The sequence below is a fragment of the Bacteroides caecigallinarum genome, from assembly GCF_016902295.1.
GTDB lineage: Bacteria > Bacteroidota > Bacteroidia > Bacteroidales > Bacteroidaceae > Phocaeicola > Phocaeicola caecigallinarum_A.
In genome coordinates this window covers 1-57671 of the sequence record NZ_JACJLQ010000003.1, presented here as the reverse complement: position 1 = coordinate 57671, position 57671 = coordinate 1, and the positions used below count along the sequence as shown (strand labels likewise).

The following is a 57671-nucleotide window of genomic DNA, read 5'->3' as shown; positions in this document are numbered from 1 at the left end:
TTATTCTGATAGGTGTGGCTTTGGTATATGCTTATTCGATTGGAAAACTGAAACCGAAGGTTACGGTAGCTCTTATAGCTCTGTTGTGTCTTGTGGATATGTGGAGTGTGAACAAACGCTATCTGTACGACGAGCAGTTTGTGGCAAAAGGAACTGAGATGAAACCATATCTGGAACCTTCGGAAACGGATAAGGAAATTCTGAAGGACAAATCGCTGGATTACAGAGTATTAAACCTGGCTGTGAATACATTCAACGAGAACAATACAGCTTACTGGCATAAGAGTATCGGAGGATATCACGCAGCAAAGCTTCGCCGTTATCAGGAGATAATTGAGGAACATATCCATGGTGAAATGAACGCTATATTCTCTAAACTATCAGAGGCAGGTGGTGATATGACTAAGGTTGACCGGAATGCTTTCCCTGTTCTGAACATGCTTAACACAAGATATTTCATTCTTCCGCTTCAGGACGGAAAGACTGCTCCGGTGTTTAATCCTTATGCTTGTGGAAACGCTTGGTTTGTAGGCGATGTGAAATATGTTGACAATGCAAATGAGGAGATAGATGCATTGCATGATATTAATCCGCTCCACACAGCAGTTGTTGACAAGCGTTTTGCTGAACAGGTTAAGATGACTGCCTCTCCTGACTCCCTCAGCTCAATTGTTCTGAAAGAGTATCAGCCTAACGCATTGAAATATGAGGTTGATTCCAAGAACGGTGGGGTAGTGGTATTCTCGGAAATATATTATCCGGGTTGGATTTCAACTATAGATGGCGAGGAGGTGGAACACGGACGTGCCGACTATATCCTCCGTGCGATGAATGTTCCTGCAGGAAAGCATGTCATAGAGTTCAAGTTCGACCCAAAATCGCTTCATACTACTGAAACCATTGCTTATATAGCATTGGCTTTACTTGTTGTTGGTGTAGTGGTGGTAATAATATCAGCGAACAAAAAGCGTAAAGAATAACCGCATTTAGCGTTACACGAACGTGTGACGGCCGTGGCACGAAGGTGTAACGCGCGTGACACGTTCGTGCAACGCTCGTAACACGGGCGTGTAACGGTAAAAATACAGGCGTTTCACGGATTATCTGAAGTGATAGTCCATGAAACGCCTTATTTCTTGAGTACCGCTCTTATTACGAACCATAGATGATGAGCAATGGTAGATATATATCCGTAGTGACGGCACATGATATTGAAACGTTCCATAAGCGAAGCCTTATGGTTTCTTGTAGTCATGCCTTCGTTCAGATAGTCTATTACGGTAAGCCTTGAATTATGAATGCTCCTGCTTTTCTTCATTATGCGTATGCACCAGTCGAAATCGGCGGAAAAACGGTATTTCAGGTTATATGGCTCATTTACCGCCAGTTCACGGCGCGCAAAGAAAGCCTGATGACATACAAGCATACCTTTCTTGAAACTTTTCCACGTGAGTACTTCCGGAGCCGACAGACGTCGCATCCTGATGAAATGTCCGTTCTCGTCAACTATCTGTGTCTCGCCATAAATAACATCCGGCAGTGTATCTCCTTTTATACTGTGTACCATATAGAACAAAGTATCATCCTCATGCAATTCGTCACCGGCATTGAGGAAACACAGATAGTCGCCGGTAGCAAGTCCGATTCCCTTGTTCATCGCGTCATACAGTCCTTTGTCAGGTTCGCTTACCAGGTGTGCTATGTGCTGTCTGTATTTTTCTATTATACCTAGTGTTCCGTCTTTCGAGCCGCCGTCAACAATGATGTACTCCACATTCTTGTACGACTGTGTGATGACACTCTGTATAGTGTCCTCCAATACCTTTTCGGCATTATACGTCACTGTGATAATGCTGAACTTAGGATGCTGGTGCTGTATGTGGTAATTTGGAGCGGTGTTATGCATTTTTGCCTGTCAGCTTGTTATAGATTTGCAGATACTGGTGTGCGACAACAGATTCGGAATAAGTGTTTACTGCCTTACGGTGGGCTTCCTCGCTTAGGGTCTGATAGTTACCGTCGGTAAGCACCCATTTTATGCCGTTGGCGAGGTCGGATGCCGACTTATATTCTGCTACATATCCGTTGTGCAGATGGTCTATCATCTGCGGGATACCTCCTGTTTCGAATCCTACGCAAGGGATACCGCACGACATGGCTTCCACTATGGTATTGGGCAGATTGTCCTGTAGCGAAGGTGTGACGTAAATGTCAACGGCGTTATAAATATCCACCAGGTCTTTTTCACTTTTCACATAATTCATTGTATATATAGGGAACGGGAACAGTGAAGAATGTTGTTCCGGATGCGAGCCCAATATCACAACTCCGAGTTCTTTGCTTAGTTCCGGATTGCTTTGTGTCAGTATCTTGCATGCCTCTATCAGATAGTCTATACCTTTGCGCTTGTCAGTAATCTTGACCGATCCGAAAAGCAGAAGTTTCTTGTCCTGAGGTAAGTTAAGTTTCTCTCTTGCCTGACGTTTGTTTCGTGGCATGAACAGGTTGGTATTAATGGCATTAGGAATGCTTGTGATGTTCTGTCTTCCTATTAGTGCACTGCTCTTAGCCATTTTCTCCAGCCAGTGACTGCAAGCAACGAAAGTGATGTTTGCGTTTGAGAAAATCTTTTGTTTCTTCTTGAATGTTTTGTAGGAAAGGTCTTTCTTGTGAGGCTTTAGAAGAAGCTCACAGTTGTGACAATGCTCTTCATATTTCTTGCATGAGCCTGCATAGTGGCATATTCCGGTGAATGGCCACATGTCGTGCATTGTCCATACCACAGGCTTCCCTGATTTAAGAATTTTATCGATGTCGTTAAGCGAAAGCATTCCCTGGTTGATCCAGTGCAGGTGTATTACGTCTGCCTGTACGAATTCATGCAGTTTTGTGATGTCTGTTCCTGTATTTGCTATATCGACAGCAAAGAGATTACGACGTGTAAATCCGTTTGCTATCCATATTACGATACGTTCCCAGGCGAATTGCCATATTCTCCTCCATGAGTTTTTCAGAGGGATGACGGTTAACTGCTCTGTCTGTTTGTGGCGGACAAGCATTTTTGTTTTTATTCCATTATTTTTTAGTGCGTCCATCAGTCGGCTCGCTGCAATAGCCGCACCTCCTATACGTTCTGCCGTGTTTATGATTAGTATTCTCATGGTCGGGAATTTTTTGCAAAGATAATGCTTACTGACCTTTTTTATCCCAATTGATGCATGAATAATTAAGTATAATATAGTTAAAAACGGCATCAGAGGCCGTTTTTATCTGCCAAAATCTCCTTTAAGGGTACGTTTTATCCTTCTTATGGCTTTTGCCATGAAGGAATTTGTCCGTGCATAGTATCTCACGTATGCCATACGCGCTTCTTTGTTCTCGACAGCGGGACTGATTTTTTTTACATCAATTCTGCCCATAAACAGGTTTGACGAATATAGGCCTCCTCCACCGCAGTTTGTTCCGCTACCGTCGAATCCTTCATTCTGTACGAGCGATTTTCCTACATTCAGCGAAAGGATGTCGTTAAGGAAAAGCGATGCGTTCCATCGTATAGCCCATGAGTTGTTTTTCCCTTCAATCTGTCGGCGGAGCATACGGGTATATCCGTATTTCCCGTTGAAATCGAAAGTGTAGGTAAGATTCCTTTTCTCGAGTTCATTAAGAAGAGCTTTGCCGTCGGGATTGAAATATTTCCATGCGCGTTTCCAGGTTGCCCAGCCCCAGCTGCCTGTCCATTTTATAAGAAAAGTGTCCGGTAATGCAGAATCCTGAGTGAAGTCGCATCCTTGTATGTGTCCTACTTTTTCTTCGTCTTTATATGTCTCCAGGGCATCGTTCATGAATTGCAGAAAGTATGGTGCGGTAATCAGGTCGTCTTCCAATACGATAACTTTTCCATATTCGTTGACTCTTGTGGTTACACCGTCTATTATACTTCGGGCAAGTCCCCAGTTTTCGGCCCTTTCTATAATGTGTATCTCCTTAAATCCGCTGACAGAGTGGATATACTTTCTAACTTCTTCTACAGCTCCTTCCTGTTCAGGTGTGCGTGCGGCGTCAGAATAAATATATAAAACGCTGTCGGGCGAAAGAGTGTTTTGTTTCAGGGCCTCAACAGTCCGGCGAACATGGTCGGGACGGTTGAAAACGAATAGAAGTATCGGTGCGTTCATGACTTTTAAGTTTTTGAGTTCTTGAGTTTGCTTTCTGTTGACGAGTTAACAAGTTGTCAACTTGTAACTGATACCTTGTCATCTGAAAAAACAGAATCTGTCTGCGATTTTGTTATACCACTTATAAGGTTTTGCCTTGCCGTTTTTCCTCTTTTCTTCAAGACAGTTGGCAAGCGACTGAATAGGCGCGTCAAAGAACAGTTCTTTCAATACTCTTTGTTGCTTGGCCAATAATTCCTTGTACAGGTCAGTATCTTTTTCCAGCCTGTTTATCAGATTCAGCATCTGGTCCATAGTCTTGACGTCGCACTCATCGATAATGAGTTCGTGATGGATTACTTCATTCCTGTTCATTATTGCGAGTGTGCCAAGCGATACGGCTTCGGCTACAGAATTACCTCGTATATGTCGTCCTCCCATCTTGACGAAATATTTCGCGTCGTAGATGCTTTTAAGATTGTCGAAAATACGCTGTTTGTGGAGAATTATTTCATACCCTTCGTCTATGAGAGGCTGGAAATGTGCGGGTGCCTTTGTTACAGGGCGTTCTGTAGTGGAGTTGATTTCCATGAAAATACCTTTATTCTCCGCTTCTCTTCCCAGGTGGCTATGCATGATTTTCTGCAGAGTGTCCGAGCTGAGGAAAGTATATGGGAAATCCACTATGCCGCATTTCTTTGCGATTATCCCTCTTGCCATCTGATTCATTGTCACGTCATATCCGAAGTGTACTGTCCCTGTCGCCATGTTTGCTTCGCCTATCATATATGCGAACAGTGTCTGTGGATAACTTCTTACTACTGAAGTAGGCAGACTGACATTTATTGAAATTACCACATCATATTTGCTCCAGTCAATGTCATGACAGTCCACCGCGAATTTACCGTTCGGAAACGGACTCCCCGGCTGTTTGAATTCCTGTCCCGGAATCTTGTCGAGAGTTTCCGTCTTGAGCAGATACAGATATTTTGAAATATGAGGTATTACCTTGCGATAAATCTGTGTCTCGAATTCCGGTTCTTCCTTTACAATATAAAAATCGGCGTCAAGTTCAGCCATAAGACCTATTGGACCTACTCTTCCCATTGATGAGAATAGAATGTTTGCCGCATCCTTTTCTGTGACCGGACACACATAAAGGTCCTGATATACTTCCTGTTTTACTAATGCTATTTTCATAATGGGTGTGAAGTTAGTAATAAATAATATGTGAAGATACTCTTACTGATTTTTTTTGAATTATAAATATATTTCATGGTGTATTAAATTGTTTTGTTTCAGATTATCGGCATGAAGTTACCGAAGTATTTATTAAGTTGAGAGTTTTTCCGATAAAATTTTTCCAATTATTCTTTTCAAGGAACTCACTGTATTTCTCTGCGGATATGTTTATTCCTCTGTAATTCTCAATAATGTTGCTGATATCCTTGTATTCATTGAATACATAGACGTTCAGGTCTTTATTCATGGCATAGTCTCTGAATGAGCCTGTGTCCGGACCTATAACTTTTGCTCCGAAAGAGAGTGAATCCATCAATATGCCTGAACTTAATATCGAGTCCTGAAGATATGGCATAAGTACAAATTCGGTTGAGGCTATATATTCTGCCAGCTCTTCGAATGCTGCCCCCTTGAGGATTAATGTAGTGTTCTTGCTTGCTACTGACTTTATATCAGCGGCTATTTGAGGTGTGGTGCAGTTGCCTACGACACATATTCTTATGTCGTTGACATTCTCTTCCTTTACGTACCTAAGATATTGATATACACCTTTGTATCCGATAATGTTACCCCATATCAATACGTCGTACGACTTATCCAGGCTCATGCCGGTAATCATGCTCAGCCTGTTTTTTGTAGGGTGGTCAATGTAGAAAGTCTTGCCTGCCGTGAAACTGAATCTGTCGTTAATAAGTCTGACACCTTCGCTGGCATGAGTGATTATATAGTCAGATTCTTTTGCTATCAGATAAGTTATAATTTTTTTTATCTGTCTTTTATTGCCCTGATGAGGCTTCTTGTTGTGAAGAACCCAGATTATCTTCTTGTGTCTGATTTTCAGGACAAACAGTAGTAGTATAGCCAATACCGATTGTATGTATCCGTACTTGAAGTCCGGAATGCTTTCGAACCAGTTGAATATAAATATGTCTCCCCAATTTGATGGCTTCAGTATGCTCAGCAGGGGATTTTTATGGCTTTCATTTACTACTTTGCAACCTTCCTCGTTGTTTATTGCCGATATGAAATCGCTGATGTACGGATTGCCTTTTCCGCCTGACGAAGGTTTTATATTTGGAAAAACGGTAAATGTTGGCATGGCTTTTATTTGTGTTTTAACATATTGTTCAGTTCTATCATACTTTTACCGGTAATTGTTGAGATAATTGAAACAATCAGGGAAGTATAAAGTTTTTTCTGGAATGGCATAATTGTAAAAGCTTTTACAAAATGTTCGAATCCTATAGCATATTCATGTTGTGTTATTGCTCTTGTCATTCTTCTTTTGTGCCAGGAAGACAGAAAGAGCCTTGCTCCTTTTTTATGCTTTGAGATTTTATAGTTCTCATAGAAAAGTCTGTCAAGCGGATCTTTCTTTAATACAGGTCGTACGCTTTTTACTGTCTCATTATGAATGTAGTATGTGGATGTGGCTTTTGTAGAATAAGCAAACTCACAGACAGCATTGAGCCTTGCCATAGTCAGAATGTCTTCTCCGGTTGGTATCCCCTCAGGGTATCCGCCTATTGAGTTTATAACACTTTTTCTTACAGCATACGTGTTCGAGTTTATCGGAAGGCTTGTGCCTGAAGCTACCTCATAATAGTTGTAGAATATTCCATCATCACTGAAAGGAAGCTTAGGATTTAGTTCAGGGTATATGATAGAACCTTTTAATGACATCCTGTATGATGCTGCAAACACCCCGCATTGTGGATATTTGTTATATAAGTATAGAATTGTTTCAAGATGGTCTGCGTCCCATTCGTCGTCAGCGTCAAGAAAAGCAATCAAATCGTATTTTGCCTCTTTTATACCTTTGTTTCTGGCGCAGGATACACCCTGGTTCTTCTGGCGTATAAGTCGTATGAGTGGAGAATTCATCTTCTCTACTATTTCCGGTCCTTCATCGGTTGAGCCATCGTCCACTACTATTATCTCGAATTCCTTTACTGTCTGTCCGAGAACAGAGCTGATGCTTCGTGTGATAAATTTCCCGCAGTTATATAGAGGTATAATAACGCTTATCATTTTATTTTCCTTTTAAGTAAATATGAAAAGATTTCGTCCTGTATTTTGGCGTTTGCCAAACGCGAAATACCAAGATACAATATAGCTGTTATGATGATTTTCATTGCCAGGACAATATATCGCGAATCAAAAAGACTACATACAAGCTTTGCCGCAATTATTGAGACTATGGTAATGAGTATAAATGGACAGATATCTTTCATCGCATCTGTAAATTTAAGTTTTATTTCCTTTCTTACCATCATATACCATACTGACATCCATATAATGTTTATGGCTACGTAAGTTGAAATCATTATAGGCAGTCCGTATCTCCAGCTTACGAGCAGAGCGGCAATCTGTATGCAACCCAATATTATATTGCTGTAAAGATTAAGATTTGATTTCCCGCGACTTATCAAAAGGTGTGAGCACAAGGTAGTTATCGGTAAAAAGGCTCCCCAAATGCATAATTGTTGAAGTATTGGAATACAGTCAATCCATTTGTCCTTGATTGTTAGTAATATAAATTCAGGTGCTATCAGAGCCAGTCCGAACATGGTGGGGAATGATATATAGGATGTAAACCTTAACATCTTTCTGAAGATGCCAAGCTGTTTGTTCACGTCGCCCGATGCTTGGGAGAATACTGGTTGGGCTACACCTCCGATGGTAGAGCTTATCAACGACGAGCCCATGGTGTTCCACTTGTTGGCTTGTGTATATAGTCCTACAGAATGAGGCGTGAATTTCCGGCCAATAATAGTTGAGAATATATTGTTGTTTATCTGATTGAATATATTGGTGAGCAATATCTTGACACTGAAACCGAAGAACTCTTTTATCGGTCCAAAATCTATCTTGAATGTCGGACGCCACGGAGAGAAATACCAAAGACTCAGATTTACTATGGCAATGTATATCAGGTTTTGTATGGCAAGTCCCCAATATGACATATTGTTGTATGCAAGAATTATTCCTATAATGCAGGATATTGTGATAGCATAAATCTGTGCGGTAGCCTTCTCTTTAGTCATAAGGTTTCTGAACAGATAGGCGTTATGTGATGTCGCTGTGCTTGAAATGACAAACCCGAGAAAATATATTCTTGACAGTTTTATAAGGTCCGGCTGGTTGTAATAATCCGCTATTAACGGTGCCGACAGAAAAAGTATGATGTATAATGCGCATCCTGTAAGTGTGCTGAACCAGAATACGGCATTGTAGTCGTTGTGCGTTATGTCATGTTTGTTTACGAGGGCGTTTGTAAATCCGCTCTCCTGTATTGTTCCGGCTATGGCGCTGAAGATGGCGAGCATCCCTACCATACCATAATCGGCAGGTGTCAGCAGACGGGCAAGGAATATGCCAAAGACAAGGTTCAGAATTTGTAGAATTCCGTTCCCAAGTCCTCCCCACAGAAGCCCTTTCGCTGTTTTTTCCTTTAGAGAATTGTTTGACACTTTCCTGAGGTTTTATGAAAAAAGGCGGGACATTCATAATCCCGCCCTTTATGCTTGATTTATTGATTTCTAATCTGTTAGCAGACCTGGCTACCAGGTTTAACTTCTTTCAAAAGTGAAGTGACTGCCAGTGAACCGTCGAAGTTCTCGGCGCTCAAAATCATACCTTCGCTCACAAGGCCGTTCTTGAACTGACGTGGAGCAAGGTTGGCAATGAACAGAACCTGTTTCCCTACCAGCTCTTCCGGTTTGTAGTGTTGTGCGATACCGCTTACGATAGTACGGTTTTCAAGTCCGTCGGCAATCTTGAACTTCAGCAGCTTCTTCATCTTAGGCACTACTTCGCATTCAAGAACTGTACCTACACGGATATCAAGCTTCTCAAAGTCTTCGAATGCTATTGTTGGCTTAATTGGGTTAGCCTTGTAAGCAGCAGCTTCGTTAGCCTTCTTAGTGTCAAGAAGCTTCTGTACCTGTGCTTCTATTGCGCTGTCTTCAATTTTCTCGAACAGAAGTTCGGCCTTGCCAAGTTGGTGACCTGTTGCAAGAAGGTCGGTACGTCCCAGACTTTCCCATTCGAATGAGTCCATGTTAAGCATACCGCGAAGTTTTGCAGAGCTGAACGGCAGGAATGGTTCGAATGCGATAGCAAGGTTGGCTACAAGCTGAAGAGCGATGTTCAGGATAGTAGCCACACGGTCCATATCTGTCTTGGCGAGTTTCCAGGGTTCTGTATCAGCAAGATACTTGTTACCGATGCGGGCAAGGTTCATTGCTTCTTTCTGTGCATCGCGGAACTTGAATACATCGAGAAGTTTTTCCACTTCAGCCTTAACGTCCGCAAATTCTTTCAGTGTTTCGCGGTCGTAGTCTGTAAGTTCGCCAGCGGCAGGAACTTTTCCGTCGAAATATTTGCCAGTAAGAACGAGCGCGCGGTTTACAAAGTTACCATAAACAGCTACAAGCTCGTTGTTATTGCGTGCCTGGAAGTCTTTCCAAGTGAAGTCATTGTCTTTGGTTTCAGGAGCGTTGGCTGTGAGGACATAACGCAGAACATCCTGTTTGCCAGGGAAGTCCTTCAGATACTCGTGCAACCATACTGCCCAGTTGCGTGAAGTTGAAATCTTGTCCCCTTCGAGGTTCAGGAACTCGTTTGAAGGAACATTGTCCGGCAGGATATAGCTTCCTTCAGCCTTCAGCATGGCAGGGAATACTATACAGTGGAACACAATGTTGTCCTTACCGATGAAGTGAACAAGACGTGTTTCAGGGTCTTTCCACCATTTTTCCCATGAATCAGGAAGCAGTTCCTTAGTGTTTGAAATATATCCGATAGGAGCGTCGAACCATACGTAAAGCACTTTACCGTCCGCTCCTTCTACCGGAACAGGAATACCCCAGTCAAGGTCACGGCTTACGGCGCGTGGCTGTAGTCCCATGTCGAGCCAGCTCTTGCACTGTCCGTAAACGTTAGGACGCCATTCCTTGTGGTCTTCAAGAATCCATTTGCGCAACCATCCTTCGTGCTTGTCGAGTGGCAGATACCAGTGTTTTGTTTCCTTCATTACAGGCTGGCTGCCGCTGATGGCACTCTTAGGATTGATAAGTTCAGTAGGCGAGAGGGTGCTGCCACATTTTTCGCACTGGTCGCCGTAAGCGCCTTCTGCATGGCAGCGAGGACATTCGCCGGTGATATATCTGTCGGCAAGGAATGTCTTGGCTTCTTCGTCGTAGTATTGTTCAGAAGTCTTTTCTATGAATTCGCCTTTATCATAAAGCTTGCGGAAGAAATCCGAAGCTGTCTGATGATGTATTTCTGATGAAGTACGTCCGTAAACATCGAACGAGATACCGAATTCCTTGAAAGAGTCGCGTATAAGTGTATGGTAGCGATCTACTACATCCTGTGGAGTTACGCCTTCCTTCTTTGCGCGGATAGTGATAGGCACACCATGTTCGTCTGATCCGCCGATGAAGATTACATCTTCTTTCTTAAGTCTGAGATAGCGGACGTAAATATCGGCTGGTACATAAACTCCCGCCAGGTGTCCTATGTGTACAGGACCGTTGGCGTATGGAAGTGCCGATGTCACGGTTGTTCTTTTGAATTTCTTTTCCATTTGCTATATAGTTATTCCTTTTTTGTTGTAAGTAGTTTAAGATGAGTGCAAAGATATACATTATTTATCAGCTATGCAATTTGAATAGCCCAAAGATGGTTTTATGAGTTTTAAACACAGTTTAAACGACATTTAAATACTGTTTAAACACCATTTGAAAAAGCTAATATAATTTATTATTCCAGTTAAATCTATTATTTATAACTTTGCCGCAGATTAATTCTTTTGTTTATGAACGAGGAACAGATAAAACTTAAGGTCCAAAGACGAATAGTACTGATTTCGGGACTGATACTGATAGGTAAATTCATAGCGTATTTCCTTACTAACTCTGTTGGTGTACTTACAGATGCAATGGAAAGTATCGTTAATGTTGTGGCAGGTTTAATCAGTTTATATTGTCTGAGTTGGGGAGCCAAACCCGGAGACAAGGAGCATCCTTACGGACATGGAAAGATAGAACTCATATCTGCTTCTGTCGAAGGTATTCTTATCAGTGTTGCAGGATGTATGATTATCTACGAGGCTATTAAGAGATTGGTCGTTCCTGCTGAGGTTGAGAAACTGGATATTGGTATTGTCATAGTGGCTGTTTCAGGAGTATTAAACTATCTGATGGGATATTACAGTATCAGAACAGGTAAGAAATATGGCTCGATGGCTTTGGTTGCAGGCGGAAAACATTTGCAGTCGGACACTTATTCTACAATAGGTCTTGTAGCCGGATTGCTTGTACTTTATTTCACAGGACTTGCATGGATAGATAGTGCGCTTGCACTTGTTTTTGGCTCGATTATAATCGTTACCGGAGTATCAATCCTGAGAAACACCATTGCCGGACTGCTGGATACAGCCGATGACAAGCTTCTTGAGGAACTGGCCGGACTGCTGAATGATAACCGTCAGCCGGAGTGGGTGGACATACATAATGCAAAGGTTATAAAGTCCGGAAACTGCATTTATATAGACTGTGACCTTACAGTACCTTGGTATTACACTGTTTCTGAGGGACACAAGGCCGGCGAAAAACTGAAAAAAGTCCTGACAGACAAATATGGCGAGAAGGTCCAGCTTACTTTGCATCTGGATCCGTGTGATATTTTTGAGAAACCTAAATGCAGTAATTGTATATTCAGCACATGTAAACACAGAAAAGCTCCTATGTCAAATCAGCAAAAGATAACTTTGTCTAATTTTATTCTTAATGAGAACGAGATAAATGCGAGATGACGCCTGTTTGTCCTGCATCATCCCGCCCAGTTTTCTCTGTCAAGGTTCCTGTAGCTTATGGCTTCAGCTATATGCGATGACTGTATGTCTTGGCTCCCTTCAAGATCTGCGATTGTACGTGATACTTTAAGGATGCGGTCGTATGCGCGTGCCGACAGGTTAAGTCTTGTCATGGCATTCTTCAGTAGGTTCAGTCCTTGAGAGTCTGGTTGTGCATGTGTATGGAGCAATGACGATGTCATCTGTGCGTTACAATGAATGCCTTTTTCTTTCTCGAAACGTTTCTCCTGGATTTTTCGTGCTCTGATAACCCTTTCTCTTATGGCGGAACTGCTTTCTCCTTTTTCACGCTCTGAAATTTTTTCGAACGGTACCGGTACTATTTCAACCTGAATGTCTATTCTGTCTAATAAAGGACCGGAAATCTTATTGAGGTATCGCTGTACTTGTCCGGGTGAACATACGCAATTCTTTGTAGGATGATTATAGTAACCACATGGGCAAGGATTCATTGATGCCACGAGCATGAAGCTGGCAGGGTAGTCTAAAACATATTTAGCGCGTGATATTGTGATGTGTCTGTCTTCGAGTGGCTGTCTTAATACCTCTAATACGCTTCTTGAAAATTCTGGAAGTTCATCAAGAAACAAAACCCCATTGTGGGCGAGACTGATTTCTCCAGGATGAGGATTAGTGCCTCCACCAACCATCGCCACTTGCGATATGGTATGATGGGGACTTCTGAAAGGTCGTGTGGCAATCAGTGATATGTCTTTACCTAATTTCCCCGCTACAGAATGTATTTTTGTAGTTTCCAGGCTTTCTGAAAGTGTAAGTGGCGGTAATATACTTGGCAGACGTTTTGCCATCATTGATTTTCCGCTACCAGGAGCACCTATCATTATAATGTTGTGTCCGCCAGCGGCTGCCACTTCCAATGCACGTTTTACATTTTCCTGTCCTTTGACGTCGGCAAAATCGAATGGAAAGTCTGTCTGATTTTTGTAGAACTCTTCTCTTGTGTGTACTATAGTAGGCTCCAGTTTGCGTGTCCCGTTGAAGAACTCTACCACTTCCTTAATGTTTTCCACACCGTAAACATCGAGGTTGTTGACTACGGCTGCCTCGCGGGCGTTTTGTTTTGGCAGAATGAAACCCTCAAATCCTTGTGCTCTTGCCGCAATAGCTACGGGAAGAGCTCCTTTAATGGGCTGCAGGCTTCCGTCAAGGCTAAGTTCACCTATGATTAGATATCGGTTTAGTTTTTCGGCTGAAACTATTCCGGTGGCAGCCATTATACCTATTGCCAACGGCAGGTCGTAGGATGAGCCCTCTTTCCTTATGTCAGCAGGAGCCATGTTTACTACAATCTGGCAAGATGGAATTTTGTATCCGTTTACGTTAAGAGCAGACATGATTCTTTCATGACTTTCTTTTACTGCCGAGTCAGGAAGGCCCACTAAAAAGAACTTTATTCCCCTCGAACTGTTTACCTCAATTGTAACTATTGTCGCATCAATGCCCTGTACAGCGGCACCGTAAAGTTTTACTAACATAAGTGTTTGTTATTTTTTCTTTTTGTTTTCCTGTATTAGATTTTTGACTTTTTCTGTCAGTTCCTTACCATAGATATTCGAGGTTATTATTTTCCTGTTTTTGGTTACCAGAATATTGTATGGCAGTCTTGAAACGTTCATTTGTTTGACAATAGTATTTTGCCATCCTTCGAAATCACATGTCTCAATCCATTGCTCGTTTTCTTCTTTACAATACCTTTTCCATTCATTCTTGTCGAAATCAATAGAGATGTTCAGAACTCTGAAATCCTCTTTTGGCAATGATTTTATTTCTGAATATAATGAATCCCTTACAGTATTGCTCTGTTCATCCCATGAAGCCCAGATGTTTATCAGTGTATATTGTTCGTTTTTGCTACTCCATGATACATATTCACCTTTACTGTTCCTACAAGAAAAGTAATTTATGTATTCTGTTTTTTTATCTTTATTTTCTGATAATGTTTTTTGTATGATATCTACTATTCTGCAGTCCTTAATATGTCCATCCATTTGTGTGATGATTTCATCAAGCTCGCTCATGTCAGGATTAGGTCTCTGTATGAAATATTGATTGAAGAGATATGCAGAAGCGTATGATTCTCTGTTCGTTAGAATAAAGTCCTTAGCGGCAGAAATTATGTCTGCGGAATCTTTATTGCTGATAGATTTTCTGAAATCCTGCAACTCCTTGTTTGGGCCGTTCCCGGATATTTCTGGCATACTGAAACTGCCGTTGAAGTTTACTTTCCATCCTTTGTCGGCAAATATAGGAACATATAGTCCGGAATCGTTTACTAATCTTATTAGTGTTATGGTATCAGGTATGAATGAGTATTCAAATTTACCTTCTTTCAGACTGATAGTGTCAATCTTGGCGATAGGGTCATCGAATACGGCGTAAATGTTTTTTTCATCTTTATTTATTAATTCACCGTTCAGGATAAACTTGTCACTACCTCCGCAAGAAGTCAAAACGATAAGTGTATATAAAAATATAGCTTTGTACAGTATTCTCATAAGATTATTGTTTGTTTTCTGCGAAAGTACATAAAAATGATGTAAAGTCGGAGCTCTACTGAAGTTTATTTACAAAAAAAGGCTGGAACTTTTATTCCAGCCTTAATGTTATATCAATAATTGCCTAAAATTATTTGATTTCGTTTGCGTATTTAGCAAATTCACGGTCGTTAGCAGCTTTTGCAGCAAGTGCGGCATCTTTCTGTGCAACCTTAGCCATGCTTGACTTAACCAAGTCTGCGTTGTTTGTTCTTGCGCCTACGATAGCCATCAAGTAGTCTGTGTAAGCGTCAGCGTTTTTAACTGCAGTCAAAGTATTCTTAGCCTTGTTGTAATCTTTAGCCAAAATCTGAGCCAAAGCAGCTGAGTTAGTCTTAGTATCGCCAAATGCAGCTACAGCTTTGTCATACTGACCCTGTTTGATGTACAGGTTACCAAGAGCTTCGTTAGCTGTGTTAGCGCCAGTAGCTTTAGCAAGGTAAGTTTCAGCGTTAGCTACATTACCCTTAACCAATTCAATCAAACCAAGGTTAGTGTTAACTTCAGGAGCATTAGCGTTTTTGCTTGCAGCCTGTTTGAAGTATTTTTCAGCAGCAGCCTTGTCTGATACGTAAGCCATTTCACCAAGGTTGTTGTATGCACGATAGTCGTTAGGATACAATTCGATAGTCTTCTTGTAGATAGCTTCTTTACGAGCGTTGTCGTTAGTCAAAGTAGCAGCATACAAAAGTTCTTCTACGCTCAATACTGATGCATCTGTGTCGAATGCAGCATTGATTTCTTCATCGCTACGTCCGATAACATCGTAGTTAGCAGTCAAGCGAGCACGACGCAACTGAGGAAGGATTTCGTCAGCCAAAGTTTTGTAAACTGAAGAAATGTTCTTGATCTCAGTTTCACGCTGTTCTGGATCCTGGTACATTGAAAGAACACGCAAGATTAGGTCTTTGTCCTGAATGTTAGATTTAGAAACCAATTCCTGGAAACCTTCCCAGTCCTGTGCAGTATATTCTGTATCAACATTAGTTTCAATCTTACCTTTCTTCAACTGCTGTTTCATGTATTTTTCAGTGTTGTCCTGACGTTTTTCAGCCAATCCTGTATTCAGTTTAACACCACCATCAGGTGAAGCATAAGCAGAAATCTCAATATTGTTAAGTTTGTAGTTCTTAGTATCACCAGCAACAACAGCTACTTGTTTGTGGAAGTCTTTGATACCTTCAGCCTTCAATTCGCTTGAACGAAGGTTAGCCTGCTGAATCAAGAACATAATCTGAGCTTCTTTAGCCTGTTTGATAATGCGCTGGAAAGCGTCTTCAGCATAAGCAGCGTTAGCAGAAGCAACAGTAGGAAGTTCTGAAGTAGCGATTACGCCATCAGCGATTTTAACTGAAGGAATTGTGTATTCTTTCTTTCCTTTCTTAATCTTGAAATCAAGATAAAGTTCAGATTTAGCCATTTCTGGAACATAGTCGAAAGAAGCTTTCATAGTGTATGTACCACCAGCTTTGTAAGAGATAGTCTGGTTGTTACCTTGTACTTTTTCTCCCTGGAACATAGCTGGCTGACCTTTTGCTTCGCCACCTTCCCATCTTAATACAGGAGTAACTTCAACAGTTGCGTTTTTCTTGAAATACTTTTCAGGGAATTTACCTGTGATAGTTACAGGAACTTTACCTCCAACAGCTTCCAAAACTTCAGGGTTTGTTGTGAAGTAGTCAGAAGACAATTCTCCCATCTTGCTACATGAAGAGAAAGCAAGAACTAATAATGCCACGATAGGCAAATACAACTTCTTAATCATGATTTTAAAAAATTAGGTTTGTATAATTATATAAATTTATCTTTTAAATATGTTCAGTCGCCACAAAGATACGAAAAAAGATATAGTGATACCCATATTTCTTCATTTTTTTATTATACTACACATGAAAAATGCTTAAAAATGATAGTTTTTATTCCTTTTATTGTTTTTCTTTGTTATTTCTTGGATGATGGCTGATGATTTCTTCCCTTAATTTGCGTCTGTCTATATGTGTATAAATTTCAGTAGTTCCGATACTTTCATGCCCCAACATACTCTGTATGGCTCTTAAATTTGCTCCTCCTTCCAGAAGATGTGTCGCGAATGAGTGCCTGAAAGTATGAGGACTTATTGTTTTTTTTAGTCCTATCTTGTCTGCCAGTTCCTTTACTATATGGAATACCATTATTCTTGAAATATTCTTTCCAAATCTGCTGATGAATAGATAATCTTCAAAATCCGGTTTGATAAGTCCTTCGTTCCTTGTGATAAAATAATTCCTGATTTCTTCGATTGCTTTTGGAGATATTGGTACAAGTCTCTGTTTACTGCCTTTACCTTCCACTTTGATGAAACCTTCGTTCAGATAAAGGTCGGAGATTTTCAGATTGCATAATTCCGAGACCCGAAGCCCGCAACTGTACAGTGTTTCCAGAATTGCGCAGTTGCGTTGCCCCTCTCTTGTGCTTCTGTCTATTGCGCTTATTAGGCTGTCAATTTCTTCAACGCTTAGAACGTCTGGCAGATGCTTCCCGATTTGAGGCGATTCCAGCAGTTCGGAAGGGTCTTGGCGGATATAATCTTCAAGTAAAAGAAAATGGAAGAAGGCGCGTATTCCTGACAGTATTCTTGCCTGTGAGCGCGGATGGATTCCAATGTCTCTTAATCCTGCGCTGAAGTTCTCCAGATTCTCCAGAGTAACGTCAAGGATGTTTATGTTTTCTTCTTCCAGATATGATATAAGCTTCTCCAAATCGCTGGTGTAAGCCATGACTGTATTATCTGACAAAGACTTTTCCAATCGCAGATATTGCTTGTACTTTATTATAATTTGTCCGTCAACTTCCTGTTTATTCATTCTTTTTTATTATCTTTGCACCATATTATTACAAAGATACATAAAGTTTATATTAAATAAACTATGCGAATACAAATTATCAATGGCCCGAATATAAATTTATTGGGAAAGCGTGAACCTTCTATCTACGGAGCTGTTTCTTTTGAAGAGTACTACAAAAAGCTGACAGGATGGTATCCTGATGTTGAATTTGATTATTTCCAATCGAATGTGGAAGGTGAAATGATAAATAAAATCCATGAGGTAGGATTTTCGTATGATGGTATTATCCTGAACGCAGGGGCATATACACATACGTCGATTGCTCTTCAGGATGCTTTGCGGGCTGTCACTACTCCTGCCATCGAGGTACATATATCCAATGTTCATACAAGGGAAGAGTTCAGACACAAGTCTATGATATCTTGTGCTTGTCGTGGAGTGATATGTGGTTTTGGTCTTGACTCATACAGGTTGGCTGTCGAGGCCTTTGTGAATTCGAAATAATGTAAAACAGGTATAATAGTTTTTTTATTATGATGCTTAAACAAACAAAAATCGTTGCGTCCATTTCAGATTTGCGCTGTGAAGTGGATTTTATCAGAGATCTTTTTAACGCAGGTATGAATGTCGTTCGTATGAATACAGCGCATGCCAGCCGCGAAGGTTTCGAAAAATTGATATCCAATGTGCGCCAAGTTTCTAACCGTATAGCTATTCTGATGGATACAAAAGGTCCTGAAGTGCGTACCACAGCAAGTGCAGAAGGTCCTATCGATTTTAAAATAGGTGATAAAGTACAGATAGTAGGAAATCCGGATCAGGAAACTACAAGAGAATGTATTTCTGTTACATATAAGAATTTTGTTCACGATTTGTCAGTAGGTGCTTCAGTCTTGATTGATGATGGTGATTTGGCATTGACTGTTGTCGATAAGAATGAAACTACCCTGTTCTGTGAAGTTCAGAACGATGCTACATTGGGAAGCCGTAAGAGTGTGAATGTTCCGGGTGTACGTATCAACCTTCCTTCATTGACAGAAAAAGACCGTAACAATATCCTTTATGCAATAGAAAAAGATATCGACTTTATAGCCCATTCATTCGTACGTAATCGTCAGGATGTACTTGACATACGTGAAATTCTTGATGCTCATAACAGCGATATAAAGATTATTGCCAAAATCGAAAATCAGGAAGGTGTTGACAATATTGACGAAATCCTTCAAGTGGCAGACGGCGTAATGGTAGCCCGTGGTGACCTTGGTATTGAAGTGGCTCAGGAACGCATCCCTGGTATCCAGCGTCAGTTGATAAAGAAATGTATTCTTGCCCGTAAACCGGTAATCGTTGCTACACAGATGCTTCACACAATGATTAACAATCCACGTCCTACACGTGCCGAAGTTACTGATATTGCGAATGCTATCTATTACCGTACGGATGCCTTGATGTTAAGTGGTGAGACTGCATACGGTAAGTACCCTGTAGAGGCAGTTAAGACTATGACTAAGATTGCGGCTCAGGCAGAAAAAGATAAGATGGAGGAAAATGATATACAGATTCGTCTTACTCCTGAAAATGCGGATGTAACAGGATTCCTTGCAAAATCGGCGGTACGTGCTACTAACCTAATGCCTATACACGCTATCATTACAGACAGTTTCAGCGGACTTACAGCTCGCAGCCTTGCGGCATATCGTGGAAAGCATCCTGTCTTGGCTATCTGTTACAAGGAAAAGACTATGCGTCATCTTGCTCTCTCGTATGGTGTTGAGGCTATTTATATGCCTGAGAAAGCTAACGGTCAGGAATATTATTTCACAGCATTACGTAAACTGATAAACGACGGAGTTTTGTCCGGCAATGATATGGTGGCATATTTGAGTAGCGGTAAGGCGGGAACAAAAACTTCATTCCTTGAAATAAATCAGGTGAACGATGTTCTTGAACACGCTGACGAATTTGTACTTCCAAACAAAAACCGTTATCTATAATATATAATGAAAGAAACGGACGCTCTGGACGATTATATACTTCAGCATATTGATGAAGAAGGAGATTATCTGAAAGCTTTATATAGGGCGACGCATGTAAAATTACTGCGTCCCCGTATGGCTTCAGGGCATCTTCAGGGTAGGATGTTGAAGATGTTTGTTCAAATGATTCGCCCAAAACAGGTTCTCGAAATAGGTACTTACAGCGGATATTCTGCCTTATGCCTGGCAGAAGGGCTTGAGGATGGAGCAATGCTTCATACCTTCGAGATAAACGACGAGCAGGAGGATTTTACTCGCCCGTGGTTGGAGAACTCACCATATTCCGACAAAATAAAGTTTTATATAGGTGATGCTTTGCAGATAGTTCCTACTATGGATATTACGTTTGATATGGCGTTTATGGATGGCAACAAACGTTTCTACGTAGAATACTACGAGATGATACTCAAACAGCTCCGAAGCGGTGGATATATCCTGGCTGATAATACTTTATGGGATGGTCACGTACTTGAAGAAAATCCCCATCACACGGACCTGCAGACAATAGGAATTAAAAAATTCAATGATTTGGTGGCTGCAGACGGCAGAGTGGAAAAAGTTATATTGCCGATGCGTGACGGTCTTACAATAATACGAAAAAAATAGAAATAACTTTATGGAAACAACCAGACAAAATAAAATAGCCAGACTTATTCAGAAGGAATTGAGCGAGATGTTTCTGGCGCAGACAAAATCAATGCCGGGAGTATTGGTCTCTGTAAGTGTAGTCAGAATAAGTCCTGATATGAGTTATGCCCGTGCCTATCTTAGCGTTTTCCCATCTGAAAAGGCTGATGAGATAGTCAAGAATATAAATGCCAACGTCAAGGCTATCCGGTTTGAACTTGGAGGACGAGTACGCCACCAGTTGCGTATTATCCCAGAATTGAAATTCTTTATTGACGATTCTTTGGACTATGCGGAGAAAATAGACCAGCTTCTGAAATAGTCCAGATATTTCGTATTACTCGATAAAATCCACTTGCCGTGAATTTCCCTTTTTATATCGCTAAAAGGTATTTGTTTTCGAAGAAATCGCATAATGCAATAAATGTAATTTCCGGTATTTCTGTGTGCGGAGTCGCTTTGGCTACATTGGCCATGGTCTGCACACTTTCTGTTTTTAATGGCTTCCAGGATATGGTGGCTACCTTCTTTACTGCTTTTGACCCGCAGGTAAAGATAACCTCTGTCAAAGGTAAGGTCTTCGATGGTAGTTTGCCTGTACTTTCAGAAGTAAGAAATATGCCTGAAATAGCCGTTTATTCGGAATCTGTCGAGGACAATGCCATGGTGCAGTATAAGGGCAGGCAGGTCATGGCTGTCATAAAAGGAGTTGAAGATAACTTTGACAGGCTCACACCTATTGACAGCATCTTGTTTGGTCGTGGAGATTTGATACTTCATGACGAGGTTGTTGATTATGCTATTCCGGGATTACAGCTGCTTTCTACCTTAGGCAGTGGAATCCGCTTTCTTGACCCGTTGGAAGTTTATGCGCCTAAGCGTGGCGGAAAGATAAACATGTCAAATCCCATGAGCAGCTTTGTGAGCGACCGGCTTTTCTCCTCAGGCCTGACATTTACAGTAAACCAGGAAAAATATGATGCTTCGTATATAATTACATCACTCCAGTTCGCGCGTAATTTGTTCCAGTACGATAAAAAGGTGTCGGCTGTCAACCTGCGGCTTACTCCCGAAGCAAATGAAAAAGATGTTATTTCAAAGATAAAGAAATTGCTTGGCGATGACTTTTATGTCCGGAACAGATACGAACAGCAGGCCGATACATTCAAGATAATGGAGATTGAAAAGCTTATTTCGTACATATTCCTTACTTTTATACTTCTTATAGCTTGTTTCAATGTTATAGGCTCATTGTCTATGCTTATAATAGATAAGAAGAACGACGTTCAGACTCTCAGGAATCTTGGAGCTTCGGACAGTCAGGTTGTAAGAGTCTTTCTTTTCGAGGGGAGAATGATTTCTTTCATAGGAGCTGTTGCCGGAGTGATATTAGGCCTGGTCCTTTGTCTGATACAGCAGGAATACGGTATAATTTCATTGGGTAATTCCGGAAGCTTTGTTGTAGATGCCTACCCGGTTAGTGTTCATGCATGGGATATAGTTCTTATATTTGTGACAGTAATCGTCATAGGCTTTATATCTGTATGGTATCCGGTAAGATATTTAAGCCGCAGACTACTGTAGTTCCAGTCATATTACCCTAAGGTAATACTTCTTACGGATACATCCTCATGAAGGAATATTGATGCCGATTCCTTGAATTTTTCAACGGATTCTGTTGTCAGGAACTGGCATTCTCCGCTTTTGGTACATCTTGAGTCAGTTTCCTTATGCCTTCTCAGATAGTCTTTAAGGCTCTCTGCCACATATTCGCCCTGAGTAATGATCTTTATTCCTTCAGGTGTAAACTTCCTTATTTTGTCAATTAGCAGCGGATAGTGTGTGCATCCCAAAACTATAGTGTCAATCTCACTGTCTTTTTCCAACAGCTTATCAATATATTCCTTTACGAAATAGTCTGCGCCGTCGGAACCGAATTCTTTATTTTCCACCAGTGGAACCCACATAGGACATGCCACTCCCGTGACCTTAATATCAGGATATAGCTTTTTAATTTCCATTGGATACGAGCCTGAATTGATTGTACCCGATGTGGCCAATATGCCTACATGTCTGCTCTTGGTCACTTCACCTATACTTTCGGCAGTAGGCCGTATTACCCCCAGCACCCGTCTTGAACTGTCAAGATATGGCAGGTCGTTCTGCTGTATGCTTCTCAGAGCTTTTGCTGACGCCGTGTTGCATGCTAATATTACGAGCGGACATCCAAGCTCGAAGAGCCTTACCACGGCCTGTAATGTGAATTCATACACTACTTCGAATGATCGTGTTCCGTAGGGGGTACGTGCGTTGTCGCCCAAATACAGAAAGTCATATTCCGGCATCTGTTTTCTGATTTCTTTCAGTATTGTCAACCCGCCGTAACCAGAGTCGAATACTCCAATCGGACCTTTTATCTTGTTTAGTAAATATGGCATGCTGATAGAGCTAAAAAGCGAAGAACCTGTAAACACTGTGATTGTGTTGACAGGTTCCTCACCGTATTTAAGTAAATAAGTTTTCTTTTGAAAATTAGTTTGCAGCTGGAGCTGGAGCCTGTGGCACGTATGGAGTAGCTGTAAGGCTGATTCCAAGGTTAGTCTTGATATCGTTTGTGATATCTTTTGCCTGAGTATCGTCAACGTAAGGGATGTCAGTACGGTTCAAGTCGAATACGAAGACATAACCACCTGCCTTACCTACAGCCTGAGCGGCTTTTTCCATCTTTTCATAGATAGGAGTCATCATGTCTGTATAAGCTTTCTGCAACTGCTGCTGAGCGTCCTGCTGGAACTGCATTCCTTTTTCAGAAAGTTCCTGAAGCTCTTTCTGGCGGCGTTCAAGGATATTCTGAGGAAGATTCTTCTGCTCCTGCTGGAATTCGGCGAACTTCTTGTTGAATTCGTCAGACGCGCGCTTGATTTCATCCTCATATTGTTTCTGCAAAGCCTGGATGTCTGTCTGAGCTTTAGCGTATTCAGGCATTACCGGGATGATTGATTCTGATTTGAAGTATCCGAACTTCTGTGCAAATATGCTCATTGGTGCAACGAGCATAATCAATAATGCTAATTTTTTCAACATAATCTTTGTCTTCTATTTTATTATTAATTTCTTACCTGATGTAAGTGTGTTTTCCTTTCGGATGCAAATGTATAAAATTATTTTGAATATCCTAATTTCAAAAGAACTTCATTGCTAATATCGATACGTGGAGAAGCGAAAATCATACTTTGTGCTGAAGCTCTGTCTATTACGGCATCGTATCCCTTTTCTGTCGCGATTTCCTTTACAGCATTGTATATCGCATCCTGTATAGGGGCGATAAGTTCCTGTCTTTTTTTCATTGCCTCGCCTTGCGGTCTGAAGTAAGTTTGTCTCAGTTCTGCCGCTTCCCTTTCTTTTAATATGATTTCTTCTTCTTTTGCAGTTCTTTGTTCGGCTGTCATTGTAGAAGCCGATTTCTGATAAGCTTCGTAAAGAGTTTTTGCCTCTTTTGATTTGGCTTCGACTTCTGTCTGCCATTGTTTTGACAGGCTTTCCATCTGTTTGTTAGCCTGTTCGTATGATGGTATCTGTTTCAGGATAAACTCCATGTCTATAAGGGCAAATTTCTGTGCCTGTGCTGTCATCATGCCTGCCATGACAATCAGTAAAGATAGAAACATTTTCTTCATAATATTTGAGCTTTTGAGTTTTGTTAGTTTTTAAGTTTTTTTAGATACTAGTTGACGAGTTACTAGTTACTAGGTCCCCTAGTATCTGGTCCCTAGTCTCTAGTCCCTAAAATCTTGTCAACTGGGGAAAAGTCTTGTCTCCTTACGTTAGAACTCCTGTCCGATGATAAAGTGGAACTGGCTTCCGCTATACTGCATTGAGCCGTTTATCTTGTCGAAACCGTATGCCCAGTCGATACCCATCATACCAATCATAGGGAGGAAGATACGTACACCGACACCGGCCGAACGTTTCAACTGGAATGGATTGAACTTAGATACCTCTGTCCATGCGTTACCGGCTTCAACGAAACCAAGCGCATATATACTTGTTGAGTTCTCAAGCATAAGCGGATATCTCAATTCGGCACCAAGTCTGATGTATGCGTAACCTTCGCTACCGTAAGGAGTCAACGAACCGTTTTCGTAACCACGTAGCGCGATAGTTTCCGAAGCGTAGTTGTAGCTGTATCCTGTCATACCGTCACCACCCACGTAGAATGTCTCGAATGGAGAGCGTTTATACTTGTTGTAGTGTCCCAGGATACCGAACTCGGTACGTGTCATCAATACCGGACATTTCTGTATAGGCAGAAGTGCTGTATATGTTTTTGCTTTGAATTTCCATTTGTGGTATTCAATCCATTTGAACATACTTGCAGCTTCTTCATAATTGTCTTTTCCGTAAGTGGAATAATCCTTATTGCTGAACAGTGAGTAAGGCGGAGTTATTGATACCGATGCCGAGAATTCAGAACCGTATCTTGGGAAGATAGGGTTATCTGTAGAGTTTCTGGCAAGAGTCAGGTTCAGGTTGATGTTGTTGCAGTTACCTGTGTTCATATACTGTCCGTTGTTCAGCTTGATGTACAGATAGCTCCAGTCCTTAAGCATGAATCTTTGGTAAGACAGCTCAGCCGAGATTGTGAAATAGTCGTCAGGCCATCTCAGACGCTTACCCCAACCGATTGACGCACCGAACATCTTGATTGACTTGTCAGGGTCGTAGTAAGATTCATAGTTATTATAGTAGTTGCCATAATAATTGTTGTAGTAGCTACCGTAACCGTACAGCATGTTATAGTAGTTGTTCATATAAGCCGAGTTATAATAGTTGCTACTTACGTCAGTCTGCACAGAATAGAATGCCGATACAGAGAATGATGTAGGACGCTTACCTCCGAACCATGGGTCGAAGAATGAAACGCTGTACGACTGATAGTATCTACCGTTTGTCTGACCGCTTATTGTAAGTGTCTGACCGTCTCCCTGAGGAAGGATACCACGATAGTTGTCATTTTTTCTGAAAAGGTTTGCAAATGAGAAGTTAGTGAACTTCAAGCTCAGCTTACCGATAACACCTGTTTGTCCCCATCCGGCTGAGAATTCCACCTGGTCGTTGGCTTTTGATTCCAATCCCCAGTTGATGTCAACAGTTCCGTCCTGCACATTAGGCTGTACATCCGGCTGAATGTTTTCAGGGTTGAAGTGTCCCATCTGTGCAATTTCACGGTATGAACGTTCCAAAGCCTCCTTACTGAAGAGATCGCCCGGGCGTGTTCTCAACTCACGGCGGACAATGTTTTCGTACAGACGGTCGTTACCGTTTATACGAACATGGCTGATAGTAGCCTGCGGACCTTCGGTGATACGCATTTCCAGGTCGATGGAGTCACCGTCAATGTTCACTTCCACAGGGTCAAGGTTGTAGAATACGTAACCTCTGTTGTAGTAGTTGTTACCGATGGCGTCCTCATCTCCGCTGATACGCTCGTTCAGCAATTTCTGGTTATAGACATCTCCTTTCTTCATTCTGAGCTGTTCGCTAAGCAAGTCAGAAGGATAGACAGTATTACCCACCCAAGTAATGTCTCTCAGGTAGTATTTATTGCCTTCGTATATTTTCATGTAGATGTTTACCGTCTTGTCGTCATACTGGCTGATGCTGTCCATTTCGATGAGAGCGTCACGATATCCCAATTCGTTATACTTGTCAATGATGAGCTGTTTGTCTGCCTCGAAATTACTTTCGATGAATTTCTTTGTACGGAAAAGGTTGATAAGCTTACCTTTTTCGTTAGTCTTTTTCATTACTCTTTTGAGTTTCTTGTCAGTCAGAACAGTATTTCCGTCTATAGTAATCTGGTGAACTTTGATTTTTTCTTTCTTGTCGATGTCAACATCCACATATACCTGTTCGGCATTAGCGGTGTCTTCTCTTTCTACGATGTTTACTTCGGCATTCTTGAAACCTTTTTCGTCGAAGTGTTTTTTGATAAGTATTTTCGCGCGGTCAATCAGGTTAGGTGTAATCTGGCTACCTTTCACCAGTCCCAGTTTAGCCTGCAAATCTTCGCGTTCGCTCTTTTTCACACCGAAAAAGCGTATGTCGGTGATACGCGGACGTTGCTTAAGTTCGATGTGCAGATATATCTTGTTGTCTTCAATCTTGTCAGCCGATATCTTTACGTCCGAAAACAATCCGTGCCTCCAGTATTTCTTTACAGCTCCTGTAATGTCATCACCCGGCACAGTGATAGTCTGTCCCACGGCAAGACCGGAGATTCCTATAAGCACATAATCTTCGTAATTTTTTACACCGGTAACCTTTATGTCCGCTATTTCATATTTTTTAGGCGAACCGTTGTAAAGGATTACAGGTTTATCGTTTTCGGCGGTATTATTCTGGGCATATCCGTTGTTTGATACAAAGGACAAACCCAAAGTCATCATAGATATGATTAAAAGACGGTATCTCATTGTTTCAAATTATAATTGTTCACTAGTTTTTCCAAATCGGCGTTCTCTGCTTTGATAGTCGCAAATAGCTTTACACAATTCCTCCTCCTTAAAGTCCGGCCAATATGTGTCACAGAAATATAATTCCGAGTATGCACACTGCCATAGCAGGTAATTGCTCAGTCTTATTTCGCCACCTGTTCTTATCAGCAGTTCAGGATCAGGCATGTAGCTTGTGGCAAGATGGCTGTCTATGGTCTTGTCTGAAATATCCTCTACATCCAGGCTACCCGATTTCACCTCTTCCGCTATTTTCTTCATGGCGTCAGTAATCTCCCATTTTGACGAATAGCTCAGAGCCAATGTCAGACACATGCCTGTATTGAGTGATGTGTTTTCTATACATAGGTTCAGTCTTTCAAGCACGTCTCCCGGAAGTCTTGTCGTGTCACCGATGATTTTGAAACGGATATTGTTTTTCATGAAAGTTTCCTCCTCTATAGAGTCCATAAGCAGACTCATTAGTGCGGCAACCTCATCGACCGGTCTGTTCCAGTTTTCTGTAGAGAATGTATATAAAGTGAGGAATTTTACTCCAAGTCGCGCGGCCTCTTCAGCTATTATATGTACAGTCTCGGCACCTGCCTGGTGGCCGTAAGTACGTACATGTCCTCTTTCTTTAGCCCAACGTCCGTTCCCATCCATAATTATTGCAATATGTTCGGGAATTCTTGTCTTGTCTATTTTTTCTCTGTATAGCATGTCAGTCTTTCTCTTTTTTGATGGTTTATTCCTTAGGCATCAGTCTGTTAAGGATGGCTCTTGTCATGCTTCCGTCCTGCCAGATAAACCAGATGAATGAGCCTTTATTTCCATTATCCTCGACTACTGTAGAGTAACTTCCGTTTTGGCGATAAGTAGTCAATTTGTCTATTCCGTTTTTATTTTCAGACGGGAATACCATATATTCTGTTTCCTCTTTCCAGTTCAGTCCGTTGTCCAATGAAGAGTAGAAATAGTCAAAGTCTTCGCCGTATGCGAAAATTTTGCCGTCGTAAGCAATCATCGAGATATTATTCTGGTTTGGACATGTGGTAGGGTTGTTTGGCTGGAATTTCACCCATTCGTTGTCGCTGCTGATGTAGCTGAATACAGTTGCTGTAGTGTCAGCCTCGGCTCCGTTCTTCATTACAACTGTTCTCCACAACGATGTGTTGTGAGCGGCTGGATATGATATGTAACTGATATTTCCGTTAAGGTTCTCACCATCAATGAAATCGCATTCGCTTTCTTTCTCTCCGTAAGCATTGAGCTTTACTACCTTATTGTCGTTTGTATAAGCCAGAATGTCCTGTCCGTTTACAGAAACCAGGTTCGAAAGATTTGTTTCAGTTCCAATTTTTGAAGTACTGCTCAGATTATATAAGCTTCCTTCTGCGATATAATATACATCGTTATTGAATACCATTGCAGAGTATATGTTAATACCTGCTATTTCCGGTGTAACGTCAGTCCATCCGTTTATAATGTTTCCTCTGTCTGTTTCCGATGTATAGACTTTTGTATTTCCGGTTTGAGTTTCACCAAATACATATATTCTACTGTTGTGGTAAACGGCTTTTTGCTTGCTGAAAACCACATCCTGTCCGAATGAGTTGCTGAAATTTTTCCAGACCAGCGAGTCCGGATTCAGTTTGTGAACATTTACTGTAACCTGATATGGGTAGCCTGTCTTAAACTGATTAAGTGAAGGGATATATGACATCACTTTAAAAGTAAGCGGCTTTGTGAAGTCTAAAGAGTCAGCTGAAGTCCATATAGTGTCTTTGCCGTCTTTTTCGTAGTATATAGCGTCATAGTCGGCTGAGATACTTGCCACAACTCTTGTTATATCAACGTCCTTAGGCAAAGAGTCGTTATTGTATATTCTTCTGTTAATCTGGTCTATAGTGAAAGGAACATCGGCGTAACTCACCGTATCAGTATATACACTGTCTTCTCCTTTCGAACTTTTTACATAGAATGTCTGGTATAGTGTCCCTATGGAAAATGATTTTATACTTGACGTTGACGGATACTCTATTTCCTCATAGTCGCTTCCAAGACATGATGACAAAAAAGCAGTGGCTGCCATCAATCCGGCAACCAGAATTGGTAATATTCTTATTTTCATTTGCAAATGATTTCTATGTTACAAGTTGCAAAAGTAGAAAGTTTTTTCATCTAATCAGTACATTTCCTGCAGTTTTATATAAAATTATGGATAAACTGTCTGTTTTTATCGCCCAACACTCGAATGTATAACATTTTAAACTGTATTTAAATGCTGTTTAAATAGGTGTTTAATGCTGTGTTCCGAAACATCCTTCGGCCGGTACATACAGCGAATGGTTCTTGAAACCTATGTTTATCAGCTTTCCGCTGTCTGTCAGTCGTTTTATCTGCCGCATGGCCATATATCTCGTGGTTGAGCAGATGTCTTGCAGCTTTGGACGTATGATAGCCTTTTCTGTTCTGAAAAATATTTTGCTATAGCAGGAAAGCAAAATATTTGTTTTTGTTATCTTCGATATTATTGACTATGATGATTATTTGCATGTTGGTTGGCTTTATTAACGTATTATGAGGTATCGTCATTTATATTTTAATGGTGTAAAGTATTCGAGGAAAGGTCCGGAAGTGTCTTGTTGTTCCGATATTGGAAATTTTATTTGCTATGACGAAATAATTATATATAATAGGAATAAATATTCCTGTAAATGTTATTATTATATATAATATACTTCAGATTCCTTAAGTAAACTTATTTGTTATTGTAAATAATAAATTAATATAGTATATTTGCATGAATAAGTTTTAAAAAAATCTATGCGATTTAGAAAATGATTTGAAAAATAAATATATGTCTCTTTTTTAGTGTCACATATATATAATGTTATATGCGACTTGCCTTGTTGACGTTGATGAGACTTATTATTCTATGAAAGTTTCTCTATGGTATGGTTTTGTAACGTTGTGAAATCGCTTTTTGTATGAAACATTTAAGTATTATATGTGTGGGTCTGCTTCTGATAGCTGTATCAGAATCCTCATGCGTTAAAAATGGAAGTAATCAGAATGTTGATTATACTAAGTTTGTAAATCCTTTCATAGGAACGGATTTTACAGGTAATACTTATCCGGGAGCACAAGTTCCTTTCGGTATGGTACAGCTTAGCCCCGATAATGGTTTGCCGGGTTGGGACAGAATTGCAGGATATTTCTATCCGGACAGTACCATCGCCGGATTCAGCCATACTCACTTGTCGGGAACAGGTGCCGGCGATTTTTATGATATTTCGTTTATGCCTGTTACATTGCCTTACAGCGAAGCCGAACCACCTTTGGGTATCCATTCAAAATTCTCGCATGAAAACGAAAAGGCTTATGCCGGATACTATCAGGTTTTCCTTGACGACTATAATATAAATGTTGAATTGACTGCAACAGAAAGATGCGGCATTCAGAGATATACTTTTCCAAAAGCAGAGTCGGCAATATTCCTTAATTTGAGTAAAGCAATGAACTGGGACAGGACTCAGGATTCTTATATCGAAATAGTTGACTCTGTTACTTTGAAAGGGTACAGGTTTTCCGATGGTTGGGCGAGGAATCAGAAAGTGTTTTTCTATACAAAGTTCTCGAAACCTTTTGAGAGTCTTGTGCTTGATACAACTCTTATTATGGAAGATGGCGAACCGAGTGGAACCGGTTATATAGCCAAAGTATATTATAATACAGATGATAATGAACAGATTCTGGTTAGGACAGCTATTTCAGGAGTAAGTATGGAAGGTGCTGAAAGAAACTTTGTGGCTGAGGCTGTGTACGATGATTTTGATTCGTATCTGAGCAAGGCAAAGAATTTGTGGAACGAGGCTTTGGGCAAGGTTGAGGTCGTAAGTAATGATACAGACGAAAAAACAATATTCTATACAGCCCTATATCATAGCATGTTGGCTCCTACAATATACGGTGATGTTAATGGTGATTATTATGGGCCGGATGGAAATGTTCATAAAGCTGACGGATGGACCAATTACAGTACTTTCTCGCTTTGGGATACATATAGGGCTGCACATCCGTTGTTTACAATCTTACAGCCACGGAGGGTTAATGATATGGTGAAGTCGCTTGTCGCTTTCTCCCGACAGAACGGCAGACTTCCGGTATGGAATATGTATGGAAGTGAGACAGATATGATGATTGGATATCATTCGGTCCCTGTCATTGTTGATGCCTATCTTAAAGGAATAGGCAATTTTGATTCTGAAACGGCACTTGAAGAGTGTGTGAAAACTGCTAATCTTGACGATTACAGACAAATAGGATTGTATAAAAGAATGGGATATATCCCATACGATGTCGTAGATAAGTATAATACCGAAAACTGGTCACTTTCTAAAACCCTGGAATATGCGTTTGATGACTATTGTATTGCTGAAATGGCAGATAGAATGGGGAAAAAGGAATTGGCAGAGGAATTTTACCAGAGGGCTATGAATTATCGTAATGTATTCAATGAGGCTTCGTCGTTCATGCAACCTAAGGATAGCAGGGGTAAGTTTATTCCTGATTTTAAACCTGAGGAATATACGCCGCACATTACCGAAAGCAATGGATGGCAATATTTGTGGTCTGTTCAGCATGACATAAATGGTCTGGTGGAACTTATGGGAGGGAAAAAACGCTTTGAGGAGAAACTGGACAGTATGTTTACTTTAACTCCGAAAGAGAACGAGGAGCTTCCGATATTCAGTACAGGTATGATTGGGCAGTATGCTCACGGGAATGAACCAAGTCATCATGTTGCCTATCTTTATAATTATACAGACAGTCCGTGGAAAACCCAGAAATATGTAGCCGAGATTATGCATGAACTTTATAAGAATAATCCGTCCGGATTATGTGGAAACGAGGATTGCGGACAGATGTCGGCTTGGTATGTACTGAGCGCGATGGGATTCTATCCGGTAAATCCTGTATCAGGTGTTTATGAAACAGGAACCCCAATGTTCCCACAAATGAAATTGAGAATCGCAGATAATAAGGAGTTTACTATAGTAGCAAAGAATGCTGGGCGCAGCAATTGTTTTGTGAAATCAGTGAAACTGAACGGAAAGGTTCTTGATTCAGCATTTATCAGACACGATGATATAATGAAAGGCGGAGTTCTGGAGTTTGAAATGACTGATACGGTGGAATAATAGATTGATAATTTAATAATATAAATAGGTAGAATAATAACCTTAAATCAATAATTATGAAAATGAAGAAATTGATTTTCGTGCCTTTGTTGGCATTTGGACTGTTTGCATGTAATACTGCAGAAATCGCTGAAACGGATTATACAAGTATGGTCGATCCGTTTATTGGAACTGGTGGACATGGTCATACATTCCCCGGACCTGTTGTTCCTAATGGTATGATACAACCGAGCCCTGATACCAGAATTGATGGATGGGATGCCTGCTCGGGATATTATTATGAAGACTCTTCGATAAATGGGTTTTCGCATACACATGTAAGCGGCACGGGATGTGCCGACTATGGAGATATCCTTATTATGCCTACTGTAGGCGAACAGGATTATAAGAATCAGGACCTCATTAGTCAGTCGTTGCCATACGCATCATCTTTCTCACACGAAAATGAGGTGGCTGTTCCTGGATATTATTCTGTTTTCCTTGACAGATATTCCGTAAAGGCTGAGTTGTCGTCTACAAAGAGGGCCGCTATCCATAGATATACTTTCCCTCAAAGCGATAATTCCGGATTTATTGTTGATATGGATTATTCTATCCAGAGACAGAGAAATATGGATATGAATATTGATGTATTGAGCGATACCGAAATTTGCGGCTATAAGACTACCAAATATTGGGCTTTCGACCAACAAATAGCTTTCTATGCTAAATTTTCCAAACCATTCACATACGAAATCTATACTGATACAATGACCGTAAATAATGGTAAGAAACTGCCGCTGTATAAAGCTTTGCTGAAATTTGAAACGGCAAAAGACGAGCAGATCCTTGTGAAGGTTGGAGTTTCTGCAGTGGACGTTGAGGGAGCACGAAAGAACGTTGAGGCTGAAATTCCTGAATGGGATTTTGAAAAGGTAAGGACTGATGCTCATAATGAATGGAATAAGTACTTGTCGAAAATTGATATAAAGACTGCTGATGCTAAAAATAAAGAAATATTCTATACGGCCTTGTATCATACGGCTATAAGCCCGAATCTGTTTACAGACGTCGACGGACGCTATCTTGGTATGGACCTGGAGGTGCATCAGGGAAATGTTGACAAGCCTGTTTATACTATTTTCTCTTTGTGGGATACGTTCAGAGCTCTTCATCCATTGTTGTCCATAATTGATCCCAAGCTTAATAATGATTTTATTACATCTTTGTTACTTAAACATAAGGAAGGTGGAGTATTCCCGATGTGGGATCTGGCTTCAAATTATACAGGAACAATGATTGGATATCATGCTGTTTCGCTTATAGCCGATGCTTATACGAAAGGTAATGCCGATTTCGATCTGAAAGAAGCATACGAGGCTTGTTTGCGTGCAGCCGAATATGATACAACAGGAATTAAGTGTCCTGCTGCAGTTTTACCTCATCTTATGCCTAAGGCAAAGTATTATAAAAATACTTTAGGATATGTTCCTTGTGACAAGGATAACGAGTCAGTGGCAAAGGCTTTGGAATATGCATACAATGACTATTGTATTTCTATTTTGGCCGAGGCTAATAATGATATGGAGAATGCTGAAAAATATAAGGATTACTCTAAGGCATATCAGAAGTATTTTGATAAGTCAACAAGGTTTATGCGCGGACTTGATTCGAAGGGTAAATGGCGTACACCGTTTAACCCGAGATCATCTAATCATAGAAACGATGATTATTGCGAAGGTACAGCATGGCAGTGGACATGGTTTGTTCCGCATGATGTGGATGGATTGATAGAACTTATGGGAGGAAAGACTCAGTTTATAGAAAAACTTGACTCTCTGTTTACAGCCGACTCTTCTCTGGAAGGTGATTTGGTATCGGCTGATATCACAGGCCTTATCGGACAATATGCCCATGGAAATGAGCCAAGTCATCATATTATTCATCTTTATAATTATGCTGATCAGCCTTGGAAGACTCAGGAACTCGTTGATAGTGTTTTCCATAGCCAATATTTTAATGCTCCTGACGGACTTTCAGGAAATGAAGACTGTGGTCAGATGTCGGCATGGTATATTATGAATTCCATTGGTTTCTATCAGGTATGTCCTGGTAAGCCTGTTTATTCTATAGGTCGTCCGCTGTTTGATGAAGTAACTGTAAACCTTTCCGATAATAAACAGTTCGTTGTTAAAGCGTTAAATAATAGCAAAGAGAATAAGTATATTGAGAAGGCTGTTCTGAACGGTGTACCTCTTGAAAAACCATTTATCAGTCATGAAGATATCAAGAATGGAGGAGTTCTTGAGTTTACCATGACCAGTCAACCTACTAAATGGGGTATATAACCGATGGTAAAGATGTAAAATGAATGAATAAGCAGATAAATCAGCTTCTAATGAAAGGAATGAATTTATGAATAATGGAAAAAATAACAGAAGAAGCCCTATTATATGGATTCCAACGGCATACTTTGCCATGGGACTCCCGTTCGTCGTGCTTAATATGGTGATGGTACTTATGTTTAAGGGACTTGAAGTCGATGACAAGCTTATTACATTCTGGACATCGCTGATACTTCTTCCATGGACATTGAAACCGTTGTGGAGTCCGTTTCTTGAACTGTTTAAAACTAAAAAGTTTTTTGTGGTCGTTACCCAGCTTATATCAGGTATAGCATTTGGGCTTGTCGCTTTGTCATTAAACCTTAACAGTTTCTTTGCCATATCAATAGCATTGCTTGCGGTTATTGCTTTCAGTGGCGCTACACACGATATAGCCTGCGATGGCGTTTATATGAGTGAGCTGTCGAACTCCGAGCAGGCTAAATATATAGGATGGCAGGGAGCATTCTATAATATAGCAAAGATTGTAGCTACAGGAGGATTGGTTTATCTTGCCGGATATTTTATAGAAAGCTATTCGGGAGCAGGTTCCCTGCTCGAGGCCAACAAGAAATCATGGATGACAATAATGCTTATACTCTCCGCAGTGATGATACTTCTGTCTTTTTACCATATTTTCGCTTTGCCTTCATCACGGGCAGCTAAGGCGGAAGGTAAGAGAAGCGGAAAAGAAATATTGTCGGAGCTGTATGCTGTACTCGCCGATTTCTTCAGAAAAAGCCATATAGTATATTATATATGTTTTATCATATTATACAGATTTGCCGAAGGTTTTGTGATGAAAATCGTGCCATTATTCCTGAAGGCAGGGAGAGACGCTGGTGGACTCGGGCTGTCTGAAAAGGAAATAGGACTTTATTATGGTACATACGGGGCCGCTGCATTTGTCTTGGGTTCATTGCTTGCAGGATATTATATTTCGGATAAAGGCCTTAAGAAAACTTTGTTTACTTTATGCTGTATTTTCAATTTGCCTTTTGTGGTATATGCCTTTCTTGCGTTCTTCCAACCGGAGAATGGTCTGATTATTTGCAGTGGAATCGTATTCGAGTATTTCGGCTATGGTTTCGGTTTTGTGGGACTTACACTGTTTATGATGCAGCAAGTAGCTCCGGGCAAGCATCAGATGGCACATTATGCCTTTGCTTCAGGTATAATGAACCTTGGTGTTATGATTCCCGGAATGATGAGTGGATGGGTTTGTGAGACACTGGGTGAATGGTTCAACAGACCAGGAGGATATGAGCCTTTCTTTATCTTTGTTTTGATAGCTACCATTCCGGCGTTTCTTATAACCTATTTCATCCCGTTTAAGTATAATCAGGACGGTACGCTTATAGAAGGACAGAAAGAATGAATCTTATTTTATAATATTTAAATCTGATAAATATGACAGAGAAATTTATTATGCCATGGGAAGAACGCCCGGCAGGTTGTAACGATGTAATGTGGAGGTATTCAAAGAATCCGGTTATCGGAAGATATCACATCCCGACATCAAACAGTATTTTCAACAGCGCTGTTGTGCCTTTTGGTGATGGATTTGCAGGAGTATTCCGTTGCGACAACAAGGCTGTACAGATGAATATTTTTGCAGGCTTCAGTAAAGATGGAATAAACTGGGAAATTAACCATGAGCCTATCCGGTTCAAGGCTGGAAATACTGATATGATTGAATCGGAATACAAGTATGATCCGCGTGTAACATGGATTGAGGACCGTTACTGGATTACATGGTGTAACGGATATCACGGACCGACAATCGGTATTGCATATACTTTTGATTTCAAGGAATTTTTTCAGTGCGAGAACGCTTTTCTCCCTTTCAATAGAAATGGCGTTCTGTTCCCGCAGAAGATTAACGGTAAGTATGCCATGCTGAGCCGTCCGAGTGATAATGGACATACACCGTTCGGCGATATATATATCAGCTATAGCCCTGATATGAAATATTGGGGAGAACACAGATGCGTAATGAAAGTTACTCCTTTCCCTGAGAGTGCTTGGCAGTGTACTAAGATTGGTGCAGGTTCCGTTCCTTTCCTTACTGACGAGGGCTGGCTTATGTTCTATCATGGTGTAATCACAACCTGTAACGGATTCAGATATTCTATGGGTGCTGTGATACTCGATAGAGATAATCCTGAAAAAGTATTGTACCGTACACGTCCTTATCTTCTTGCTCCGGCAGCTCCATACGAGCTTCAGGGAGATGTTCCTAATGTGGTATTCCCATGTGCCGCCCTTCAGGATGGTGAAAGAGTTGCCGTGTACTACGGCGCCGCCGATACTGTAGTCGGTATGGCTTTCGGATATATATCAGAGATAATAGATTTTGTAAAAAATAACTCTATAGTATAAGAAATTTCAGCTTATACTGTATCAGCAATTGGAATATATGAAAAAACTGCTATTTAATGTAATGTTTACAGTCCTTGCCGGAGCCGCAATGGCTCAGCAGCCGGTAGACTATGTAGATCCGTTTATCGGTACTACAAACTTCGGAACTTGCAATCCAGGCGCAGTATGTCCTAATGGTTTGATGTCTGTTGTTCCGTTTAATGTTATGGGCTCAGCCGATAATAAATATGACAAGGACGCGCGTTGGTGGTCTACTCCATATGAATATACCAACAGCTATTTTACCGGATTTGCACATGTTAACCTTAGTGGCGTGGGATGTCCCGAATTGGGCTCTTTGCTTTTGATGCCTACTACAGGTGAACTCGACGTCGATTATAAGAATTATGGTAGTAAGTACGAAAAGGAAACAGCTACTCCCGGATATTACAGTATTTATCTGCAAAAATATGATATACTGGCAGAAGCTACAGCTACCATGAGAAGCGGACTGACACGTTTCACTTTCCCTGAAGGAAAAAGCAATATCTTGCTTAATCTTGGTGAAGGTCTGACCAATGAGACCGGTGCTTTCGTAAGAAAAGTAAGTGAAACTGAGATTGAGGGTATGAAACTTCTTGGCACTTTCTGTTATAATCCACAAGCTGTCTTCCCGATATATTTCGTCATGAGAGTCAGCAAGGCTCCTGTTGCGTCCGGATATTGGAAGAAACAGCGCGAAATGCAGGGAGTTGAGGCTGAGTGGGACCAGCATAGCGGCAAGTATAAGATATATGATAAGTACGGAAAAGACATTGCAGGCGACGACATAGGAGTGTGGTACACATTCGATACCTCCGAAGGTGAGGAAATAGAAGTATCCATGGGAGTGTCGTTTGTAAGTATTGAAAATGCCAGAGAAAACCTTGACAAGGAACAGTCCGGAAGACATTTTGCCGAAATACATCAGGAGGCAAGAAACAGATGGAATGACGATTTGGGCAGAATAATGGTTGAAGGTGGAACAAATGAACAGAAGACTGTGTTCTATACGGCTCTTTATCATACACTTATCCATCCAAATATCCTTCAGGATGTAAACGGGCAGTATCCTTCGATGGAAGGAGATGAGATTCTTACGACAAAAGGCGACAGATATACTGTATTCTCGTTATGGGATACATACAGAAACCTCCATCAGCTGATGACGCTCGTTTTCCCTGAAAGACAAATCGAGATGGTGAAAACTATGATTGATATGTACAGGGAACATGGCTGGCTTCCAAAATGGGAACTTTATGGAAGAGAAACACTGACTATGGAAGGTGACCCAAGCTTGCCGGTAATTGTAGATACATGGATGAAGGGGCTCAGAGATTTCGATATCAATCTTGCATACGAGGCTATGTATAAGTCTGCCACAATGCCGGGAAAAGACAATCTGATGCGTCCTGATATAGACGATTATATCACGAAAGGCTATGTACCGTTAATGGAACAGTATGATAACTCAGTATCTCATGCACTGGAATATTACATAGCGGATTATGCTTTGTCAACACTTGCTAAGGAACTTGGAAAAAAGGACGATGCAAAGATGTTCTATAACCGATCAATGGGATATAAGAACTATTATTGTAAGGAATACGGAACATTACGTCCAATATTGCCTAACGGTGAATTCTACAGCCCGTTTGATCCGAAACAGGGCGAAAACTTCGAGCCGAGTCCTGGTTTCCATGAAGGAAATGCGTGGAATTATACATATTATGTTCCTCATGACGTAAAAGGATTGGCAAAACTTATGGGAGGAAAGAAAAAGTTTGTTGATAAGCTCCAGATGATATTCGACAAGGGATATTACGACCCGGCCAACGAGCCAGACATAGCCTATCCTTATCTCTTCAGCTATTTCAAAGGTGAGGAATGGAGAACACAGAAATTGGTCAAGGCTTTACTGGAGAAATATTTCAAGCCCGCTCCTGACGGTATTCCGGGAAATGATGATGCCGGAACAATGTCGGCATGGGCTATATTCAGTATGATGGGATTCTATCCTGACTGTCCTGGAGTTCTCGAATATACTCTGACCGATCCTACATTCGACAAGATAACCATAACTCTGAACCCAGAATTCTATAAGCAAAAACAGCTTGTAATAGAAGTTGTGGATGATGAGAAAAATACCGACGGGTATATCAAGCGCATCGAAATGGGGGATTCATCCTGCGGATATAGGGTAAATCACAATTCGCTGGTCGAAGCAGGTACTTTAAGGTTCTACAAGTAATCCCAATAAAGGATGGTAGAATAGTATTTTTCAGAAAGAAATATCAATATGGAGAGGGTATGTCAGACGGACATGCCCTCTTCTCATATCTAATCATTTGTTCCCTTTTCTTTAGTACCAAAACTTCCCGGTGTAGGCATATACAGAGGATGATTCTCGAAACCTATATTGACCAGTTTCCCGCTTTCGGTCAGACGCTTGATCTGCCGCATGGCCATATATCTCGTCGTCGAGCAGATGTCTTGCAGCTTTGGGCGAGTGATAGCTTTATTTGTGCTGAAATAATTTGTCAGTATTGCGTCCACTTTTTCATCCGATACAGAAACAGAATGTCTTGCCATTACCTTTTCCATTCCGTTCTTTGCTACCAAATCCTTTACCATTTCCGTAAATTCCTTTTCCGGATTGATGTTGACCGATTTCAGCTCTATCCCTTTTCCATTCTCATTACCTGTACACGTTCCGTTGACCGATTTCAGACTAATGTTGAAGCTGCACAGTCCTTCAAGCTTCACAATGTTCCCTTTTGCCAGTTGATTGGCTATCTCTTCCTGGAATGCGAAAATTACAGCATTAATGTCCGCCGGTGTAAGAGTACTGGCATTATGTATCAATTCTATAATTCCCTTTGTACTGATAGTCTGCTGTCCGCATACTCTGATGTGGTATTCCGATTTGCTGTTTTCACTCTTTGCGTTTGGATTAGTGTAAAAATCATATTTTATTTTTCCCATATAGTATTTGTTTAATATTTTTATGTTTAGATGTTTTGGTGCTGACTATAGTCGGCAGCACTACTCACTATAGTCGGCAGAGGTGTCCACTATAGTCGGCAGCATTGCCCACTGTAGTCGGCACCAAAAGGTGTCAGGCTTCTTCTCTCTTTGTTTTCCGAACACAAAAGTACGTAATTGGTTTTTTATAATGTCCGCCTTTGTCAGTCTATATTGATATTCCTTCGTTGTTTTAGTGAAAACTCGGATTGTTTTATTACCTTTGCAATGTCTCGCGCCGCCTGACGCTTTGTTATTGAGCGTAGGAAGGGAGGGACAAGACATATTGAAAGGCGTTTACTACGCTTTGGTTTTGACGTTCTGAAATCCTGGAAAAATTTCAAATTGTAAGTCAAGAACAAAGCAGCGTGAATGCCCCGTGGGTGTGCTATATACATACCTGAACTATGCCGTACAGCCAATGGTGTATCCCTACACTGTTAGCTGAATTGCGGTATATAGGTGCGTTATACATATCGGCGTGGGGCTTCGGCGTTGCTCGTTTCGACTTACAGGGCAATTTCCAGGAGCCTCAGAACGTGGAGCGAGCGACAATGCAGGGCTTCACGCTTTTTTTATGTCTTTACGCGAAGTGGTATTAATGAAAAACATGGGTTGCCGGAGTCCTGAACCCTGAAACTTTGACAGACGCAGTGAGTACAAAGTTTTTCAACAACGGACAGGGCAATACACTTTTCGACAAACTCAAAGGTATAGCCTCTGAGATGACAGCATTCGACAGGTTTCTTGCCGTGGCAGGCTTTTTCCGCTCATCCGGTTATTTCAGACTCCGAAAAGAGTTGGGTGACATATCGGAAATAAAAATCCTCGTAGGAATAAATATCGATGACATATTCCGCAGTCACAACAAGGCTTTGCTTATGCTTGCCGATGAAAAAAAGGCGAAGGAAGTATATCAGACAGGTTTTAAGGAAGATATTGTCAGTGCATCGTATTCTCCTGAAGTGGAGGAAGGCATACTCCGGATGTGCGACGACCTGCTGTGCGGAAGATTACAGATGCGAATACATGCCACAAAGAACCTTCATGCCAAGTTCTACCTTTGTCTGCCGGAGAAACACAGCCCTAACAGCGACGGATGGGTGATAATGGGTTCATCCAATATTTCAGAGTCAGGCATGGGCATATCCTCGGCGCCACGTTACGAACTGAATGTGGCAATGAAGGATTACGACGATGTAAGCTATTGTTACGACGAATTCTGTAAGTTGTGGGAAGAAGCCGTACCGTTGACTGCCGACGATATAGAGTCTTATAAGAAACATACATACCTTGGCTGTCAGCCTACACCATACGAACTTTATATAAAGGTACTGATTGATACATTCGGCGACCAGGTGGAAGACGATTTCTCCCTGCAGCTTCCCGACGGTGTGAAAGAACTGAAGTATCAGAAAGATGCCGTAATACAAGGCTTCCAGATGCTGATGAAGCATAACGGGCTGTTCCTTGCCGATGTTGTAGGTTTGGGAAAAACCATGATTGCCACGATGATAGCAAAACGTTTTGTCGAGGCAAACGGCAGGAACACCAATATACTTGTGGTCTATCCTCCGGCGTTGGAAGACAACTGGAAGAATACGTTCAGGCTTTTCGGGATATACAGGAAGGCGCAGTTTATCACAAACGGCAGTCTCTCAAAAGTACTTGAAGGACGCGACCAGTATAAAGACAAAGAAGAGTTCGACCTCATCATTGTAGATGAGGCTCACGGATTCCGTAGCGATACCTCAGGCAAATACGACGAGTTGCAAAAGATTTGCAAAGCACCTTGCACTAATATCGGACTTCTGAAATCCCTGCAGAAGAAAGTTATGCTTCTTTCTGCCACCCCTTTGAACAACCGTCCGGACGACTTGCAGAATCTTCTGCTTTTGTTCCAGAACAGCCGTCATTGTACCATCGACGGAATACCAAATCTCAAATCCTTCTTTTCGCCGCTCATTCAGGATTATAACAAGCTTATGCGTGAGCGCGACCATAGGGATGTCACTACAGATGTAGATGATATTTACGAAAAAATAAGAAGCAATGTCATAGACAAGATTACTATACGCCGCACAAGAAACAATATCCTGAACGACCCCGACTATAGGGCAGACATACGTTCGCAAGGAATAGTGTTTCCGGATATACTTCCTCCCAATGAGCTGGAATACCGTATGAGTGCGGCGACTAATAACCGTTTTTATGAAACCTTAAAGCAGCTGACCGACGGAAAATCGGAAAGAAATCCCGGCGGTACAGGGCTTGACTATGCCCGCTATCGTGCGGTGGAGTTTCTGAAACCGAAATACCGAAACAAATACCGTAATGCCGAACATATAGGTCAGACCTTGGCAGGCATTTATCGTGTTCACATGGTGAAACGTCTCGAAAGCAGTTTCTATGCTTTCAGAAAATCGCTTCGCACACTTCAGCGTATCACCACCGATATGATAAAGATGTTTGGCGAGGATAAAGTCATCATCGCTCCCGACCTAAAGGTTAAAGACCTTCAGGCAAAGGATATGGAACTGGACCAGATTATCGAATATGCTGTGTCAAAAGGTTACGTGGCTGAGGATATAGTATTCCCTGCAGATGCCTTCAAGCCGGAATTCCTTCAGATGCTTTACCACGACGCCCGGATACTGGAGCAACTTAATGCTGACTGGGAAAACGAGACTGCTGACCCTAAATTCGACCTTTTCGCTGCAAAGCTGAAGAACGAGTTTATGAATAAGTCAATCAATCCGTCAGGCAAACTTGTACTGTTCTCCGAGAGTGTTGACACACTGACATATCTCTACAACCGTATAACAGCGGAATTAGGCCGTAACGACGTTCTTATGGTAACGGCTGCCAACCGTAGCCGTTTAGGGCAGACCATTAAGGAAAACTTCGATGCCAACTATCCTGCGGATGCTGGCAGATATAATATCATCCTGACTTCTGATGTACTTGCAGAAGGTGTAAACCTTCATCGCTCCAATGTCATAGTAAATTATGATTCCCCATGGAATGCCACAAGACTTATGCAGCGCATAGGACGTGTAAACCGTATCGGTTCTTCCGCACCGCATATCTATAACTATATGTTTTATCCTTCTCGTCAGGGAGATAAGGAAATACAGCTCTATAAGAATGCTCTGGTAAAATTGCAGGGTTTTCATTCAGCGTTTGGCGAAGATGCGCAGATCTATTCGCGAGAGGAAATTGTAAAGCAGTTCACACTGTTCGACAGCAACATAAAGGACAGTATAGACCGAAAGATAGCATTGTTGCGTGAGGTACGTGAAATCTATACCAATGACAGAAAACTGTATCACAAAATCAAGTCCTTGCCGATGAAAAGTCGTGTGATGCGAAACACCGGAAAGCACAGTGGCGAGTCGGTAATCTTCGTCTCTTCCGATGTAAAGACCGAATTCTATTTGGCTACAAAATCCGGAGTCAGGGTAATAGATTTCCTTGATGCAGTGAAATACCTGAAAGCGAAGCCAGAAGAACAGGTAGCACCATTCACGGACGATACGCTTCATTACCATCATGTAAACAAAGCTCTGCGGCAATATGCGCAAGAGTATATACAGGCGGCTGATACATCTACTGTCAACCGTCAGGACCTGGACCGTACATCCCTCGAAGCGATAAACTTCTTGCGTACCCTGAAACAGCAGCTCGCGGACAATGAACTCCGTACGAACTGTGATATCCTTACAGGCTATATCAACGAAGGAATCTATTCACAACTACCACGTTATCTGAAAACATTGGCACGCGAATATAGAAATGACCGTGCGGGCATTCGCAGGGATGAATACAAGTTACAGAATGAGATCAGCAGTCTGCTTGACCGGTATCGTACCAACGGAAGAGAACAGCAAAAAGATAACCGTGAAATCTCAGATCCGCGAATCATAATATCCGAAACATTCATTTAAAAATCATTATCATGGCAAGCACTTATACCAAAGATACATTGAGAGAAATGTTCCGTTCGGCATTCGACATGACCGGATGGTATTCTTTTGTCCGTGACTTTTTTCACGCTACCGAACTGAAACTTACTCCTGAAAGATTTTCCACTGCTCATTCCACAGAGGAAGGCTATTACATTGGCAGTATTGATACATCGGATTACTTCCGCATCGGACTGTTCTGCTACAGCATAAATCAAGGCTCTGTGGCCAACAGGCGTGTTGGACTCCGTAATCTGGTCAGATCATTCATAAATCCCCGTTGGGGAGCGTTTGATGCTGCTTTGGTGGTGTTCTACAGCCATGATCACTGGCGACTCTCATTTATATGTGACATCAAGGAAGAATCAACATCGCCCAAACGATACACCTACGTTTTCGGTAGCAGAGAACTACTGTATAGAACACCTATCGAACGTCTTCTTAATCTTCAGAAAAAAGGTATATCATTCGAAAATCTGAAGACCGCTTTCTCTGTTGAGGCTCTCTCCGATGAGTTCTTCGACCGTTATCGTGAGCAGTATGCCGATTTCATTCAGTATGTCACCGGCAAGCGTTTCGTAAAATCCGGCAGTAAATGGGTGGAAAAGGATATGGGAAATCCCAATCCTGCTCTGATGCGTGCATTCGGCAATGACGAGAAGAAGATACGCGATTATATAAAGAAGATGATGGGGCGTATCACCTTCCTGCATTTCCTACAGCGCAAAGGATGGATGAATGGCGACCTCAACTATTTGCAGAACCTCTTTGAACGTTCACGCTATAAGGATGATTATCTGGATTCCGTGCTTGAACCATTGTTTTTCGGCATACTGAATACTAAGCCTTCGGAGCGTGAAAGCCTTTTCGATTATTATAGTTGGGACAAGTCCCTGCTGATGGAGTGGAAAGACATACCGTATCTGAATGGAGGACTTTTTGAACGTGATGAAGATGATGAACCGGAGAGTGTGTTCCCTGCTGAATATTTCAGACGTCTGTTTCAGTTCTTCAGCGAATATAATTTTACTATTGACGAGAATGACCCTAACGATGCCGAAGTAGGTGTGGATCCGGAAATGCTCGGTAAGATATTCGAAAACCTTTTGGAAGACAATAAGGATAAAGGCGCATTCTATACTCCGAAAGAGATAGTGAGATATATGTGTCAGGAATCGCTGATAGCCTATCTTGAAACAAATACCAAAGTGGCAAAGGATAAGATACGTGCTTTTGTTCTTTCGCCCGAAGAAGCTGTTTCGGATATTCCTGAAAGCAAGAAGTCAAAACTGCTGATAGCACTGGAGGAAGTAAAGATATGCGATCCTGCCATTGGCTCCGGTGCTTTCCCTATGGGATTGCTAAACGCCTTGTTGCGCTGTCGTGAAGCATTGAGCGGAGAACGTTATGACCGTTCCGAACTGAAAAAGAGTATCATACAGAACAACATCTATGGTGTGGACATAGAGAAAGGAGCAGTCGATATAGCCCGTCTCCGTTTTTGGCTGTCAATAGTAGTGGATGAGGAAACACCGTCGCCGCTCCCAAACTTAGACTATAAAATCATGCAGGGAAACTCTCTGATAGAAAGTTTCATGGGTGTTGATTTGAGCAAACTGACTTACGAGAAGGAACATAAAAAGGACAAAGGCGAAATCTCACTATTCGACAATGAGAAAAACCGACTTCAGAAAACGGTCTCAAACCTCTTGAAAGTATATTATTCATGTTTCGACCATAACCGAAAAGTCAAGTTGCAACGTGAAATATCGGAAACTATAAACAGGCAGTTGGAAGTTTGTTTTGTGGATAGTGCAATCCTTGAAAAGCTGAAAGGTATAAACCTCGCAGAGAATAATCAGTTTTTCCTCTGGCATACTTGGTTTAGCGATATGTTTAGCCGTGAGGATGGAAGGAGTGGATTTGATATTGTGATTGGGAATCCGCCGTATATTGACTCTGAAACAATGACATTATTAGGACAAACTGAATTACGTGAATATATAGCGCGAAACTATAAATATATTAAAGGAAATTGGGATATATACATGGCCTTTCTTGAATTTGGATTGTCTATATCAAATAATTGTTTGTGCTTTATAACCCCAGACAAATGGCTTTCTAAACCTTTTGGTAGTAAATTTAGGGAATATTGTATGATTCCTAGAATGAGTAAGATTGTACATACTGGTAATAAAACTTTTGAAAGTGCAATGGTTGATGCTATTATTACACTTTTCGTTGAGAGAACTGATAATATAAGTTCTTATAAATTTGTAGGAAATAAAGATATAGTACATGTTAATACTGTTTCATCATGTTCAATAGCCAAACCTTATTATATTGATTCTTTATTTAGTGAAAATCATTATTTGATAAAAAAGATTGAAGATGGAAAAGCTATGCTAAACACAATAGCAGAGTGTGAAAATGCTTGTTCAACGCATGATGCTTATGAATTATCGTCGTTTGTGCACAATCAGACTTCTTATTCTAATGTAAGTGGAAATTTACGATTAGTAAACACTGGTACTATTGATAAATTTTCAAATAAATGGGGAATAAAAGAAATAACATATTTGGGTTCTAAGTATATTTATCCCGTTGTTAATAGATGCGCTTTTACTAACTATTTTGGTAATGCTTATGTTCGGAAAGGGACCTCTCAAAAATTGATTTTCAAGGGCTTAAATTTACTAGATGGATTTATTGATTTTAATGGTGAATATCTTCCTGGTAAATCTACTCTGGTAATTTGTTCTGAAAATATTGATGATTTGAAATTTTTATGTGGGTTACTAAACTCTAAATTGGCTATTTTTTACATTAAATCGAAATATGCATCAAGTAGTTATTGTGGTGGTATAACATTCTCCAAGGATATGATTAATAATTTCCCTATTGTGACCAAACGTGGTTTCGTGAATGATATTGTGGAAGTTGTTGATAAGATTTTAAATGATGGTTATTCTAACCAATTAAGTAATAGATTAAATGAGATTATATATTTAGGCTATAATTTGTCATCAACTGATAAGAGGATTATAGAACAAATATAATGGTGTTATATTAAATCCTTAAAAGTTCATATGATTATTACTTTGTTTGTGATTTTACAATAATTGTAAGTTTAAATTGGTATATTCGTATATTAAAACTATTATTATAATTATTAATGAATGAGGATGATATATTAAATGAAAATGAGTACCTTTATGAAGTAGGAAAGATAAGGGATAGGATTTTAAAAGAACCAATTTGTAATTGTATGTGTCCACAATGTGCAAATCGACCAATCTTTTCTCATGTTTTTCAAAAAGAGGGTGTTTTAAGGGAAATTTCAATTAATGGAAAAGTTATGGCTTTTTCTTACAAAAATCTATTTGAAACTAAAAACAATAGGACTCCAGTCTTTTATAAAGAAGTTGGAATACATGAAACTTTTGGATTTTATGGCTTTTGTAAAAAACATGATAACTCTTTATTTGCTCCTATTGAGCCAGTAAATAAACAAGTTGATTGGTATAATGAAAATAATCAATATTTGCTTGCATATCGGACATTATGTAGAGAATATTACATTCAAATGGTTGTAAAATCAGTATTTAAAAAATGTTTGGATAGATTTATACTTCCTGAAAATATACTGATGCATTTTACTCAAGAAATTTCAAATTGTGATTTAACTATTAAAGTATTTGATCAATATAAATTATTGTTAGAAAAAGGAATAAACGATAAAAATTTTTCTCAATATAAATTTAAAGTTATAGAGTTACCATTTCGATTAGAGTTATGTCTGGCATCTCCAATAAATATAACTGAAGAATGTAAAGGACTATGTTGGAGATTGGAAGATAAAATTGTAGATACTATTAATATTGTGAATATATTCCCTTATAAAAATAGAACGATAGTTATTATTGGTTTTTTACAAGGAGAGAAAAATAGGTGGGCTTCAGATATTTTTCAGAAGCTAAGAGGTGATAACTTGGAAGATGTATGTATTGCACTACAGGATATTATTTTTAGATCTGAATTTCATTGTATGTCAAAAACATTATATGATGAAATAAAGAGTGAGATTCCTTTATTTCTCGATGAATGGACGTATTTGATGAGAAATCATAATTTTACTTTATGTTATAATTCAAATATTTTCAGAAAATATATTTTTAAACTATTGGGATATACAGATGAAATTGTATAATTAAAATCATTGATACTATCCTATAACAATGTATTCATAAGAAATGAGAACCAAAACCATTGTAATTAGTTTTCATTTCTGTATTTTGTGAATATAAATATATTGTTTATTAAGTTTGTTTGGTAAAATTCTCATTTTTACTAATTTTGTATTAAAAATAAAAAGGGCACTACAACAATGAGTAGTGCCCTGTATGATAGGGAGGTTGAACTGAATGTCGAGCCACTGCAGGCCATCATAACAATGCAGATGCTCTCCCTTTATATCTTTATCAAATTCGTTTCTTTATGCAAATGTAGATTTTATTGATGAAATAGTCAATATATTACTGTTAAAAAACAATATATTAAGAAATATTATTATGAAAGATTCCCTAAAACAATTCTTTTTATTAAGAATAACAGAGTGCTTTAATAAGAATACAATTGATAGTTATAGAGTTAGGAGCAATAATACTATTACTCTGTTGTATGAATTACGTGACGTAATAAAAAGCTGGTGTAAGCATAGAATTAAGTCGTTTGAAACTGTAAAGTATGTTTTGGAAGAATCTATCGATGTAATGAATAAATCCACATGTCTGACATTCGACAATTGCCCTAAAGAGTTGCTAATTAAAGAAATAGAGGAATATAAAAAGACTGAGAGTTTTGACAATGTTAAAGCATCTCATCTTTTGTATTATATAGAATTATGTATAGAGGAAAACGCTAATGACTATCTAAATAGATTATTCACATCTATAAGACAATTATTGGCTATTGAGGATGAACTTGATGATAAAATATTTCAATCTCAATTGGAGAAGATAGACCGTAATGTGACAGAACTCGCTTGTGAGTTGATAAGGGTTGGATATTCAAAAATTTATCTCTTCTATTATTTCCAGAGCCTGGTTAAAGAAATGGCAAAAAAAGAATATAAAACTTTTCTTGACAAATATGACGAATTTTCAAGAGAGCTGATTTCATGTAATTTAGGATTATATTCTGTTGTGTTTATATTGTCCGTACCTAAAGACTATGTCCTTATGGATGGTTTCTCGGATAGTATATCTAATGATATTTTGAATAAAATAGATGTTGATAAAAGAAAGCAGTTCCAGCAAAATAATACAAGAAAGTTCTTTTATATTCGTGACGTTGAAGCTTTAGATGAATATTGTGCTATAAAGAAAGTTAGGGAAGAAATATCGCAGATACTTGATTTTCGTCAGAATGGTCCTGAACACCAGATTATAAGAATACCATATAATGCTTTTGTAGGAAGAAGGAATGATGATAATATGGTTGACTGGTATAAAAGTAGAATTGTATATTCATTAGATATCAGTCGCTTAAATACCCTGGATAATGTAAATGCACTTTCTGATGTTATGGATAATATTGTAAATAATCAAATGGTGGATGATGAAAGTAAGTCACGTATTAAGTCTGCACTTAGGCATCTGAGGATAGGTGATGGTCAACTTGAAATGGAACAAAGATTCATTAATTACTGGATAGGGTTAGAGTTCCTGTTTTCTTCGCCCGAAATATCTGATTCAACATTTATTAGAATGAAGCAGTATCTTATAAGTATAATGTCAAGTTGTTATGTAAAAAGGAATATCTTGAATTTAGTACATTGGATGAAAGATTTTGATTGTTCTATAGAGGTTTTTAAAGAAGACGATTCTATAGATAATTTTATTTCTGGACATGAGATTAATGTATTAATGTTCTACAGATTGAAAAGAATGAAAATGCATTTACATCATACAGATAAGACGAAAGATTATATTTCAAATCATAGAAGAAATTTGGAACAGCATTTATCCAGGCTTTATAGATTTAGAAATGAACTTGTGCATGAAGGGGCTTTAAAGCATAATATGGAAAGTGTGACAAGTAATTTGCGATATTATTTGGTGTTTATATTAAACCAAACTTTAGATTACTTTAGCCATAACAGGTCATGCGATATTAAATTAACTATGGACTCTTTTTTCTGGGAATACGAAAAATATCTTCAATTCCTTTTGATGAATAAAGGTAGTAATCTTAAATATGACAATATAATGAGAGTTCCATTACAAAGTAATTTCTTAAAATAGTCGCTTTTACCTAAACATAATCTAAACACTGCCTAAATAGGATTTAAGCCCTCTTTAGGAACTGTTTAGATATCGTTTAATGCCGTCAATAATTAAAAAACAAAATATCACAGTGTGAAGGTAAAAAAAAGAACAATATTAAATATCTCTAATTTTTGCTATACCGGGAAAAAGTAATATATTTGTTTATTATCATTATAAGTATGCAAGCAGAAGCAAACAATATTACAATGGAGAGGCTAAGAAGCTATTCTTCAGTCTTTTCCCGCAAAGTATTCTCTGATATTATTGATTATGATGATTATTCGCATGTTGACTGGCTTTATTCAACATACGATGATGCATTGTCGTATAATACATATATGGATTACTTCAAGGCATTGTATTCTGTAATCTCAAAATCGTATAAATGTGAGTATGTTTATAAGAATGAAATTATAAATCAGTTGCTTCTAAAGAAATATGGAACTAAGAAAACTGTTGCTTTTAATGAACTTAGAATAGGAAATTCCATTGTTGACTTTGCTATTATTAATGGGGAAAGTAAAGCATTTGAAGTGAAAACGGAATTTGATTCGCCTCGGCGTTTAAAGAAGCAGATGGATGACTATAAACGTATTTTCAATAAATGTTATATTGTGATACCTTCAGGTAAGGCTGTTTTTTATGAGAAAATGGTGGAACCTGAAACAGGTATTATTGAATTGATTTATACGAGGGGTAGATTGGCTTTGAAAGAATATAGACCGGCTACTGCACAAAAAAAAATAGATACGGATATCCTGATGAAATGTTTGAGGACGGTGGAATACAAAAACATTGTAAATTCGTATTTTAAGGCTTTACCTCAAGTTCCTGCTTACAGAATGTTTGATGCTTGTGCTGAGTTGGTAAAAAATGTACCGGTTGATGTGCTGAATGGACTTTTTTTAGGAGAACTGAAGAAAAGAAAAAATGTTACGTCTGATTTGGCTGGCATACCTAAAGAAATAAGACAGATGTGTCTATGTATGAACCTTTCAGAGAAAAAAAGAGATTTGTTAATCAATAGATTGAATGAACCATTAAAACACAGAAGTTTATGTATTTCCCGTATTTGAGAGGCAAGCAGTTTGAACTGATGGCTCTGAGAGATTTTTCAAACGATAATCAGGGTAATAATAAAATAATACCGATTATTGAACCCGTAAAGCAGCAAATGAATGGAATGAATATTGCTTTAGGCGTTATGATTGAGAATGGAATGAAATTTGCAATCATATTAAATCCGAATGACGGTGATTTTAAACATGAAAATATTGATAATGATATACTGAAACAATTACCTCAGATAATTGATAAAAAAACTCAATGGATTCCGGCTTATACATACAAGAATAATCCGGAAAGATTACTGGAGCATGCTTCTCTGAATGGATTGGATGACCTTATGATAGTATTGCCCAAAGGTGTGGACGTAACAGACGAGAGGCTCATGTCTTTTTTGAGTAATGAGACTGTCAGATACATTGTGTTTGCAAATTCTGGTGCCCGGTCTGTTAGGCCTCGTTTGTTGAAGTTAGACAAGCATATAATATCATTGAAGGACAGATTTAATAGTAGGACAAGAAATGCGGATTATGAACTTGTCAATGACGAGTTTTTCAGTGATGATTTTGCTTTCTACAGTGCTGATGGTCTTTATGGCTTTTCTGATTATACTACTATAGGAAAAGATTTTGTAGAGGGTGGAATGTTGCCTTATGCCATAGCTATTCATTTGACATATAAAAAGACAGAAGAGGAAATATACGTACACCATTTTGTTTCAGAAAATAATTATGACCAGTCTAATATTAAGGGAAAGTTTCATGAGGCTGCACAAAAGATAGAACCATTCTTTAATGGTTGTGATATTGTGCATACATCTGCTGTGGATGAACTTATAGAAAAATCAAAATCGGACGATGGTTATCCTGGTCTTGGCTATTTGAAGAAACTGTCTGTGAAAAATCATTTGGAATTGATTAACCGTATATTACCTGAATAATACTATGTTGGTGTGCGATTGTTGTTTCAATGATATAGAAATGCAGATTGAAATCTGCAACGAATCATCAGGTGCTGGTGTATGCGATTTTTGTGGTCAATTTTCTTCGGTAATTGATATTGAACATTTTTCGGACTTCTTCAAAGGTGTATTGTCTCTCTTTGAGCTTGGCAATGAAGGGAATACCATAACTGATATTGTACAAAACGATTGGAACTTGTTTGTTTCAAATGATGTGGGTAAACTTATATTGGAGTATTTTTTGAATAAGGGTGGATATGGTTTCTCTATCAATGATAAGGTAGAATATAAATCTTCGATAAGAAATGCTTTGTCTATTTGGGAAGAACTAAAAAAGCAAGTTCGTGAGGAAAAGCGATTCTTTACTTCTTTATCTTATTTCGATGATAATAAAATAATAGTTCCAAATACTATAATTCCCAAAGGTACAAAACTTTATAGGGCGAGAGTTATTCCTTCAGGAAAACATTATCTGACTAAAAAAGAAATGGGATGTCCTCCAAAGGATAAAGCTACTGCAGGACGTGCTAATCCTATAGGTATTCCTTATCTGTATTTATGTATTGATGAAGCCACCACTTATTATGAGGTAAGGGCTTTGTATTTGGATATGATTTCAATCGGAATATTTGAGGTAAAAGAGAATCTTAATATTCTGGATTTTACTTCGGAATTGAGCCTGTATTATGCTTTTAATAATGCTTCAGATTCGTTGGATAATATTTTGTGCAAATATAAATTATTGCAGTTGATAAGTCGTGATTTGTCAAAGCCTTTAAGAAGATTTGATACCGAATTGGAATATGTCCCAACTCAACTTATATGTGAATATTGTAAGGTTCGTGGAATTGATGGAATTAAATTTTACAGTTCTTTGCATAAAGGGGGAGTTAACGTGGTTTTGTTTAATAATGATAGTGCGCACTGCATTAAAGTAAAGTCAAAGGAAATAAACCGTGTGGATATTTCAGTTTGATTGTTGTGGCTTGTATATTTCCCCCATTTTGGGTTCACTGACCATTTATTAACTGTTCAGTGCATGGGTAATAAACGGACAGCGAACTCAAGTTACTCCTTATGATACCTAACTACATAATGACTCACGCAAACCCCGTCACGCATTTCAGTCCTCATCACTGCTCCTTTCGGTATGACAGGCGATTTCACACCTTCTCCCAATACTTTTTCTGAATGTTCAACAAACATCTCATCCCACAGACCTGAATTGATGAATGACTGGAGTAGGGTAGTGCCACCCTCTACAAGCAGAGACTGTATCTTTTTTTCGTAAAGAACGGTAAGGATTTGTGGTAATATGTCCTTTGAGAAATCCAATGTTATGTATTCCAGGTTTTCCTCTGCGGCTTTTTCTTTTTCTGTGAATACGAGCGTCGGTGTAGAGTGGTCGAACATTCTGAGATTGGAAGGCAGCGAGAGAGTACGGTCTATGACTAATCTTAATGGATTGGCACCATACCAATTGCGCGTGGTTAGCGAAGGGTTGTCAAGTAGAGCCGTTTTTCGACCTACGAGTATAGCCTTGTGTTCTGCCCTTTGCTTGTGTACGTACATTGATGTGATGGGGGTTGACAATACTACAGGCGAGCCGTTTTCGCGGATGATGTCAATAAATCCGTCGGCTGATTCTGCCCATTTCAGCGTAATATACGGACGCTTCCGGGTGTTGAATGTAACGAAACGTCTAATAAGATTCTTACATTCATCTTCCAGTACTCCTACAGTGACTTCAATACCTGCATCGCGCAGTTTCTTTATTCCTCTGCCTGACACTTGTGAGAAAGGGTCTATACAGCCCACAACAACACGTGGAATACCCTTGCTGATGATAAGGTCGGCACATGGAGGTGTCTTCCCATAGTGTGAGCATGGTTCCAGGCTTACGTATATGGTGGATTCCTTGAGCAGGCTTTCATCTTTTACGGAACGTATGGCATTGACTTCGGCATGACCTTCACCGCATCTGGCATGATAGCCTTCGCCGATAATCTTACCGTTATGAACTATTACCGCTCCAACCATCGGATTGGGAGCTGCATTGCACAGTCCGTTTGATGCAAGTTCTATACATCTGCGGATATATTTCTCATCTGTAGTCATAGTGTTGAGCTTTTTTTCTTACTTTTGCATATTATGCATCCAATATATACTTATATACGACAAGAACTTTCCGGCTATTATCCGGATGCCGAGGCTGCTGCCATGGCAAAATATATACTGACAGAGAAATTCCGGCTGTCGGCTCTTGACTTATATGCAGGCAAAGATATGAATTTTTCGTCAGAAAAACTTTCGGAGGTAAATGATATTCTGGCGCGCCTGAAGTCGTACGAACCCTTGCAATATATTATCGGTGAAACATGGTTTTGCGGCTATCGCTTTAAGGTGACGCCTGCAGTTCTTATTCCACGACCTGAGACTGCGGAATTGATAGACTGGATAGTGACGGACAATAAGCGTGAAGGCGCACATGTCCTTGACATCGGTACCGGAAGCGGATGTATCCCTGTATCGTTGGCTTTGATGATGGATTCGCCTGTAGTGTCGGCATGGGATATTTCGGAAGAGGCATTGTCCGTAGCATCTGAGAATGCGCGTATAAATAATGCGGATGTGGCTTTCAGCCGTGTTGATGTGCTTGGAACTGATATTCCCGATATAAGGGTTGACATTCTTGTAAGCAATCCTCCTTATATAACGGAAAGCGAAAAGAAGGATATGGAGAGAAACGTTCTTGAGTGGGAACCGGATCTGGCACTTTTTGTTCCTGACGACGATCCGTTGCGTTTCTACAGACGTATAGCAGAGTTAGGGCTGGATATATTGAATGACGGGGGACTGATATATTTTGAGATAAACAGGGCTTACGGCAGTGAGACAGTAGATATGTTGGCTTCGATGGGGTATAAGGATATTGAATTGAGGAAAGACTTGTCCGGGAATGACAGGATGATTAAGGCTTTGAGACCATGAAAGAATATACGGAAAAAGAAATATTGAATAAGGCTGAGTCTTATTGCTCGGCGGTGGAGAGATGCCCTTCGGATGTTGAGGCAAAACTGAAAGCCTGGGGTGCGAGTCCGGAAACTGTAGCAGCCGTAATGGAGCGCCTTTTTAAAGAAAAGTTTCTTGATACAGTCCGCTTTTGCAGCGCGTACGTACGCGACAAATATCGTTTCAATCAATGGGGCAGGGTAAAGATTGCCCAATCATTGCGTATGAAGGGACTTGCCTCTGATGAGATTAATACTGGACTGGAGGCTATTGATGAGGATGAATATTACGGAATACTCAAAAATCTTCTGAAACAAAAGTCTAAAAGTATCAAGGCTGAAACTGATTATGAACGCAATGCCAAGCTTATCCGTTTCGCAGCTGGCAGGGGATTCACTATGCAGGAGATAATGCGATTTGTAAAAACTGATTTCTGACCGAAATGAATTTACTGAATGATATACGTGATTTTTTCTTCCCGCGCATCTGTGTATGTTGCGGGAAGTTGCTTTCCGCACAGGAGGAGGGGCTGTGTATATCATGTCTTGCGTCATTGCCTCTGACAGGAATACTAAATACTCCGGAAAATGAGATAGAAAGGCGCTTTTGGGGAATATTCCCGATTGAACGTGCTACGTCATTATATTATTACGCCCGTGGAGGATTGGTGTCAAGCGTTCTCCATGGTATGAAATATCATGGACGAAAACATCTATGTATTCAGATGGGGCGTATTATGGGAACTGCACTTCGTAATACGGGCTTCTTTGATGGTATAGACTGTATTATTCCAGTTCCTTTGCATAAGGACAGATTTCGTGATAGAGGATACAATCAGTCGGAATTGTTGGCAAAAGGTATTTCTGATGTTACTTCAATTCCGGTGTGTACTAACTGTCTGACGAGAACACATAATAATGCGACCCAAACGCATAAATCCGGTTTTGAACGATGGGAGAATGCCGAAGGACTGTTCAGCGCTACTTCCGAAGCTCCATTATTGAAAGGCAGGCATATACTTCTCATAGATGATGTGCTTACTACAGGAGCCACGATTACAGCCTGTATTGATGCTCTGAAATCGGTGACCGGAATAAAAATCAGTGTCGCAACATTGGCGTGGGCAAAATCCTGATATAATATGCTTTATGTCAGTTTTTAGCAAATTTAATACGTATAAATTTTCAAATACCGATGTATTTCTCTACTTTTGCACAAATGTTTATCAGATATTAATAAAATTATGAAAGCTTTGGAAAGATTATTCGCAGAAAAATTGCTGAAAGTTAAAGCTGTTAAGATTCAGCCGGCCAACCCTTTTACTTGGGCTTCAGGTTGGAAATCTCCTATCTATTGCGACAACCGTAAGACTTTGTCTTATCCTGCACTTCGTAACTTTGTGAAGTTGGAACTCTGTCGCGTAATCCTTGAAAAATTCGGTCAGGTTGACGCTATTGCTGGTGTCGCTACAGGAGCTATCGCTCAGGGTGCATTGGTAGCAGAAGAGCTCAACTTGCCATTTGTATATGTTCGCTCAAGCCCAAAAGATCACGGATTGGAAAACCTCATTGAAGGTGAATTGCGTCCGGGAATGAAAGTTGTTGTAGTTGAAGATTTGATTTCTACAGGAGGAAGCAGCTTGAAGGCTGTTGAGGCTATCCGTCGTGACGGTTGTGAGGTTATCGGTATGGTAGCTTCATTCACTTACGGTTTCGATGTGTCTGTAAAGGCATTCCTCAATGCAAAAGTAGAACTTGTCACTCTGACAAACTACAATGCTGTGCTTGATGCTGCTCTTAAGACTAACTATATTGACGAAAATGATATACCTGTACTTCAGGCTTGGAGGGAAGACCCTGCTCACTGGACAGGAAAATAATGAATATTAATTATAATTGGAGACACGGATTCTACTGGTCTCACGGTTCTTGATTACGAATCGTGTCATTCGGTAAGATCCGTGTTTCTTTTTTGTTTCTTAATAATATATGGCAACATTACAATACGAAAGCTCTGTAAAATATGTTCCTTATACTCAGGAACGGGTTTATAATAAATTATCCGATTTGAACAATCTGGAATCAATTCGTCAGCGTTTGGATGCTGTTAAAGATAAACTTGAAGGTAAGCTTGAGGATATGACTTTCGATCAGGACTCAATAACACTGAAGGTGCAGGGAATTAGTTTGACTCTTAGAATTATAGAACGTGAGCCTATGAAATGTATCAAATTCGAAGGCGATAAATCTCCTATTCCTTTGAACCTTTGGATACAGATGCTCCCAGTGTCCGACGGTCAGTCGAAGATGAAAGTTACAATACGTGCCGAAGTAAATATGTTTATGAAGGCTATGGTTTCAAAACCACTCCAGGAAGGAGTTGAGAAACTGGCAGATATGCTTTCTATTATACCTTATTGATAGGGTGTCCAGTTCTACGTTCCTAAAAACGTAGTACAAAACGCCCTCGTTATTGTTAATACAATGCTCTTAAATTCAATGCTTTAATAAGCAAAATTGCTCTTTGAAA

45 protein-coding genes (1 of these 45 running past the window's edge) are annotated in these 57671 nt (G+C 40.0%); 24 read left to right on the top strand and 21 right to left on the bottom strand.

Annotated elements, in window-relative coordinates:
- A protein-coding gene (locus H6A27_RS01705; protein ID WP_204507455.1) for a glycosyltransferase family protein crosses the window boundary here: on the top strand, positions 1–980 show its 3' end. It extends 1510 nt beyond the left edge of the window; only the last 980 of its 2490 coding nucleotides appear in the window; the start codon falls outside the window, past its left edge; it ends in the stop codon at positions 978–980.
- A 149-nt stretch (positions 981–1129) separates the two neighbouring features.
- On the opposite strand, the gene H6A27_RS01700 is transcribed toward H6A27_RS01705, so the two are convergent.
- The 8 genes from H6A27_RS01700 to metG all read right to left on the bottom strand — a co-directional run bounded on the left by H6A27_RS01700 (position 1130) and on the right by metG (position 10989).
- On the bottom strand, positions 1130–1906 hold the full coding sequence (locus tag H6A27_RS01700; protein WP_204507454.1) for a glycosyltransferase family 2 protein: 777 nt from the start codon (positions 1904–1906) through the stop codon (positions 1130–1132).
- Positions 1899–3161, bottom strand: a complete 1263-nt coding sequence (locus H6A27_RS01695; RefSeq protein WP_204507453.1) for a glycosyltransferase family 4 protein — start codon at positions 3159–3161, stop codon at positions 1899–1901. The genes H6A27_RS01700 and H6A27_RS01695 overlap by 8 nt, the downstream gene beginning before the upstream one ends.
- A gap of 105 nt (positions 3162–3266) precedes the next feature.
- A complete protein-coding gene (locus tag H6A27_RS01690) occupies positions 3267–4175 on the bottom strand; it encodes a glycosyltransferase (RefSeq protein WP_204507452.1) in 909 nt (302 codons plus the stop codon).
- Positions 4176–4253: 78 nt separating this feature from the next.
- Complete coding sequence (locus tag H6A27_RS01685) at positions 4254–5354, bottom strand: hypothetical protein (protein WP_204507451.1); 1101 nt, start codon at positions 5352–5354, stop codon at positions 4254–4256.
- Between the two features lie 103 nt (positions 5355–5457).
- Positions 5458–6495, bottom strand: coding sequence for a glycosyltransferase family protein (locus H6A27_RS01680; protein ID WP_204507450.1), 1038 nt, complete (start codon positions 6493–6495; stop codon positions 5458–5460).
- A 5-nt stretch (positions 6496–6500) separates the two neighbouring features.
- Positions 6501–7427, bottom strand: coding sequence for a glycosyltransferase family 2 protein (locus tag H6A27_RS01675; RefSeq protein WP_204507449.1), 927 nt, complete (start codon positions 7425–7427; stop codon positions 6501–6503).
- Entirely contained in the window at positions 7424–8869 is a 1446-nt protein-coding gene (locus H6A27_RS01670) for a lipopolysaccharide biosynthesis protein (RefSeq protein WP_204403394.1), read from the bottom strand. Before H6A27_RS01670 ends, H6A27_RS01675 begins: the two co-directional genes overlap by 4 nt.
- Positions 8870–8946: 77 nt before the next feature.
- Positions 8947–10989: a methionine--tRNA ligase gene (metG, locus tag H6A27_RS01665; protein WP_204403400.1), complete on the bottom strand. Its 2043-nt coding sequence runs from the start codon at positions 10987–10989 to the stop codon at positions 8947–8949.
- Positions 10990–11220: 231 nt separating this feature from the next.
- Here metG and H6A27_RS01660 point away from each other — a divergent pair, with 231 nt between their 5' ends.
- Positions 11221–12219 carry a cation diffusion facilitator family transporter gene (locus H6A27_RS01660; protein ID WP_204507448.1) on the top strand — a complete coding sequence of 333 codons (999 nt, stop codon included), beginning with the start codon at positions 11221–11223 and terminating at the stop codon, positions 12217–12219.
- Positions 12220–12236: 17 nt separating this feature from the next.
- On the opposite strand, the gene H6A27_RS01655 is transcribed toward H6A27_RS01660, so the two are convergent.
- From H6A27_RS01655 to xerD, 4 genes are all read right to left on the bottom strand, one after another.
- A complete protein-coding gene (locus H6A27_RS01655) occupies positions 12237–13775 on the bottom strand; it encodes a YifB family Mg chelatase-like AAA ATPase (RefSeq protein WP_204507447.1) in 1539 nt (512 codons plus the stop codon).
- A 9-nt stretch (positions 13776–13784) separates the two neighbouring features.
- Positions 13785–14795, bottom strand: a complete 1011-nt coding sequence (locus H6A27_RS01650; RefSeq protein ID WP_204507446.1) for a thioredoxin-like domain-containing protein — start codon at positions 14793–14795, stop codon at positions 13785–13787.
- A gap of 130 nt (positions 14796–14925) precedes the next feature.
- Complete coding sequence (locus H6A27_RS01645) at positions 14926–16599, bottom strand: tetratricopeptide repeat protein (protein WP_204507445.1); 1674 nt, start codon at positions 16597–16599, stop codon at positions 14926–14928.
- A 160-nt stretch (positions 16600–16759) separates the two neighbouring features.
- On the bottom strand, positions 16760–17677 hold the full coding sequence (xerD, locus tag H6A27_RS01640; protein ID WP_204403409.1) for a site-specific tyrosine recombinase XerD: 918 nt from the start codon (positions 17675–17677) through the stop codon (positions 16760–16762).
- Positions 17678–17740: 63 nt separating this feature from the next.
- Between xerD and aroQ the strand changes: the two genes are divergently transcribed.
- The 5 genes from aroQ to H6A27_RS01615 are packed head-to-tail and all read left to right on the top strand — an operon-like array spanning position 17741 to position 21906.
- Entirely contained in the window at positions 17741–18163 is a 423-nt protein-coding gene (aroQ, locus tag H6A27_RS01635) for a type II 3-dehydroquinate dehydratase (RefSeq protein WP_204403411.1), read from the top strand.
- A 29-nt stretch (positions 18164–18192) separates the two neighbouring features.
- Complete coding sequence (gene pyk / locus H6A27_RS01630) at positions 18193–19653, top strand: pyruvate kinase (RefSeq protein WP_204507444.1); 1461 nt, start codon at positions 18193–18195, stop codon at positions 19651–19653.
- Between the two features lie 6 nt (positions 19654–19659).
- A complete protein-coding gene (locus H6A27_RS01625; protein ID WP_204403415.1) occupies positions 19660–20301 on the top strand; it encodes an O-methyltransferase in 642 nt (213 codons plus the stop codon).
- 10 nt (positions 20302–20311) lie between these two features.
- Complete coding sequence (gene rbfA, locus H6A27_RS01620) at positions 20312–20644, top strand: 30S ribosome-binding factor RbfA (protein WP_204403417.1); 333 nt, start codon at positions 20312–20314, stop codon at positions 20642–20644.
- A gap of 38 nt (positions 20645–20682) precedes the next feature.
- Positions 20683–21906, top strand: a complete 1224-nt coding sequence (locus tag H6A27_RS01615; RefSeq protein WP_204507443.1) for an FtsX-like permease family protein — start codon at positions 20683–20685, stop codon at positions 21904–21906.
- Between the two features lie 11 nt (positions 21907–21917).
- On the opposite strand, the gene murI is transcribed toward H6A27_RS01615, so the two are convergent.
- From murI to H6A27_RS01580, 7 genes are all read right to left on the bottom strand, one after another.
- Complete coding sequence (murI, locus tag H6A27_RS01610) at positions 21918–22760, bottom strand: glutamate racemase (RefSeq protein ID WP_204507442.1); 843 nt, start codon at positions 22758–22760, stop codon at positions 21918–21920.
- 94 nt (positions 22761–22854) lie between these two features.
- Positions 22855–23406, bottom strand: coding sequence for an OmpH/Skp family outer membrane protein (locus H6A27_RS01605; RefSeq protein ID WP_204403422.1), 552 nt, complete (start codon positions 23404–23406; stop codon positions 22855–22857).
- Positions 23407–23483: 77 nt separating this feature from the next.
- Positions 23484–23999 carry an OmpH/Skp family outer membrane protein gene (locus tag H6A27_RS01600; protein ID WP_204507441.1) on the bottom strand — a complete coding sequence of 172 codons (516 nt, stop codon included), beginning with the start codon at positions 23997–23999 and terminating at the stop codon, positions 23484–23486.
- Positions 24000–24146: 147 nt separating this feature from the next.
- Entirely contained in the window at positions 24147–26771 is a 2625-nt protein-coding gene (gene bamA, locus H6A27_RS01595) for an outer membrane protein assembly factor BamA (protein WP_394800020.1), read from the bottom strand.
- Positions 26772–26807: 36 nt separating this feature from the next.
- Positions 26808–27539 (bottom strand): isoprenyl transferase, encoded by a 732-nt coding sequence (locus H6A27_RS01590; protein WP_204507439.1) that lies wholly within the window; start codon positions 27537–27539, stop codon positions 26808–26810.
- 25 nt (positions 27540–27564) lie between these two features.
- Complete coding sequence (locus H6A27_RS01585; RefSeq protein ID WP_204507438.1) at positions 27565–28950, bottom strand: DUF6242 domain-containing protein; 1386 nt, start codon at positions 28948–28950, stop codon at positions 27565–27567.
- Between the two features lie 169 nt (positions 28951–29119).
- Positions 29120–29323 (bottom strand): hypothetical protein, encoded by a 204-nt coding sequence (locus tag H6A27_RS01580; RefSeq protein ID WP_204507437.1) that lies wholly within the window; start codon positions 29321–29323, stop codon positions 29120–29122.
- Between the two features lie 486 nt (positions 29324–29809).
- Here H6A27_RS01580 and H6A27_RS01575 point away from each other — a divergent pair, with 486 nt between their 5' ends.
- From H6A27_RS01575 to H6A27_RS01555, 5 genes are all read left to right on the top strand, one after another.
- The gene (locus H6A27_RS01575) at positions 29810–32023 is read left to right on the top strand and encodes a GH92 family glycosyl hydrolase (RefSeq protein ID WP_204507436.1); all 2214 of its coding nucleotides are present in this window, start codon (positions 29810–29812) and stop codon (positions 32021–32023) included.
- 56 nt (positions 32024–32079) lie between these two features.
- Entirely contained in the window at positions 32080–34350 is a 2271-nt protein-coding gene (locus tag H6A27_RS01570; RefSeq protein ID WP_204507435.1) for a GH92 family glycosyl hydrolase, read from the top strand.
- 67 nt (positions 34351–34417) lie between these two features.
- Entirely contained in the window at positions 34418–35764 is a 1347-nt protein-coding gene (locus H6A27_RS01565) for an MFS transporter (protein ID WP_204507434.1), read from the top strand.
- 32 nt (positions 35765–35796) lie between these two features.
- Positions 35797–36768 (top strand): glycoside hydrolase family 130 protein, encoded by a 972-nt coding sequence (locus H6A27_RS01560; protein WP_204507433.1) that lies wholly within the window; start codon positions 35797–35799, stop codon positions 36766–36768.
- Positions 36769–36805: 37 nt separating this feature from the next.
- A complete protein-coding gene (locus H6A27_RS01555) occupies positions 36806–39037 on the top strand; it encodes a GH92 family glycosyl hydrolase (RefSeq protein ID WP_204507432.1) in 2232 nt (743 codons plus the stop codon).
- An 89-nt stretch (positions 39038–39126) separates the two neighbouring features.
- Here the strand turns inward: H6A27_RS01555 and H6A27_RS01550 are convergent, their stop codons facing one another.
- Positions 39127–39771, bottom strand: coding sequence for an HU family DNA-binding protein (locus tag H6A27_RS01550; protein ID WP_204507431.1), 645 nt, complete (start codon positions 39769–39771; stop codon positions 39127–39129).
- A gap of 692 nt (positions 39772–40463) precedes the next feature.
- On the opposite strand from H6A27_RS01550, the gene H6A27_RS01545 reads away from it, so the two are divergent.
- From H6A27_RS01545 to H6A27_RS01515, 7 genes are all read left to right on the top strand, one after another.
- A complete protein-coding gene (locus H6A27_RS01545; RefSeq protein ID WP_204507430.1) occupies positions 40464–43757 on the top strand; it encodes a helicase-related protein in 3294 nt (1097 codons plus the stop codon).
- 11 nt (positions 43758–43768) lie between these two features.
- A complete protein-coding gene (locus tag H6A27_RS01540; protein ID WP_204507429.1) occupies positions 43769–46834 on the top strand; it encodes an Eco57I restriction-modification methylase domain-containing protein in 3066 nt (1021 codons plus the stop codon).
- A 116-nt stretch (positions 46835–46950) separates the two neighbouring features.
- Positions 46951–47985, top strand: coding sequence for a hypothetical protein (locus H6A27_RS01535; RefSeq protein WP_204507428.1), 1035 nt, complete (start codon positions 46951–46953; stop codon positions 47983–47985).
- 361 nt (positions 47986–48346) lie between these two features.
- Entirely contained in the window at positions 48347–50080 is a 1734-nt protein-coding gene (locus tag H6A27_RS01530) for a hypothetical protein (protein ID WP_204507427.1), read from the top strand.
- Between the two features lie 203 nt (positions 50081–50283).
- Positions 50284–51180 carry a sce7726 family protein gene (locus H6A27_RS01525; RefSeq protein ID WP_204507426.1) on the top strand — a complete coding sequence of 299 codons (897 nt, stop codon included), beginning with the start codon at positions 50284–50286 and terminating at the stop codon, positions 51178–51180.
- A complete protein-coding gene (locus H6A27_RS01520) occupies positions 51162–52109 on the top strand; it encodes a sce7725 family protein (protein ID WP_204403448.1) in 948 nt (315 codons plus the stop codon). Before H6A27_RS01525 ends, H6A27_RS01520 begins: the two co-directional genes overlap by 19 nt.
- A 40-nt stretch (positions 52110–52149) precedes the next feature.
- A complete protein-coding gene (locus H6A27_RS01515) occupies positions 52150–53106 on the top strand; it encodes an RES family NAD+ phosphorylase (protein ID WP_204403450.1) in 957 nt (318 codons plus the stop codon).
- A gap of 92 nt (positions 53107–53198) precedes the next feature.
- On the opposite strand, the gene ribD is transcribed toward H6A27_RS01515, so the two are convergent.
- A complete protein-coding gene (gene ribD, locus H6A27_RS01510) occupies positions 53199–54248 on the bottom strand; it encodes a bifunctional diaminohydroxyphosphoribosylaminopyrimidine deaminase/5-amino-6-(5-phosphoribosylamino)uracil reductase RibD (RefSeq protein ID WP_204507425.1) in 1050 nt (349 codons plus the stop codon).
- Between the two features lie 33 nt (positions 54249–54281).
- On the opposite strand from ribD, the gene prmC reads away from it, so the two are divergent.
- From prmC to H6A27_RS01485, 5 genes are all read left to right on the top strand, one after another.
- Positions 54282–55121 carry a peptide chain release factor N(5)-glutamine methyltransferase gene (gene prmC / locus H6A27_RS01505; RefSeq protein WP_204507424.1) on the top strand — a complete coding sequence of 280 codons (840 nt, stop codon included), beginning with the start codon at positions 54282–54284 and terminating at the stop codon, positions 55119–55121.
- Entirely contained in the window at positions 55118–55579 is a 462-nt protein-coding gene (locus H6A27_RS01500) for a regulatory protein RecX (RefSeq protein ID WP_204507423.1), read from the top strand. Before prmC ends, H6A27_RS01500 begins: the two co-directional genes overlap by 4 nt.
- Before the next feature lie 5 nt (positions 55580–55584).
- Positions 55585–56277 (top strand): ComF family protein, encoded by a 693-nt coding sequence (locus H6A27_RS01495; protein ID WP_204507422.1) that lies wholly within the window; start codon positions 55585–55587, stop codon positions 56275–56277.
- Positions 56278–56385: 108 nt separating this feature from the next.
- Positions 56386–57021, top strand: a complete 636-nt coding sequence (gene pyrE / locus H6A27_RS01490; protein WP_204507421.1) for an orotate phosphoribosyltransferase — start codon at positions 56386–56388, stop codon at positions 57019–57021.
- Positions 57022–57130: 109 nt separating this feature from the next.
- Positions 57131–57562, top strand: a complete 432-nt coding sequence (locus H6A27_RS01485; RefSeq protein WP_204507420.1) for an SRPBCC family protein — start codon at positions 57131–57133, stop codon at positions 57560–57562.
- Positions 57563–57671 lie beyond the last annotated feature (109 nt).

What these genes read in the sequence shown, in the direction of transcription:
- H6A27_RS01530 (WP_204507427.1), top strand. Translation starts at nt 48,347, where the DNA reads ATGAAAGATTCCCTAAAACAATTCTTTTTATTAAGAATAACAGAGTGC.
- H6A27_RS01650 (WP_204507446.1), bottom strand. Translation starts at nt 14,795, where the DNA reads ATGAGAATACTGTACAAAGCTATATTTTTATATACACTTATCGTTTTG.
- H6A27_RS01680 (WP_204507450.1), bottom strand. Translation starts at nt 6,495, where the DNA reads ATGCCAACATTTACCGTTTTTCCAAATATAAAACCTTCGTCAGGCGGA.
- H6A27_RS01500 (WP_204507423.1), top strand. Translation starts at nt 55,118, where the DNA reads ATGAAAGAATATACGGAAAAAGAAATATTGAATAAGGCTGAGTCTTAT.
- H6A27_RS01520 (WP_204403448.1), top strand. Translation starts at nt 51,162, where the DNA reads ATGTATTTCCCGTATTTGAGAGGCAAGCAGTTTGAACTGATGGCTCTG.
- H6A27_RS01645 (WP_204507445.1), bottom strand. Translation starts at nt 16,599, where the DNA reads ATGATTAAGAAGTTGTATTTGCCTATCGTGGCATTATTAGTTCTTGCT.
- H6A27_RS01695 (WP_204507453.1), bottom strand. Translation starts at nt 3,161, where the DNA reads ATGAGAATACTAATCATAAACACGGCAGAACGTATAGGAGGTGCGGCT.
- H6A27_RS01675 (WP_204507449.1), bottom strand. Translation starts at nt 7,427, where the DNA reads ATGATAAGCGTTATTATACCTCTATATAACTGCGGGAAATTTATCACA.
- H6A27_RS01485 (WP_204507420.1), top strand. Translation starts at nt 57,131, where the DNA reads ATGGCAACATTACAATACGAAAGCTCTGTAAAATATGTTCCTTATACT.
- rbfA (WP_204403417.1), top strand. Translation starts at nt 20,312, where the DNA reads ATGGAAACAACCAGACAAAATAAAATAGCCAGACTTATTCAGAAGGAA.
- H6A27_RS01600 (WP_204507441.1), bottom strand. Translation starts at nt 23,999, where the DNA reads ATGAAGAAAATGTTTCTATCTTTACTGATTGTCATGGCAGGCATGATG.
- H6A27_RS01525 (WP_204507426.1), top strand. Translation starts at nt 50,284, where the DNA reads ATGCAAGCAGAAGCAAACAATATTACAATGGAGAGGCTAAGAAGCTAT.
- bamA (WP_394800020.1), bottom strand. Translation starts at nt 26,771, where the DNA reads ATGATGACTTTGGGTTTGTCCTTTGTATCAAACAACGGATATGCCCAG.
- H6A27_RS01535 (WP_204507428.1), top strand. Translation starts at nt 46,951, where the DNA reads ATGAATGAGGATGATATATTAAATGAAAATGAGTACCTTTATGAAGTA.
- H6A27_RS01605 (WP_204403422.1), bottom strand. Translation starts at nt 23,406, where the DNA reads ATGTTGAAAAAATTAGCATTATTGATTATGCTCGTTGCACCAATGAGC.
- H6A27_RS01540 (WP_204507429.1), top strand. Translation starts at nt 43,769, where the DNA reads ATGGCAAGCACTTATACCAAAGATACATTGAGAGAAATGTTCCGTTCG.
- H6A27_RS01560 (WP_204507433.1), top strand. Translation starts at nt 35,797, where the DNA reads ATGACAGAGAAATTTATTATGCCATGGGAAGAACGCCCGGCAGGTTGT.
- H6A27_RS01685 (WP_204507451.1), bottom strand. Translation starts at nt 5,354, where the DNA reads ATGAAAATAGCATTAGTAAAACAGGAAGTATATCAGGACCTTTATGTG.
- H6A27_RS01550 (WP_204507431.1), bottom strand. Translation starts at nt 39,771, where the DNA reads ATGGGAAAAATAAAATATGATTTTTACACTAATCCAAACGCAAAGAGT.
- H6A27_RS01590 (WP_204507439.1), bottom strand. Translation starts at nt 27,539, where the DNA reads ATGCTATACAGAGAAAAAATAGACAAGACAAGAATTCCCGAACATATT.
- pyk (WP_204507444.1), top strand. Translation starts at nt 18,193, where the DNA reads ATGATGCTTAAACAAACAAAAATCGTTGCGTCCATTTCAGATTTGCGC.
- metG (WP_204403400.1), bottom strand. Translation starts at nt 10,989, where the DNA reads ATGGAAAAGAAATTCAAAAGAACAACCGTGACATCGGCACTTCCATAC.
- xerD (WP_204403409.1), bottom strand. Translation starts at nt 17,677, where the DNA reads ATGAATAAACAGGAAGTTGACGGACAAATTATAATAAAGTACAAGCAA.
- pyrE (WP_204507421.1), top strand. Translation starts at nt 56,386, where the DNA reads ATGAAAGCTTTGGAAAGATTATTCGCAGAAAAATTGCTGAAAGTTAAA.
- prmC (WP_204507424.1), top strand. Translation starts at nt 54,282, where the DNA reads ATGCATCCAATATATACTTATATACGACAAGAACTTTCCGGCTATTAT.
- H6A27_RS01555 (WP_204507432.1), top strand. Translation starts at nt 36,806, where the DNA reads ATGAAAAAACTGCTATTTAATGTAATGTTTACAGTCCTTGCCGGAGCC.
- H6A27_RS01565 (WP_204507434.1), top strand. Translation starts at nt 34,418, where the DNA reads ATGAATAATGGAAAAAATAACAGAAGAAGCCCTATTATATGGATTCCA.
- H6A27_RS01625 (WP_204403415.1), top strand. Translation starts at nt 19,660, where the DNA reads ATGAAAGAAACGGACGCTCTGGACGATTATATACTTCAGCATATTGAT.
- H6A27_RS01515 (WP_204403450.1), top strand. Translation starts at nt 52,150, where the DNA reads ATGCAGATTGAAATCTGCAACGAATCATCAGGTGCTGGTGTATGCGAT.
- murI (WP_204507442.1), bottom strand. Translation starts at nt 22,760, where the DNA reads ATGCCATATTTACTAAACAAGATAAAAGGTCCGATTGGAGTATTCGAC.
- H6A27_RS01575 (WP_204507436.1), top strand. Translation starts at nt 29,810, where the DNA reads ATGAAACATTTAAGTATTATATGTGTGGGTCTGCTTCTGATAGCTGTA.
- H6A27_RS01655 (WP_204507447.1), bottom strand. Translation starts at nt 13,775, where the DNA reads ATGTTAGTAAAACTTTACGGTGCCGCTGTACAGGGCATTGATGCGACA.
- H6A27_RS01495 (WP_204507422.1), top strand. Translation starts at nt 55,585, where the DNA reads ATGAATTTACTGAATGATATACGTGATTTTTTCTTCCCGCGCATCTGT.
- H6A27_RS01690 (WP_204507452.1), bottom strand. Translation starts at nt 4,175, where the DNA reads ATGAACGCACCGATACTTCTATTCGTTTTCAACCGTCCCGACCATGTT.
- aroQ (WP_204403411.1), top strand. Translation starts at nt 17,741, where the DNA reads ATGCGAATACAAATTATCAATGGCCCGAATATAAATTTATTGGGAAAG.
- ribD (WP_204507425.1), bottom strand. Translation starts at nt 54,248, where the DNA reads ATGACTACAGATGAGAAATATATCCGCAGATGTATAGAACTTGCATCA.
- H6A27_RS01700 (WP_204507454.1), bottom strand. Translation starts at nt 1,906, where the DNA reads ATGCATAACACCGCTCCAAATTACCACATACAGCACCAGCATCCTAAG.
- H6A27_RS01660 (WP_204507448.1), top strand. Translation starts at nt 11,221, where the DNA reads ATGAACGAGGAACAGATAAAACTTAAGGTCCAAAGACGAATAGTACTG.
- H6A27_RS01585 (WP_204507438.1), bottom strand. Translation starts at nt 28,950, where the DNA reads ATGAAAATAAGAATATTACCAATTCTGGTTGCCGGATTGATGGCAGCC.
- H6A27_RS01570 (WP_204507435.1), top strand. Translation starts at nt 32,080, where the DNA reads ATGAAAATGAAGAAATTGATTTTCGTGCCTTTGTTGGCATTTGGACTG.